At 66.0% G+C, this 55,916-nt stretch carries 55 protein-coding genes and 2 pseudogenes (1 of these 57 running past the window's edge); 24 read left to right on the top strand and 33 right to left on the bottom strand.

What is annotated here, in order from left to right:
- Together ABQF30_RS23900 and typA are read right to left on the bottom strand one after the other, a co-directional pair.
- Positions 1-1,099, bottom strand: partial view of a lipase family protein gene (locus ABQF30_RS23900; RefSeq protein WP_448468460.1) — the 5' portion only. It extends 95 nt beyond the left edge of the window; the window shows 1,099 of its 1,194 coding nt (coding positions 1-1,099); it begins with the start codon at positions 1,097-1,099; its stop codon lies off the left edge, out of view.
- Between the two features lie 34 nt (positions 1,100-1,133).
- Positions 1,134-3,035: a translational GTPase TypA gene (gene typA / locus ABQF30_RS23895; RefSeq protein ID WP_448468458.1), complete on the bottom strand. Its 1,902-nt coding sequence runs from the start codon at positions 3,033-3,035 to the stop codon at positions 1,134-1,136.
- Positions 3,036-3,333: 298 nt separating this feature from the next.
- Here typA and ABQF30_RS23890 point away from each other — a divergent pair, with 298 nt between their 5' ends.
- Positions 3,334-3,597 carry a hypothetical protein gene (locus tag ABQF30_RS23890; protein ID WP_448468456.1) on the top strand — a complete coding sequence of 88 codons (264 nt, stop codon included), beginning with the start codon at positions 3,334-3,336 and terminating at the stop codon, positions 3,595-3,597.
- A gap of 6 nt (positions 3,598-3,603) precedes the next feature.
- Here ABQF30_RS23890 and ABQF30_RS23885 read toward each other — a convergent pair whose 3' ends face one another.
- The 7 genes and pseudogenes from ABQF30_RS23885 to ABQF30_RS23855 form a co-directional block, all read right to left on the bottom strand.
- On the bottom strand, positions 3,604-4,041 hold the full coding sequence (locus ABQF30_RS23885) for a pyridoxamine 5'-phosphate oxidase family protein (protein ID WP_448468454.1): 438 nt from the start codon (positions 4,039-4,041) through the stop codon (positions 3,604-3,606).
- Between the two features lie 85 nt (positions 4,042-4,126).
- Positions 4,127-4,866 (bottom strand): annotated as a pseudogene (narI, locus tag ABQF30_RS23880) (respiratory nitrate reductase subunit gamma); the annotation flags it as partial.
- A gap of 12 nt (positions 4,867-4,878) precedes the next feature.
- Positions 4,879-5,505, bottom strand: a pseudogene (narJ, locus tag ABQF30_RS23875) (nitrate reductase molybdenum cofactor assembly chaperone); the annotation flags it as partial.
- Positions 5,505-7,151: a nitrate reductase subunit beta gene (narH, locus tag ABQF30_RS23870; RefSeq protein ID WP_448468452.1), complete on the bottom strand. Its 1,647-nt coding sequence runs from the start codon at positions 7,149-7,151 to the stop codon at positions 5,505-5,507. The gene narH and the pseudogene narJ, both read right to left, overlap by 1 nt.
- 36 nt (positions 7,152-7,187) lie before the next feature.
- A complete protein-coding gene (locus ABQF30_RS23865; RefSeq protein ID WP_448468450.1) occupies positions 7,188-10,871 on the bottom strand; it encodes a nitrate reductase subunit alpha in 3,684 nt (1,227 codons plus the stop codon).
- Positions 10,868-12,085 carry a nitrate/nitrite transporter gene (locus ABQF30_RS23860; RefSeq protein ID WP_448468448.1) on the bottom strand — a complete coding sequence of 406 codons (1,218 nt, stop codon included), beginning with the start codon at positions 12,083-12,085 and terminating at the stop codon, positions 10,868-10,870. Before ABQF30_RS23860 ends, ABQF30_RS23865 begins: the two co-directional genes overlap by 4 nt.
- Positions 12,086-12,233: 148 nt before the next feature.
- Positions 12,234-12,626: a (deoxy)nucleoside triphosphate pyrophosphohydrolase gene (locus ABQF30_RS23855; RefSeq protein ID WP_448468446.1), complete on the bottom strand. Its 393-nt coding sequence runs from the start codon at positions 12,624-12,626 to the stop codon at positions 12,234-12,236.
- Between the two features lie 27 nt (positions 12,627-12,653).
- Here ABQF30_RS23855 and ABQF30_RS23850 point away from each other — a divergent pair, with 27 nt between their 5' ends.
- A complete protein-coding gene (locus tag ABQF30_RS23850) occupies positions 12,654-12,947 on the top strand; it encodes a 4a-hydroxytetrahydrobiopterin dehydratase (protein ID WP_448468444.1) in 294 nt (97 codons plus the stop codon).
- On the opposite strand, the gene ABQF30_RS23845 is transcribed toward ABQF30_RS23850, so the two are convergent.
- Entirely contained in the window at positions 12,916-14,094 is a 1,179-nt protein-coding gene (locus ABQF30_RS23845) for a mannosyltransferase (RefSeq protein ID WP_448468442.1), read from the bottom strand. The genes ABQF30_RS23850 and ABQF30_RS23845 overlap by 32 nt on opposite strands.
- 269 nt (positions 14,095-14,363) lie before the next feature.
- Here ABQF30_RS23845 and ABQF30_RS23840 point away from each other — a divergent pair, with 269 nt between their 5' ends.
- Together ABQF30_RS23840 and ABQF30_RS23835 are read left to right on the top strand one after the other, a co-directional pair.
- Positions 14,364-14,981, top strand: a complete 618-nt coding sequence (locus tag ABQF30_RS23840; protein ID WP_448468440.1) for a hypothetical protein — start codon at positions 14,364-14,366, stop codon at positions 14,979-14,981.
- Positions 14,982-15,022: 41 nt separating this feature from the next.
- Positions 15,023-16,030 (top strand): Rv1157c family protein, encoded by a 1,008-nt coding sequence (locus ABQF30_RS23835; RefSeq protein ID WP_448468438.1) that lies wholly within the window; start codon positions 15,023-15,025, stop codon positions 16,028-16,030.
- A gap of 93 nt (positions 16,031-16,123) precedes the next feature.
- Here ABQF30_RS23835 and ABQF30_RS23830 read toward each other — a convergent pair whose 3' ends face one another.
- Entirely contained in the window at positions 16,124-16,273 is a 150-nt protein-coding gene (locus tag ABQF30_RS23830; protein ID WP_448468436.1) for a DUF1059 domain-containing protein, read from the bottom strand.
- Between the two features lie 45 nt (positions 16,274-16,318).
- Between ABQF30_RS23830 and ABQF30_RS23825 the strand changes: the two genes are divergently transcribed.
- On the top strand, positions 16,319-16,972 hold the full coding sequence (locus ABQF30_RS23825; protein WP_448468434.1) for a nitroreductase family protein: 654 nt from the start codon (positions 16,319-16,321) through the stop codon (positions 16,970-16,972).
- 66 nt (positions 16,973-17,038) lie between these two features.
- Here the strand turns inward: ABQF30_RS23825 and ABQF30_RS23820 are convergent, their stop codons facing one another.
- Positions 17,039-17,617 carry an HhH-GPD-type base excision DNA repair protein gene (locus ABQF30_RS23820; RefSeq protein WP_448468432.1) on the bottom strand — a complete coding sequence of 193 codons (579 nt, stop codon included), beginning with the start codon at positions 17,615-17,617 and terminating at the stop codon, positions 17,039-17,041.
- A gap of 25 nt (positions 17,618-17,642) precedes the next feature.
- Between ABQF30_RS23820 and ABQF30_RS23815 the strand changes: the two genes are divergently transcribed.
- The 7 genes from ABQF30_RS23815 to ABQF30_RS23785 all read left to right on the top strand — a co-directional run bounded on the left by ABQF30_RS23815 (position 17,643) and on the right by ABQF30_RS23785 (position 25,492).
- Positions 17,643-18,878, top strand: a complete 1,236-nt coding sequence (locus ABQF30_RS23815) for a sensor histidine kinase (RefSeq protein ID WP_448468430.1) — start codon at positions 17,643-17,645, stop codon at positions 18,876-18,878.
- A complete protein-coding gene (locus ABQF30_RS23810; RefSeq protein WP_448468428.1) occupies positions 18,875-19,666 on the top strand; it encodes a LytR/AlgR family response regulator transcription factor in 792 nt (263 codons plus the stop codon). The genes ABQF30_RS23815 and ABQF30_RS23810 overlap by 4 nt, the downstream gene beginning before the upstream one ends.
- Positions 19,659-20,027, top strand: a complete 369-nt coding sequence (locus ABQF30_RS23805) for a hypothetical protein (RefSeq protein ID WP_448468426.1) — start codon at positions 19,659-19,661, stop codon at positions 20,025-20,027. The genes ABQF30_RS23810 and ABQF30_RS23805 overlap by 8 nt, the downstream gene beginning before the upstream one ends.
- Positions 20,024-21,754 carry a sodium/solute symporter gene (locus ABQF30_RS23800; protein ID WP_448468424.1) on the top strand — a complete coding sequence of 577 codons (1,731 nt, stop codon included), beginning with the start codon at positions 20,024-20,026 and terminating at the stop codon, positions 21,752-21,754. Before ABQF30_RS23805 ends, ABQF30_RS23800 begins: the two co-directional genes overlap by 4 nt.
- Before the next feature lie 237 nt (positions 21,755-21,991).
- Positions 21,992-22,345, top strand: a complete 354-nt coding sequence (locus tag ABQF30_RS23795; protein ID WP_448468422.1) for a DUF485 domain-containing protein — start codon at positions 21,992-21,994, stop codon at positions 22,343-22,345.
- Positions 22,346-22,353: 8 nt separating this feature from the next.
- The gene (locus tag ABQF30_RS23790) at positions 22,354-23,997 is read left to right on the top strand and encodes a monocarboxylic acid transporter (RefSeq protein ID WP_448468823.1); all 1,644 of its coding nucleotides are present in this window, start codon (positions 22,354-22,356) and stop codon (positions 23,995-23,997) included.
- 157 nt (positions 23,998-24,154) lie between these two features.
- Positions 24,155-25,492: an acyltransferase family protein gene (locus tag ABQF30_RS23785; RefSeq protein ID WP_448468421.1), complete on the top strand. Its 1,338-nt coding sequence runs from the start codon at positions 24,155-24,157 to the stop codon at positions 25,490-25,492.
- Positions 25,493-25,506: 14 nt separating this feature from the next.
- On the opposite strand, the gene ABQF30_RS23780 is transcribed toward ABQF30_RS23785, so the two are convergent.
- Positions 25,507-25,677, bottom strand: a complete 171-nt coding sequence (locus tag ABQF30_RS23780; protein WP_448468419.1) for a DUF5302 domain-containing protein — start codon at positions 25,675-25,677, stop codon at positions 25,507-25,509.
- Positions 25,678-25,719: 42 nt separating this feature from the next.
- Positions 25,720-26,163: a PPOX class F420-dependent oxidoreductase gene (locus tag ABQF30_RS23775; protein ID WP_448468417.1), complete on the bottom strand. Its 444-nt coding sequence runs from the start codon at positions 26,161-26,163 to the stop codon at positions 25,720-25,722.
- A 45-nt stretch (positions 26,164-26,208) separates the two neighbouring features.
- On the opposite strand from ABQF30_RS23775, the gene ABQF30_RS23770 reads away from it, so the two are divergent.
- Together ABQF30_RS23770 and ABQF30_RS23765 are read left to right on the top strand one after the other, a co-directional pair.
- Positions 26,209-26,724 (top strand): DUF1697 domain-containing protein, encoded by a 516-nt coding sequence (locus tag ABQF30_RS23770; RefSeq protein ID WP_448468415.1) that lies wholly within the window; start codon positions 26,209-26,211, stop codon positions 26,722-26,724.
- 81 nt (positions 26,725-26,805) lie between these two features.
- Complete coding sequence (locus tag ABQF30_RS23765; protein ID WP_448468821.1) at positions 26,806-27,579, top strand: class I SAM-dependent methyltransferase; 774 nt, start codon at positions 26,806-26,808, stop codon at positions 27,577-27,579.
- Here ABQF30_RS23765 and ABQF30_RS23760 read toward each other — a convergent pair.
- Complete coding sequence (locus tag ABQF30_RS23760; RefSeq protein ID WP_448468413.1) at positions 27,576-29,048, bottom strand: flavin-containing monooxygenase; 1,473 nt, start codon at positions 29,046-29,048, stop codon at positions 27,576-27,578. The two genes, ABQF30_RS23765 and ABQF30_RS23760, sit on opposite strands and share 4 nt — an antisense overlap.
- A 100-nt stretch (positions 29,049-29,148) precedes the next feature.
- Between ABQF30_RS23760 and ABQF30_RS23755 the strand changes: the two genes are divergently transcribed.
- Positions 29,149-30,354, top strand: a complete 1,206-nt coding sequence (locus ABQF30_RS23755; RefSeq protein WP_448468411.1) for an Rv1453 family transcriptional regulator — start codon at positions 29,149-29,151, stop codon at positions 30,352-30,354.
- Here ABQF30_RS23755 and ABQF30_RS23750 read toward each other — a convergent pair.
- Positions 30,351-30,716, bottom strand: coding sequence for an Rv1152 family transcriptional regulator (locus ABQF30_RS23750; RefSeq protein ID WP_448468819.1), 366 nt, complete (start codon positions 30,714-30,716; stop codon positions 30,351-30,353). The two genes, ABQF30_RS23755 and ABQF30_RS23750, sit on opposite strands and share 4 nt — an antisense overlap.
- Before the next feature lie 36 nt (positions 30,717-30,752).
- Here ABQF30_RS23750 and ABQF30_RS23745 point away from each other — a divergent pair, with 36 nt between their 5' ends.
- A complete protein-coding gene (locus ABQF30_RS23745; protein WP_448468409.1) occupies positions 30,753-31,466 on the top strand; it encodes an NAD-dependent deacylase in 714 nt (237 codons plus the stop codon).
- 10 nt (positions 31,467-31,476) lie between these two features.
- Here ABQF30_RS23745 and ABQF30_RS23740 read toward each other — a convergent pair whose 3' ends face one another.
- From ABQF30_RS23740 to ABQF30_RS23690, 11 genes are all read right to left on the bottom strand, one after another.
- Positions 31,477-32,109 carry a class I SAM-dependent methyltransferase gene (locus tag ABQF30_RS23740; RefSeq protein ID WP_448468407.1) on the bottom strand — a complete coding sequence of 211 codons (633 nt, stop codon included), beginning with the start codon at positions 32,107-32,109 and terminating at the stop codon, positions 31,477-31,479.
- Positions 32,106-32,786 carry a TetR/AcrR family transcriptional regulator gene (locus ABQF30_RS23735; RefSeq protein ID WP_448468405.1) on the bottom strand — a complete coding sequence of 227 codons (681 nt, stop codon included), beginning with the start codon at positions 32,784-32,786 and terminating at the stop codon, positions 32,106-32,108. Before ABQF30_RS23735 ends, ABQF30_RS23740 begins: the two co-directional genes overlap by 4 nt.
- A 1-nt stretch (position 32,787) precedes the next feature.
- A complete protein-coding gene (locus tag ABQF30_RS23730) occupies positions 32,788-35,049 on the bottom strand; it encodes an MMPL family transporter (RefSeq protein ID WP_448468403.1) in 2,262 nt (753 codons plus the stop codon).
- Positions 35,050-35,175: 126 nt separating this feature from the next.
- On the bottom strand, positions 35,176-35,547 hold the full coding sequence (locus ABQF30_RS23725; RefSeq protein ID WP_448468401.1) for a cupin domain-containing protein: 372 nt from the start codon (positions 35,545-35,547) through the stop codon (positions 35,176-35,178).
- A gap of 27 nt (positions 35,548-35,574) precedes the next feature.
- Complete coding sequence (locus ABQF30_RS23720) at positions 35,575-36,990, bottom strand: NAD(P)/FAD-dependent oxidoreductase (protein WP_448468817.1); 1,416 nt, start codon at positions 36,988-36,990, stop codon at positions 35,575-35,577.
- Positions 36,991-37,020: 30 nt separating this feature from the next.
- Entirely contained in the window at positions 37,021-38,154 is a 1,134-nt protein-coding gene (locus ABQF30_RS23715) for an ABC transporter ATP-binding protein (RefSeq protein WP_448468399.1), read from the bottom strand.
- On the bottom strand, positions 38,144-38,944 hold the full coding sequence (locus tag ABQF30_RS23710) for an ABC transporter permease (protein ID WP_448468397.1): 801 nt from the start codon (positions 38,942-38,944) through the stop codon (positions 38,144-38,146). Before ABQF30_RS23710 ends, ABQF30_RS23715 begins: the two co-directional genes overlap by 11 nt.
- Positions 38,941-39,840, bottom strand: a complete 900-nt coding sequence (locus ABQF30_RS23705) for an ABC transporter permease (RefSeq protein WP_448468395.1) — start codon at positions 39,838-39,840, stop codon at positions 38,941-38,943. The genes ABQF30_RS23710 and ABQF30_RS23705 overlap by 4 nt, the downstream gene beginning before the upstream one ends.
- Positions 39,841-39,854: 14 nt before the next feature.
- Positions 39,855-40,988, bottom strand: coding sequence for an ABC transporter substrate-binding protein (locus tag ABQF30_RS23700; RefSeq protein ID WP_448468393.1), 1,134 nt, complete (start codon positions 40,986-40,988; stop codon positions 39,855-39,857).
- A 9-nt stretch (positions 40,989-40,997) separates the two neighbouring features.
- The gene (locus ABQF30_RS23695; RefSeq protein ID WP_448468391.1) at positions 40,998-41,585 is read right to left on the bottom strand and encodes a type II toxin-antitoxin system RelB family anti-toxin; all 588 of its coding nucleotides are present in this window, start codon (positions 41,583-41,585) and stop codon (positions 40,998-41,000) included.
- A 163-nt stretch (positions 41,586-41,748) separates the two neighbouring features.
- On the bottom strand, positions 41,749-42,897 hold the full coding sequence (locus ABQF30_RS23690; protein ID WP_448468389.1) for an FAD-dependent oxidoreductase: 1,149 nt from the start codon (positions 42,895-42,897) through the stop codon (positions 41,749-41,751).
- An 87-nt stretch (positions 42,898-42,984) separates the two neighbouring features.
- Here ABQF30_RS23690 and ABQF30_RS23685 point away from each other — a divergent pair, with 87 nt between their 5' ends.
- Positions 42,985-43,530 carry a DoxX family protein gene (locus ABQF30_RS23685; RefSeq protein WP_448468387.1) on the top strand — a complete coding sequence of 182 codons (546 nt, stop codon included), beginning with the start codon at positions 42,985-42,987 and terminating at the stop codon, positions 43,528-43,530.
- A 103-nt stretch (positions 43,531-43,633) separates the two neighbouring features.
- The gene (locus ABQF30_RS23680) at positions 43,634-43,765 is read left to right on the top strand and encodes a hypothetical protein (RefSeq protein WP_448468385.1); all 132 of its coding nucleotides are present in this window, start codon (positions 43,634-43,636) and stop codon (positions 43,763-43,765) included.
- A 74-nt stretch (positions 43,766-43,839) separates the two neighbouring features.
- On the opposite strand, the gene ABQF30_RS23675 is transcribed toward ABQF30_RS23680, so the two are convergent.
- The 3 genes from ABQF30_RS23675 to ABQF30_RS23665 are packed head-to-tail and all read right to left on the bottom strand — an operon-like array spanning position 43,840 to position 46,741.
- Entirely contained in the window at positions 43,840-44,838 is a 999-nt protein-coding gene (locus ABQF30_RS23675; protein WP_448468383.1) for an NAD(P)H-dependent flavin oxidoreductase, read from the bottom strand.
- 6 nt (positions 44,839-44,844) lie between these two features.
- Positions 44,845-45,597 (bottom strand): 3-hydroxyacyl-CoA dehydrogenase, encoded by a 753-nt coding sequence (locus ABQF30_RS23670; RefSeq protein WP_448468381.1) that lies wholly within the window; start codon positions 45,595-45,597, stop codon positions 44,845-44,847.
- A gap of 52 nt (positions 45,598-45,649) precedes the next feature.
- Complete coding sequence (locus tag ABQF30_RS23665) at positions 45,650-46,741, bottom strand: CaiB/BaiF CoA transferase family protein (RefSeq protein WP_448468379.1); 1,092 nt, start codon at positions 46,739-46,741, stop codon at positions 45,650-45,652.
- An 87-nt stretch (positions 46,742-46,828) separates the two neighbouring features.
- Here ABQF30_RS23665 and ABQF30_RS23660 point away from each other — a divergent pair, with 87 nt between their 5' ends.
- The 3 genes from ABQF30_RS23660 (at position 46,829) to ABQF30_RS23650 (ending at position 50,497) form a co-directional block, all read left to right on the top strand.
- A complete protein-coding gene (locus tag ABQF30_RS23660; protein ID WP_448468377.1) occupies positions 46,829-47,644 on the top strand; it encodes an enoyl-CoA hydratase in 816 nt (271 codons plus the stop codon).
- Between the two features lie 126 nt (positions 47,645-47,770).
- A complete protein-coding gene (gene tet(V), locus ABQF30_RS23655; RefSeq protein WP_448468815.1) occupies positions 47,771-49,051 on the top strand; it encodes a tetracycline efflux MFS transporter Tet(V) in 1,281 nt (426 codons plus the stop codon).
- Positions 49,052-49,684: 633 nt separating this feature from the next.
- Positions 49,685-50,497 carry a glutamate ABC transporter substrate-binding protein gene (locus ABQF30_RS23650; protein ID WP_448468375.1) on the top strand — a complete coding sequence of 271 codons (813 nt, stop codon included), beginning with the start codon at positions 49,685-49,687 and terminating at the stop codon, positions 50,495-50,497.
- On the opposite strand, the gene ABQF30_RS23645 is transcribed toward ABQF30_RS23650, so the two are convergent.
- Positions 50,494-51,093 (bottom strand): TetR/AcrR family transcriptional regulator, encoded by a 600-nt coding sequence (locus tag ABQF30_RS23645; protein ID WP_448468373.1) that lies wholly within the window; start codon positions 51,091-51,093, stop codon positions 50,494-50,496. The two genes, ABQF30_RS23650 and ABQF30_RS23645, sit on opposite strands and share 4 nt — an antisense overlap.
- 79 nt (positions 51,094-51,172) lie before the next feature.
- On the opposite strand from ABQF30_RS23645, the gene ABQF30_RS23640 reads away from it, so the two are divergent.
- Positions 51,173-52,210, top strand: a complete 1,038-nt coding sequence (locus ABQF30_RS23640; RefSeq protein ID WP_448468371.1) for an aldo/keto reductase — start codon at positions 51,173-51,175, stop codon at positions 52,208-52,210.
- On the opposite strand, the gene ABQF30_RS23635 is transcribed toward ABQF30_RS23640, so the two are convergent.
- Entirely contained in the window at positions 52,182-52,703 is a 522-nt protein-coding gene (locus tag ABQF30_RS23635) for a gamma carbonic anhydrase family protein (RefSeq protein WP_448468369.1), read from the bottom strand. The two genes, ABQF30_RS23640 and ABQF30_RS23635, sit on opposite strands and share 29 nt — an antisense overlap.
- Before the next feature lie 27 nt (positions 52,704-52,730).
- Positions 52,731-53,687 (bottom strand): GlxA family transcriptional regulator, encoded by a 957-nt coding sequence (locus ABQF30_RS23630; protein ID WP_448468367.1) that lies wholly within the window; start codon positions 53,685-53,687, stop codon positions 52,731-52,733.
- Between the two features lie 40 nt (positions 53,688-53,727).
- Here ABQF30_RS23630 and ABQF30_RS23625 point away from each other — a divergent pair, with 40 nt between their 5' ends.
- Both ABQF30_RS23625 and ABQF30_RS23620 read left to right on the top strand, forming a co-directional pair.
- On the top strand, positions 53,728-55,062 hold the full coding sequence (locus ABQF30_RS23625) for an MFS transporter (RefSeq protein ID WP_448468365.1): 1,335 nt from the start codon (positions 53,728-53,730) through the stop codon (positions 55,060-55,062).
- Positions 55,063-55,207: 145 nt separating this feature from the next.
- A partial coding sequence (locus tag ABQF30_RS23620) for a fasciclin domain-containing protein (protein ID WP_448468363.1) occupies positions 55,208-55,916 on the top strand: 709 nt, incomplete at its 3' end.

The raw sequence follows: 55,916 nt of genomic DNA, 5'->3' as shown, positions 1-55,916 counted from the left end.
TCTGGTCGCGCGGCTTGTCGGGCCAGAAAGCGATCTGGATGACGTCGCCCATCTGGCAGGCACGGGTCAGTGCACGGTCGGTCCACGCGGCCGGGATCACCGAATCCTGGCCACCGTAAATCACATACATCGGTACCTGGGTCGGTCCTTGGGGCAGGTTCGTCTTCTGGATGAACCCGCGCAGCACCTCGAGGGCCTCGGGGCCGGCGGGACGCAAGTCCTCCGGGGGGATCTGCGCGGCCAACGATGTCCGCTCAGCGCTGTTCTGGCAGCTGAGCAGCGCGTCCCAATTGTCTTGGGCCGCCCCGCGGCGGTAGTCATCGAGCTCGAGATCGTAGTAGTACTGGTTCTTCAGGGCTTCCAGATAGCGCGTGTAGACGACCTTCTGGTCGGGGTTCAACGAACCGGCCATCGCCGCGTCGACAAGCCCCTCGATCTCGGCCATCGGGGCCAGGGATGCCGTCACCACCAAATCCAGACCGGATCCGTAGTTTTCGACGAGTTCGTTTGCAGCCCAGGCAGCTTGGCCGCCTTCCTGTGCACCCAGCGCGGCCCAGGATGTCGAGGTGTTGGGCACCATCGCCCGCGTCGCACGCACCGCGTCGATCATGTTGTAACCGGCCGTCGTCGAGTCCAGGTACGGGTGAAAGTCGTACTCGTCGGGCTTCGCAGGCTTTCCCAGGCCTTGATAGTCGGGCACGGTGACCACGTACCCGGCGTTGAGCAGCGCCACGACGGTCGCGGACTCGCCGAACAGGTTGGGCGACACCGACGGCGCGCAATCGGGTGCGGTGCCCACAGTCCGATGGCCCAGTGCCACTATCGGAAACCCACCGGGCGGCGCGGTGCCCTTGGGGACGAACACCGACCCCGCCACGTGCGCGACAGCATCATTGACGCCGTTGCGCGACACGTAGGTCATGGTCCTGGCGTCAGAGGCTGCCTCACGCAACGCCGGGTCGAGATCGGACAGCGGGGCCTCGGCGATGACGGCGCCCGCATCCTCCGACTTCCATGCCTCGGGCTCCTCGGAAGATCCTCCGCCGCAGCCGGTGATGACGGCGAGAACGACCGACAACAGCGCCAAGACCCGAACCATCAATACCCCCTAGCTTGTGGCGGTACCCGCGAAACTACCCGCGTGCCTTGGCCCGCGCCTTCGCACGCGCCCGCAAGCTCGCGGTGAGTTCTACTTTGCGCACCCGCACGATCTCGGGCGTCACCTCGACGCACTCGTCGGCCGCGCAGAACTCCATCGCCTTTTCGAGGTCGAGTTCCAGCGGCCGGGCCAGCGTCTCCATCACGTCAGCCGTCGAGGACCGCATGTTGGTCAGCTTCTTCTCGCGGGTGACGTTGACGTCCAGATCCTCGGCGCGCGGGTTGATGCCGACGACCTGACCTTCATAGGTGTCGTCGCCCGGCTCGACGAAGAACTGGCCGCGGTCGGACAGCTGGATCATCGCGAACGGCGTCACCGAACCGCTGCGGTCGCTCACCAGCGACCCGGTGTGCCGGGCGCGGATCTCTCCGGCCCAGGGCCGGTACCCGTCGAAGACCGCGTTGGCGATACCGGTGCCTCGGGTCAGCGTGAGGAAGTCGGTGCGGAAGCCGATCAGCCCGCGGCTGGGCACGATGAAGTCCATCCGGACCCAGCCCGCCGCGTGGTTGGCCATCTCTTCCATCCGACCCTTACGCGCGGCCATCAGCTGCGTAACCGCGCCGACGAACTCCTCGGGACAGTCGATGGTCATGGCTTCGAAAGGCTCGTGCAGCTTGCCGTCGATGTTGCGGGTGACCACCTGTGGCTTGCCGACGGTCAGCTCGAAACCCTCACGGCGCATCTGCTCGACGAGCACCGCGAGCGCGAGCTCACCGCGGCCCTGCACCTCCCAGGCGTCGGGACGGCCGATGTCTACCACCTTGATCGACACATTGCCGACCAGTTCGGAGTCCAGCCGGTTCCGCACCATCCGGGCGGTCAGCTTGTGCCCGGACACCTTGCCCGCCAGCGGCGAGGTGTTGGTGCCGACGGTCACCGAGATCGCCGGCTCGTCGACGGTGATCCGCGGCAACGGATGCGCATGCTCAGGGTCGGCCAACGTGTCGCCGATCATGATCTCGGGGATCCCGGCGACCGCAACGATGTCGCCCGCGACGGCTTCCTCTGTGGGCCTGCGGTCGACGCCCTCGGTGGCCAGCAGCTCGGTGATCTTGGCGTTGGTGACGACCGGGACACCGTCGACCTCACGCATCCACGCCACCTGCTGGCCTTTGCGCAGCCGGCCGTTGTAGATGCGGATCAGCGCGAGCCGGCCGAGGAAGGCCGAGGCGTCGAGGTTGGTGACGAGCGCCTGCAGCGGCGCCTCGGGGTCGCCGCTGGGCGGCGGGATGTGCTCGAGCAGGACGTCGAACAGTGGGTCGAGGTTCTCGCCATCGGGGTTCTCGCCGTTGGCGGGCTCGACGGTGCTGGCGATGCCCGCGCGACCGGATGCGTACAGCACCGGAAGTCCCAGAGCGTCCTCGGCGGCCGTCTGCGCCTCGGCGTCGAGATCGGATGCGACGTCGAGCAGCAGGTCGTGGCTCTCCGAGACGACCTCGGAGATGCGCGCGTCGGGACGGTCGGTCTTGTTGACCACCAGGATCACCGGCAGGTGCGCGGCCAGCGCCTTGCGCAGCACGAACCGGGTCTGCGGCAGCGGGCCCTCGGAGGCGTCGACCAGAAGCAGCACACCGTCCACCATGGACAGGCCGCGCTCGACCTCGCCGCCGAAGTCCGCGTGGCCCGGAGTGTCGATCACGTTGATGACCGTCATCCCGCCGTCGGCGTGGTGCCGGTGCACGGCGGTGTTCTTCGCCAGGATGGTGATGCCCTTTTCCTTCTCCAGGTCACCGGAGTCCATCAGGCGTTCAACAGCGTCATCGCCGCGGTGCGTCAAGGCACCCGACTGCCGCAGCATCGCGTCGACTAGGGTCGTTTTGCCGTGGTCAACGTGGGCCACAATGGCGACGTTGCGAAAATCTTGGTGCGAATCCACGCTGCAATTCTCGCAGGTAGTCGACCCAATCACGAAAACGAGAGAGCCCGGTCACGTTGAAGTCCGCCAAGCTCGCCGGCGTAAAGCCCAAAAAGAAGTGCTGTCGCAGCAAGCCCAGGTGCAAACGCTGCCCGGTGGTACTGCACAAGGTGCGCAAGGCCGAACTCAACGGAATACGCGGTACTGAACTCGAGAAAGTCTTCAAACGGGCCCGGAAGTCCTGACGTTCGCGAGTACCGTTTGAGGTATCCGTCAATAGGGGTTCGGCCCCGAATTGGCACAGTTGGAGGTACCGACGATGACGGTTTACGAAGTGCTCACCGTCGCGCTGATCATGGTGCTGGCAACAGCGACCACGGTGGCGATCTACGTGGGGATGGCGAACTGGATCGGCGCCTGCTACGTCGTCCGGTGCAGTGAATGCCACCACCTGACATTCGCGTCGGCCAACCGCCCGCAGGAGTCCTGTGCGCATTGCCGTCACCCGATGCTCATGCATCCGCTGTACTCGGCGCACCATGACCACTCGGTGCGGGTGGTCGGTGACCGGTTGCGGTACTGAGCTGGGTTACTGAGTGTCGCCGCTGTTGTGCGGCACACTGGGTTCCCGAAACTGCCGCCCGGTCACCTTCTCGGTGCGGACTCGCACGAAGTGATCCCGACGGCCGTCCGCCCACGACTGCACGAACGTCCCGGCGACGTCCACTAACTCATCGATGTCGGAAATCGGCTCTGCGTGTCCGACGACGGTCACACTCCAGCCGGTTCGCAACTCCGGGTCCAGCTCGTCAGCCTGGAACGCCACCACCTGGTTCGCGGTGGCGGCAGCCCACTTGGGCCCGCCGGCGACACGGATCACCACGTCGTCGTGCGCCAACCGGAAGTTCACCGGCTGCACGGCAGGTAGCGCGTCCTCGGTGAACACCAGACGGCCCACCCGCGCCCGCTGCAACAGATCAAGGCATTGCCTGCGGCTGAGGACGTCCAGTTCGTGTCCCTTGGTCATGGGATCAACCTCCTTCGACACGCTCCACAGTCCTCTGTTGGATTGCGGTGCGGCAGTGCCAAAGGTCCCTAATTGTGCGGCGCCCTCACCAGCCGCGGCGGTGCGGGTGGGAGCCGATCAGCTCGCCCTGCTGCGCGACGTCGCGGCTGCGGTAGACGATGTAGGGCCGGAACAGGTAGCCGATCGGCGCGCTGAACACGTGCACCAGCCGGGTGAACGGCCACAGGCAGAACAGCGCCAGCCCGATGAGGACATGCAGCTGGTAATACACCGGCGCTCCTGCCATCAGGTCACCGCGCGGCTGCAGCACCCAGATGGACCGGAACCACAGCGACACCGACTCACGGTAGTTGTACGGCTCCCCCACTACGCCGGACCCCAGCGCGGTCGCGACCAACCCGGCCACGATTGCCATCACCAGGACGACGTACATCACCTTGTCGTTGGCGGTGGTGGCCATGAACACCGGGCCGGTGGTGCGCCGACGAAAGATCAGCAGCGCGATGCCGATCAGGGTGCTCAGCCCGGCGATGGTCCCCAGCACGATCGCCTGGATGTGATACGCGTGCTCGCTCAGACCGATGGCGTGTGTCCACGACTGGGGGATGATCAGCCCGATGACGTGGCCGACGATCACCACCAGGATGCCGAAGTGGAACATCGGGCTGCCGATCCGCAACAGCCGCGATTCGTAAAGCTGCGACGAGCGGGTGGTCCAGCCGAACTTGTCGTAGCGGTACCGCCACCAGGTGCCGACGGCCACGATCGCCAACGTGACGTACGGGATCACGTCCCAGAAGATCTCTCCACTCGACATCAGACACCCTCCTGAACCCGACGGGGTGGCACCGTCAGCTGAAATGGCTGCAATCCAACCGATTCCGTCGGCGGACCCGACTGCAGCAAATTCGATACGGCGGCCGGAGCGGAGACATCGGGCAGCGTCATGCAGACCGCGGTCACGGCCGGCGCGTACACCGATCCGGCGTCGGTCAGGGCCTGCCTGAGCACATCGATAGGCAGTCGGTGCGCGACGAGCAGCCGACGTCCGGCATCGGGGTCGACCGTGGCAGCGAACTCCAGGACCACCGGAAGATGGTCGGGCGCTTCATTTTTAGGCGGCAGGGCGCCGGCGGCACGGTAGGCCTGGGTGAACACCACCATCTGCGAGCCGCGGTTGCGGGTGTCCCCGCCCGTCCAGTACGTCAACAGCATCGTGGCGCGCTTGTGCAGATCGAAGGTGTCGACATAGTCGACCGCCAGCGCCATGACACTCCTACTCCGCAGCGCCACAAGGGTTTCGCCGATCAGCCGGGCAGGCTCACCGGTGACATGCCCGAGCAGGCTCTCGGCGGTGTCCAGCCGGGCGGCGTGCTGCTCGTCGGGATAGGCCAGCAGCAGCGAGACCGATTGCCACACCAGGCGGTCCTGCATTGTTTGGTCGGCCCGGCCGCGCAGTTTCATCACTTGTCCCCCGGAAACAGGCCCGAAGGCACTCCCCTGCCGTCCCAGTTGAGGAGGTTCAGCCGCGACGGATGCTCGGCATTGGCCGCCATGCCGTCGCTGGTCTGGCGGTGCTGCAGGGCGTGAAAGGTCTCGACGGCCACCGGAATCGGCCCGCCGCTGGCCTCCCCGAAGGGACCCGACTCGTACATCCCGGGCCCACCCTCGAATGACAGCGAGCAGCCCGGCTCCTCCGCCCCGGGTATCGCCTCCGAGCTGTAGGCCGTCGGGATGACGTACCGCTCATCGTATTTCGCCAGCGCCAACAACCGGTACATGTCGTACATCTGCTGCTCGGTCATTCCGACCGCCTGCGGGATGTGCGGCTGAGTCTCCCGGCCGAGGTTGATATCGCGCATGTACGACCGCATCGCCGCGAGCCGACGCAGCACCCCTTCGACGACGTCGGTGTCCCCGGCGGTGAACAACCCGGCCAGGTACTCCATCGGGATGCGGAGTGATTCCAGCGCGCCGAACAGGTTGCCGACGTCTTCCCCGTCATGTCCGTCCCGGCTTACCGCGTCGACAACCGGGGACAGCGGCGGGATGTACCAGACCATCGGCACCGTGCGGAACTCCGGATGCAGTGGCAGCGCAACACCATACGTGTGGATGAGCTTGTAGATCGGCGAGTGTTGGGCCGCGGTGATCCATTCATCGGAGATACCTTCGGCCTTCGCCCCGGCGATCACCGCGGGATCCGTCGGATCGAGCAGGATCTGTCGCTGCGCCTCGTACAGATCCTTGTCGTCGGGCACCGAGGCGGCCTCCAGCACCCGGTCGACGTCGTAGAGCACCAGCCCGAGGTACCGCAGCCGACCCACACAGGTTTCCGAGCACACCGTCGGCAACCCGACCTCGATGCGCGGATAGCACAGCGTGCACTTCTCGGCCTTGCCGGTCTTGTGGTTGAAATACACTTTCTTGTAAGGGCATCCGGAGACACACATCCGCCAGCCTCGGCAGCGGTCCTGGTCGACGAGCACGATGCCGTCCTCGGAACGCTTGTACATCGCCCCGGACGGGCAGGACGCCACGCATGACGGGTTGAGGCAGTGCTCGCAGATCCGCGGCAGGTAGAACATGAACGTCTGCTCAAGCTCCAGCTTTATCTCCTCGCTGATCTTCTGCAGGATCGGATCGCCGGGCACGATCTCCGGGGAGCCGCCCAGATCGTCGTCCCAGGCGGCCGACCATGACACCTTCATCGGCTCCCCGCTGATCAGGCTGCGCGGTGGGGCGACGGGCATGTGCTCGCCAAGCGGCGCCGAGGTCAGGTTCTCGTAGTCGTAGGTCCATGGCTCGTAGTAGTCGTCGATGGAGGGCAGTTTCGGGTTCGCGAAGATGCGGGACAGCTTGGCCAGCCGGCCGCCGTCGCGCAGCCTCAGCCGGCCCCGCCGGTCGAGGCGCCAGCCGCCGCGCCAGCGCTCCTGATCCTCGTAGGTGCGCGGATACCCCTGTCCCGGACGGGTTTCGACGTTGTTGAACCACACATACTCGGTGCCCGCGCGGTTGGTCCACGCCTGTTTACACGTCACCGAGCAGGTGTGGCACCCGATGCACTTGTCGAGGTTCATCACCATCGCCATCTGTGCCATGACCTTCATCGATGCCTCATTTCGCAAGCGTGCGTTCTGCGCATGTCAGTACGTCACATCCTGGCTGCGGCGGCGGACCACCGTGACCTCGTCGCGTTGGTTTCCGGTCGGGCCGAGATAGTTGAACGCGTACGAGTGCTGGGCATAACCGCCCGCCAGATGGCTGGGCTTGATCAACAGCCGGGTCAGCGAGTTGTGGATTCCGCCGCGGGTGCCCGTTGTTTCCGTCAACGGAACATCGATCGTGCGTTCCTGCGCGTGGTAGACGAACACCACGCCCTCGGGCATCCGGTGGCTGACGATCGCCCGGCACACCAACACACCGTTACGGTTGACCGCCTCGACCCAATCATTGTCCTGCACTTCGATTTTTGCCGCATCGGCCGGGCTCATCCACATTGTGGGGCCGCCGCGCGACAGCGAAAGCATGAAAAGGTTGTCCTGGTACTCCGAGTGGATCGACCACTTCGAGTGGGGCGTCAGGTAACGCACCGTAAGGCCGATCCCCTGGTGGCCTACTTCCGGCTCGCCGAACAACCGCGACATGTCCAGCGGCGGACGGTAGATCGGCAACTGCTCGCCGAGTTCCTCGAGCCAGTCGTGGTCGACGTAGAAATGCATTCGGCCGGTGAGGGTGTGGAAGGGTTTGAGTTCTTCGATGTTCACTGTGAACGGCGCGTAGCGGCGGCCACCGGTCTCGCTGCCCGACCACTCCGGGCTGGTGATCACCGGCACCGGGCGGGCCTGGGTGTCGGCGTAGGTGATCCGGCGTTCTTCACTGCCGATGGCTAGGTGCACCAGCTTGCGCCCGGTGCGCCGCTCGAGTTCGCGGAACCCTTCGACGGCGAGCCGTCCGTTCGAGGTGCCCGAGAGAGCGAGAATGACGTCGGCCATCCGCTCGGCCGTCGTGATCGCCGGGCGTCCCTGAGCCACACCGGAATCCATCACCCCAAATTTCGCGCCGAGTTCGGCGACCTCCTCGTCAGGGTGCGTGGTCACCCCCTTCGTGGTCACCCCGAGCGTGTCGACGAGCGGGCCCAGGGTGGCCCACTTCTGGGCGATTGCGCCGAAATCGCGCTCCACCACCGCCACCGGCCCCATCGTCTTACCGGGCACCGGCGTCTCGCCTGTCGTGCGCCAATCATGCTCGGTACCACCGGGATAGGCCATCGCACCGGGTGTGTCGTGCTGCAAAGTGCCCAGCACCACATCGGTGCGCACCCCGAGATGTTTGGCTGCCAGTGTGCTGAATGCCCGGGCGATGGCGCCGAAAGCCTCGTAGTCCGAGTGGGTTTCCCAGGGCGGGTCGACGGCCGGGCTGAACGCGTGCACATAGGGGTGCATGTCGGTGCTGGACAGATCGGCCTTCTCGTACCAGGTCGCCGCAGGCAGCACCACATCAGAAAGCAGCGTCGTCGAGGTCATCCGGAAGTCGATCGACATCAGCATGTCGAGCTTTCCTTCCGGAATCTCGTCGGTCCAGGTGATCCCGGCCGGGCGCAGACCCTCCGGGGTGGGTTCCGCCTGGACGTTGGACGTGGTCCCGAGCAGGTGGCGCAGAAAGTACTCGTTGCCCTTGCTCGACGACCCCAGCAGGTTCGCACGCCAGACATTCAGCACCCGGGGCCAATTGGCAGGATTGTCGGGATCGGTCACCGCGAGTTTCAGGCTGCCGTCAGCGAGTTTCTCGGCGACGTAGGCCGGGATCTCTTGTCCGGCCGCCACCGCCTCGTCGGCGACATCCAGGCTCGACCGGTCGAACTGCGGAAAGAACGGACTCCACCCCATCGCCGTCGCCGACGCCAGGACGTCCATGGTGTGCTTGTCACGGAACCGTCCACGGCCCAGCGGGCTGGCCAGCGCGTCGGCACGGTAACCGTCGTAACGCCATTGGTCGGTGTGGGCATACCAGTACGACGTTCCGGCCATCTGCCGCGGTGGACGCGACCAGTCGCTGCCCATCGCCATGGTCGCCCAGCCAGTCACCGGCCGGCACTTTTCCTGGCCGACGTAATGTGCCCAGCCGCCGCCGTTGCGGCCCATCGATCCGGTGAGCAACAGCATCGCCAGCACGGCGCGATAGGTGGCATCGCCGTGGAACCACTGACAGATGCCGGCGCCCATGATGATCATCGACCGGCCGTTGGATTCCTCTGCGTTACGGGCGAATTCCCTCGCCACCCGAATCGCCTGGGTGGCGGCAACCCCGGTGATGGCTTCCTGCCAGGCCGGCGTGTAGAGGCCGCCGGCGTCGTCATAGCCGGTGGGCCAGTCCCCTGGTAGCCCGGGCCGCACCACCCCGTACTGGGCGAGCATCAGATCGAACACCGTGCAGACCAGGTGCTCGCCGACGCGCCGCACGGGCACACCGCGTTCCATCGTCTCGCCGTGACCGTCGATGGTGTCGAAGCGAGGTAGCCGGATCGCCGCGGTTTCCCCCTCCTCGGTTGCCACGGTGAGGGCCGGCACCAGATCCTCGAGATCGAGGTTCCAGTTGCCCAGACCGGCGTTGCCGAAACGGAATCCCAATGAACCCTGGGGAACCGCGACGCTGTCGCTGGCCGCGTCGAGCAGCGCAGGTTTGAACGCTGAGTTTTCCTGTTCGGCGACTGCTCCGCCCAGGTCGGCGGCGGTGAGGTTCTTACCCGGCACCAGGAGGCCGTCGCGCTCCTCCAACTTCACCAGGAATGGCAGATCGGTGAACCTGCGAACGTAATCGACGAAGTACGGAACTCGTTTCTGGACAAAGCATTCCGACAAGATCACATGGCCCATTGCCATCGCCAGCGCACCGTCGGTCCCGGCGGCGCACGGCATCCACTCGTCGGCGAACTTCGTGTTGTCGGCGTAGTCGGGACTGATGCTGACGACCTTGGTGCCCCGGTAGCGCACCTCGGCCATCCAGTGCGCGTCGGGGGTGCGGGTGACCGGAACGTTGGACCCCCACATCATCAGATACGAGGCGTCCCACCAGTCCCCCGATTCCGGCACGTCGGTCTGATCACCGAACACCTGCGGGGACGCCACCGGCAGATCGGCATACCAGTCGTAGAACGACGTCATCACCCCGCCGATCAGCTCGACGAACCGCGAGCCGGCAGCATGACTGACCATCGACATGGCCGGGATCGGCGAAAACCCGGCGACCCGGTCCGGGCCGTAGGTCTTGATGGTGTGCACGTGTGCGGCGGCGATCATCTCGGTGGCCTCGGCCCAGCTCACGCGCACCAGGCCGCCCTTCCCGCGGGCGTTGTGATAGCGCCGTCTGCGGTCGGGGTCCGCCTGGATGTCGGCCCACGCCTGGACGGGGTCCCCCAGCCTGGCCCTGGCCTCCCGGTACATCTCGACGAGCACGCCACGGGCGTACGGATAGCGCACGCGGGTGGGCGAATACGTGTACCAGGAGAACGCCGCGCCACGCGGGCAGCCGCGCGGTTCGTATTCGGGCCGATCGGGGCCGACCGATGGATAGTCGGTCTCCTGGGTCTCCCAGGTGATGATCCCGTCCTTGACGTAGATCTTCCACGAGCACGATCCCGTGCAGTTCACGCCGTGGGTGGACCGCACCACTTTGTCGTGGCTCCAGCGGTCGCGATAGAACACGTCGCCGTCGCGGCCGCCCCTGCGGGTGACCGAGCGGAGATCGGGTGAGAACTCCCCCGGTGTGAAGAACCTGCCGCTGCGTTCCAGCAGTTCCTCCATGCGTCCGCCGACATGCGGCTTTGTCATTGCTTAGGCTCCTTGCCCGGTTCATGCGCACGCAGCCGCAGCGCCGTGTAGGCCAGCGCCACCAGCGCGGTGGCCACCAACAGCAGCAGACCGACGGTGTAGTCGTTCTCGGTCCTGTCGTACGTCGAGCCCATCACCAGCGGCGGGAAGTAACCACCCAAACCACCTGCGGCAGCCACTATTCCGGTGACCGAGCCCACCGACTGTGCCGGTGAGCGGCGGGCCACCCAGGCGAACACGCCGCCGGTCCCGATGCCGAGGAAGACCGCGAGGGTGATGAAGGTGGCCGCCGACCACAGGTCCGGCGGCGGCTGGAACACCGCGACGAAGGCCATCAACGCAGTGCCCGCGAACGAGGCCAGCACGACGTACTTCGGTGGGATGCGGTCCGACAGGGCACCACCGATCGGCCGGGCCAGCACCGCGGCCAACGCGAAACCTGCTGTGCGTGTTCCGGCTTCGACGGCGGTGAAATCGTAGATTGTCTTGATGTAGGTGGGCAGATAGTTGCTGAAGGCCACGAAGCCACCGAAGACCACGGCGTAGAGGAACGACATCTCCCACGTCATCGGCAGTTTCATCGCGGCTTTGAGCTTGGGCAGCACCGGGTCGGTGTTCGGACGGAAGGCCGGGGCGTCCCGCATCACCGCGACACACAGCACCGCCGTCAGGGCGAGCGCCACCGCGATGATGACGTGAGTGGTGAACAGCCCGAACCACCGGACGAAGCGCGGCGTGAAGAATGCCGACATCGCGGTGCCGACCATGCCCATGCCGAACACCCCGGTCGCGAATCCCCGCCGCGACGCCTCATACCAGTTGTTGGAGAACGGAATACCGACAGCGAATATGGTGCCGGCGATTCCGAGGAAAAAGCCGCACACGATCAGCAGTGGATATGAGTCGGCAGCGCCGGCCGCTCCGACTGCGACTACGGGTGGTATTGATGCCAATGTGACCGCGATGAACATCGCGCGGCCACCGAACCGGTCGGTCAGCGAACCGACCACGATCCGGCCCAGCGATCCGACCAGGATCGGCGTGGCAACCAGCATCGAGGCCTGCGTACTGCTCAATCGCATATCGCCGGCGTAGGTGGTGGACAGCGGGCCGATCATGTTCCAGGCCCAGAAGTTGATCGCCGATACCCACGTCGCCAGCGCCAGGTTCACGCTTTGTCGCCGACCGGTGTACGGCGTGGTGGCCGTGCTCACCTGACCAGGAAAACATTGCGGCCCAGTACCCGCGCCATTTTCAAGGAAACGTTACGTGCACTTTCATGGAAATGTAATTCGCAACACGAGCATGCTGAAATTAAACCGCTTACGCCACAACAGTTAAATGCCGGTATTCCCGCACGGGCTAATGGCGCCGCAGTGCGGCAGCCAAATCGGCCACCCAGGCGCGGTCGGCCGGCACCCAGGCCAGGCCATCGAGTTCGTCGGCACCCACCCAGCGCAACGCACGATGGTCGTGCGGTTGGGGACTGCCCGCTGACAACGACACGCGGTAGGCACGCAACGTCATGGTGTCGCTCAGCGCGACGTCGGCCCCGAGACGTACGCCGACGGCGACCTCGACGCCGAGTTCCTCGTGCAGTTCCCGGGCGAGCGCGGCGGCGTCGCTCTCCCCCGGCGCGACCTTGCCGCCCGGCAACTCCCACAGGCCGGCCAGGGCCGGCGGCCGGTCGCGCTGGGCAACCAGCAGCGTGCCGGCTGAAATCAGCGCCCCTGCAACGACGATCTGCTCATCCATCGCGCCCGACGGTATACCGTCGATCCCATGGCTGTGTTAACGAATGATCAGGTTGACGCTGCACTGTCAGATCTGCCGGGTTGGGAACACTCGGACGGCGCCTTGCGGCGTTCGGTCAAGTTCCCCGCGTTCCTCGACGGCATCGACGCAGTGCGCCGGGTGGCTGAGTTCGCCGAGCAGAAAGATCATCATCCGGATATCGATATCCGTTGGCGGACAGTCACCTTCGCATTGGTGACGCATTCCGCCGGCGGGATCACCGACAAGGATGTGCAGATGGCCGAAGAGATCAACCGGATTCTGGCTGACGGGCCGAGCTGACCGCTGCTGTCTTGCTCCTCGCGTCCGCGGCGATCCACGCCAGCGTCGCGAGCGTCGCGACGATGTAGATCAGCCCGGCCCAGGCCAGATACCAGGGTCGGCTGATTTCCCAGATGCTCGGCTGGGCGAAACTGAGCAGCCACGGCACCCCGATCAGGGTCAGCCCCAGCCAGCCCCAGCCCAGGATCCGCGCGCCGCGCCGATCCGACAGCGGGCCGTGCAGCAGCCAGATCATCAGCGGGATCAGCCACACCCAGTGATGCGTCCACGAGATCGGTGAGAGCAGCAGGCCGAACAGGCTGACGACGACGATCGCGCCGAGCCGGTCGGCAGCGCCGCCGATGGCCCGCCACGCCAACACAGCCAGTACCGCGGTGACGGCGATACCGAGCAGAACCACAGGGCCGAAACCCGCGTCGTGACCGAGGATCCGGGAGACCCCGCCACGCCACGACTGGTTGAACGACGTCGCGATCGGCCCGATCCGCTCAGCATCACCGAGCAGTTCGGTGAAATACCGGCGGGCCTGATCCCCGACCACGAGCCACGACAGGCCGACGGTCCCGAAGAACACCAAAGCCGAGAACACCACGGTGGCCCACCGGCGTGCCCCGACGAAATACAGCCCCGACACCGCCGGGGTGAGTTTCACCCCGGCAGACAGACCAACCAGCAGCCCCGACACCCACCACCGATTGGAGTACACCGCGCAGAGCCCCGCGAGCACGAGCACGACGTTGACCTGCCCGTAGTCGAAGGTGCTGCGCAGCGGTTCGGTCCAGATGCCGACGGCGGTCCACAGCATCGCGACACGCCGCTGCGCGTTTTGGTGCAGGAGCAGTTGGCTGACGCGCACCACGCCGTAGAGCGCGGCGATGGTGCCGATCTGCCAGAGGAACGCGACCAGTCCGAACGGCAGCAGATGCAGTGGGTAGAACACGATCGCGGCGAACGGCGGATAGGTGAACGGCAGCGGGAAGTCGGGCGTCTGCTCGGCATAGACGTAGTCGTAGAGCGCGCCCGGTCCGTCCAAAGCGCCGGCACCACCCACATACACGTGCAGGTCGACGAAGTTTGCGCCGTTGGGCACCAGATACGTCCAAGCCAACCGCGCCAGGATGCTGACGATCAACAACATCGGCGCCATGCGCTGCAGCCGCGCGGATGTTGGGACGGTGGTAGCGGGTTCGGTGTTTACGGCTCGACTTTAGCGGTGGCCGCGTGTCACGCCAGCGTGACGCTCGGCGTCCGCAGCCACTCTGGCGTGACGCTCGCGGGCAGTGGCCGGCCAGCGCTCCGGTAACCGATTCCCGTCACTGCCGTAACGGTTGAATAACCGCCACACGTGTCACTTGAGTACCACCAGTAACTCGATACGTTCAGGCACAGACGTGCAGTCAACCGATTGGGAGAACCATGAAATTCACCTGGAAAGCATTTTCCACCAGCATGATCGCGGCGGCGGGCGCTCTCCCGGTCGCGTTGGCGCTCAGCGCCACGGCGAATGCGGAGCCGGTGCCGGCACCGCCGGCGCCCGGCGTGCCCAACTTGCCGATCGTCAACCAGCTTGCCGGCGTTCCGGGCGCGGCGCCTCAGCTGCTGCAGGGTGTCGCCTCGGCGCTGACCGGAACGCCTGCCGCCGCACCGGCGCCGGTGCCGTCGGCCACCGCGTCGGTGACCCTGCCGCAAGCCCCGGCGTCCGTCACGCAACCTGCCGCTCCGGTGGCTACCGCTCCTGCGACGCCCGCGGCCACCGGACCCGCCTCGCTGATTCCATCGGCCGAAGTGAAGATCCCGCAGGTGCCGGGCATGCCGATCCCGCTGCCGCAGCAGGTGAACTTCCCGGGTGACCTGGCTTCACTTGCGCCGGTCGGCAGCCCGCTGGCCAACCTCGCCCCGGCTGCGGCGGCTCCCGTTACCGCAGCGGCCCCAGCGGTTGCAGCAGCCCCGGCAGCCACTGTTCCCAGTGCTTCTGCTGCAACAGCTCCAGGTGCGTTGGCGTTGGCTCCCCTGCTGACCGCCGGCCTGCCCTGATCACCGATCTGGTCTGACCGCCGAAACGTATTGGGAGAGCCATGACACCGAAAAAGCTGTTTGCCGCCGCCGTCGCGATCGGTTCCAGTGCCGCGCTGCTGTTCGGCGGCGGGGTGGCCAACGCCGATCCCGCCGCGCTGCCGATCGACGGCTTGCAGGCGCCGGGCCTGTCGGCGGTGGAGGGCCTCAGCCCGGTCATTCAGCAGGCGGCGGCCGACCCGGCCGGTGCCGCGCAACTGCTGATGGCCGCGGCGCAGGCCTTCGCGGCCAACAAATCGGAATCGGACGACTCCCGCAATGTCGCGACGGCGGTCAACCACTTCGTCGCCGACCCAGCGGCGGCCGCACCGGCCGCCGCACCGGTCGCGGCGCCCGAACATGTCCCCGCCAACGGTGCCGGCCTTGACGCTCACCTGCCCGCAGGCGTCGACCCGGCGCATGCCGTCGGGCCGGCCCTGCACACGCCAGAGGCGCTGCCGCCTGCCGAGCCGCTCGCGGCACCGGCGCCTGGCCCCGCGCCCGAGGCAGCGCCCGCACCGGCACCCGAGGCAGCACCTGCTCCCGCACCGGCGCCCGAGGGTGCCGCTCCGGCCCCGGCACCTGCCCCCGGCCCGACGCCGCCTGCGGGATTCGCGCCGGATACCCCGCCGACGCAGGACTTCATGTATCCGTCGATCAGCAACGGATGCCTCAAGGATGGCGGGAACGTTCTCGCCACCGCGATTTCGGTGGCCGGCCCGGCGAAGATCCCGATGCCCGGCCCCGGCCCGGGCCAGACCGCCTACGTGTTCACCGCGGTGGGCACGCCCGGCCCGGCAGCCGAGCAGAAGCTGCCGCTCAATGTCACCTGGGTGAACCTGACCACCGGCAAGTCGGGCGGCGCCACGCTCAAGCCGCAGTCGGACATCAACCCCGAGGGGCCGACGACACTGACCGCGATCGCCGACACCGGCTCAGGCAGCATCATGTCGACGATCTTCGGCCAGGTCACGACGACCGAGAAGCAATGCCAGTTCATGCCCACCATCGGTTCGACGGTGGTGCCCTGACCAACAGAAGAAAATGGGGAAACGGAATTCCCGGTCGCTGGCCTCGCTAGCGACCGGGAATTTTGTTTAGCGGCTGGTGAATCGGCTGTTGGATCAGTAGGCCATGAACAGGATCATGTCCCGGTCGTACTCGCGGCCAGGATGTGCCTCGGCCAGGTGGGTCTGTGCCTTCTCGACGAGGTCGTTCTCATCGGTTCCGGTGATCGCTTCACCACACGGGCAGTTCAGGTGTGTCTTCGCCATATGTCAACCATTGCATAGGTCTGCTACCGACAAAAGGATGGACCCATGGAGCTTTACGACGTCATGCGCACGACCAGTGCCACCCGCCAGTTCACCGACGACCCGCTGCCCGACGAGGTGCTCGAACGGATCCTCGACCACGCCCGCTTCGCGCCCAGCGGGGGCAATCGCCAAGGCACGCGGGTGGTGGTGATCCGGGACCGCGACACCCGCGAGTCGCTCGCCGATCTCAGCGTCACCGGCGCACGGCGCTATATCGCCCAACAGCGCAATGGCGAAAGCCCGTGGAACCCGCTGCATCCCATGGAGGTTTCCGCCGACGACCTGGCTGCGGTCAAGGCGCCGCGGGCCACGCAACTGCTCGACGCTGCGGTGGTGCTGGTGGTCTGCGTCGACCTCGGCGTGGTCGCGGCATTCGATCAGGACCTCGACCGCATCGGCGTGGTGCCCGGGGCGTCGGTGTACCCGTTCGTGTGGAACGTCCTGTTGGCCGCCCGCAACGAGGGCTACGGCGGCGTGCTGACCACCATGACCGTGGCCGAAGAACCCAAGGTCAAGGCGCTGCTGGGGATACCCGACGAATATGCGGTGGCCGCGGTGCTCCCATTGGGCAAGCCGGTGCGTCAGCTCACGAAACTCAAACGCAAGCCCGTCAGCGAGATCGCCACGCGGGAACGCTTCAACGGGCCCGCCTTTTAGCGGTCAGCGTGCGTCCAGATCGCGATTTCAGCCAGAACGGCGATCTCAGTGCACACTGGGAGGCTCTCAGCTCTTGGCGGCCTTCGCTTTCGCCTTCATCTCTTTCTTGTAAGAGCGAACTTGCTGCAACGACCCGGCATCCACCACGTCGGCCACCGACATATGCGTGCCTGCCTTGCCGTAGTCCCCCGCCGCGGCCTGCCAACCCGCGGGCGTCACGCCATACTGCTTGCCCAGCAGCGCCAGGAAAATCCGCGCCTTCTGATCACCGAACCCGGGCAGACGCTTGAGCCGGCGCAACACCTCTTTGCCGTCGGGATCGCCTTCGGTCCACAACGCCGTGACATCGCCGTCGTAGTCGTCGACAACGGCCTGCGCCAGTGCCTGCACGCGCTTGGCCATCGAACCCGGAAACCTGTGGATGGCAGGCGTTTCCGAACACAGCGCCACGAACTCGTCCGGGTTGTACTCGGCGATCCGGTGCGGGTCGACGCCGCCGATACGGTCGGCGATCTTCTTCGGCCCGGCGAATGCGACTTCCATCGGAATCTGTTGATCAAGCATCATTCCGAGCAGCAGCGCGAACGGATTGTCCTCCAGCAGTGCATCGGCTGCCGGGTCTTGAACAAGCTGCAGTTTTCCCACGTCGCCAGTCTAAGGTGACCGCAAGATGTCGGTCGAAGTTGCTATAGCGCTGGCATTGGCGCTGATGTTGACGGCGGTGGCCGCGGTCATCGTGGTGCGCACCCGCCGGGTGGTCGCGACGCCGACCGAACGAGCGGTGCATGCCGCGCTGCACACCGCGTCATTGGCGGCCCGGGCGTTGCGCCGGGGCCTGAACACCGAGTCCGCCGAGACCGCCGCGCCGTTCTTGCGCGGGTTGACGGTGACCGACGGGCTGGCCTTGTTCGACGCCGACGGCGAGCTCCTGGCCCAGGACCCCAGCGACGAACCCAGCTGGCAACCCGACATCGTCGACGCCTGTGCCGGCACCGCCCGCGATTCGATCAGCGGTCAGCGGAGGGTGCTCAAGACTGTCCGGGCGACATCCGTCATCGCCCAGCCACTGCTCACCGAGGGCGGCGACGTACTCGGCGCACTGGTGGTGGTGACCGCGGGCACCCCTGGACCGGGCATGCTCGGCGCGGTCGGCGAGGTGGCCCGCTATGCGGCCAGTCAGATCGAGTTGGCCGAGCTGGACGCCTCGCGCGCCCGGCTGGACCGCGCCGAGGTGCTCGCGCTGCGCGCCCAGATCAGCCCGCACTTCATCTACAACGCGCTCAACACCATCGCCTCGTTCGTACGGACCGACCCCGACCGGGCCCGCGAACTGATCTTGGAGTTCGCCGACTTCACCCGCTACTCGTTCCGAGCCGCCGGGCAGTACACGACGCTGGCCGAGGAACTCCGCAACATCGACCGCTACCTCACCCTGGAGCGGGCCAGATTCGGTGCGGCACTGACAGTCCGGCTGCAGGTCGCACCCGAGGTGCTCAACGTCGTGGTGCCGTTCCTGGCACTGCAGCCCCTAGTGGAGAACGCCGTTCGACACGGGCTGGCCGGACAAGGCGGCGGATCGGTCGAGATCGTCGCCCGCGACACCGGTGCGGACTGCGTCATCACCGTCGAGGATGACGGTGCCGGAATGGATCCCGAGACCCTGCGGGCAGGTCCCGGCGACGCACTGGCCGACCGGACTGATCCCCCGGTCGCTGCGCTCCTGCCCGCCGGAACCGACCAGTCGGCGCATGTCGGGCTGACCAATGTCGATCATCGGCTGCGCGCGGCATTCGGCAACGATTACGGTCTGGTTGTCGAGACGGCGATCGGAGCGGGCACCAAGGTTGTGATGCGAGTGCCGAAGTTCCGCTCGGGGGTGCGAGCCAGCGGAGGTGCGTTCGGGTGAGCGGAGCCCTGACTGTACTGGCCGTCGACGACGAGGCGCCCGCCCTCGATGAGCTGGCCTACCTGCTGGGGCGTCACCCCGACGTCGCCGAGGTCCACACTGCCGCCGACGCCACCTCGGCTCTGCGGGAACTCAACCGGCACCCAATCGATGCGGTGTTCCTCGACATCCACATGCCCGGCTTGTCCGGTATCGAACTCGCCGGTGTGCTCAGCAATTTCGCGCACCGCCCGGCAGTGGTTTTCGTGACGGCACACGACGACAAAGCGGTCGCGGCATTCGACGTGGGCGCCATCGACTACCTGCTCAAGCCCATCCGGCAGGACCGGCTCGATGAGGCGGTGCGCCGAGTGTCCACCGCCGGTGAGTCCGCCCCGGCGGCCCAACCCGACGAACAGGATGATCAGGATTCAGCAGTGATTCCTGCCGAACTGGGCGGCATCACGCATCTGGTGCCGCGGGACACCATCGGCTGGGTCGAGGCCGAGGGCGACTACGCCAGGCTGCACTCGGCCACCGGTGCACATCTGGTCCGGATTCCGTTGAGCACTTTGGAGACCCGCTGGCGCGACCATGGCTTCCAGCGGATCCACCGGTCCTATCTGGTATCGCTGCGGCAGGTGACCGGGCTGCGCACCTCCGACGGCGCGGTACTCGTTCGGTTGCGCGCCAACGGTGCGTCACCGGCGGTGGAACTGCCCGTGAGCCGCCGACAGGCCCGCGAACTGCGTGACCGGTTGGTCCGCGACCCGATGCGCAACCTGAAACCCACGGGCGCCGATGAGTGAACGGCCGCAACGGCAGCGGGTCGTGTTGGCGCACCGGCGGGGCGCCAGGATGGTGCGGACCCGCGTCGAAGTGCAGGAGCAGACGCAGGTGGGCGACGCCCTGGTGCGCGGCCTGGTCCGCGCCCAACTCGGGCTGGCGCTGCGGCTCGCCGGTTTCATTGTCGCGGTGGTGGTCACGATCGTGATGCTGAACGCGGCGCTGCCGGATCTGGCCGCGCTCAGCGTGTTCGGCATCCGGCTGAACTGGCTGATCCTGGCCGGTCTGTTCTATCCCCTGCTGTACGGGGTCGGACGGCTTTACGTACGGCTGGCCGAACAGGGCGAACGTGATTTCGTCCGCGTGGTGGACAGCGAACCATGACCGGCTCACCGCTGACCGCCGCCGCGCTGCTTGCCGCCGCGGTGGCCACTGTCGCCATCGGCACCTACGGGGTCAGGCTGTCGCGCACCACCTCGGACTTCCTGGTCGCTTCCCGCAGCGTCGGCCCACGCTGGAACGCCGCCGCCATCTCCGGTGAATACCTCTCGGCCGCATCGTTTCTCGGGGTGGCCGGGCTGATCGCCAAATACGGCGCGGACGCACTGTGGTATCCGGTCGGCTTCACCGCCGGGTATCTGGGCCTGCTGCTGTTCGTCGCCGCGCCGCTACGCCGATCCGGTGCCTACACCGTCCCCGACTTCGCCGAGTTCCGGCTGGGCTCGGCCCGGTTGCGCAAGGTGGCGATGCTCGTCGTCGTGGTGATCTGCGTGTTCTATCTCGCCCCGCAGTATCAAGGTGCCGGCCTGGCGCTGAAAACCCTGCTGGGCGTGCCGGTTTGGATCGGCCCGCTGTTGGTGGGGACGATCGTGATCGCCAACGTGGTGGCCGGCGGCATGCGGTCGATCACTTTCGTGCAGGCCTTCCAGTACTGGTTGAAGCTGACGGCCATCGCCATCCCGGCCCTGGCTCTGCTTGGGTTGTTCATCAGCGATCGCGGCGAGTTGGGCGGCCCACTGCCACCGAGCGTGCAGCAGCAGACCACCGTCGAGATCGAAACCGATGTGGTGGTCCGAGTGGTCGAACCCGGCGGTATCACCGTGACCGGCAGCCTCGACGGTCGTGACGTCGAGGCCGCAACCCTCGGCGCGCCTGGGGATCACACCCTCGGTGCGGGAACGACGCTCACGCTGGATGCCGGGGCGGCCACCCCGGTCGTCGCCGGTACTCCGAGCACCGGGGCGGAGTGGATCGCCTCGGGCGGCGGACTGGGCGGCGGGCATCCGCTCTACCAGGTGCTGTCCATCATCGTCGCGACGTTCCTCGGGACGATGGGCCTGCCGCACGTGCTCGTGCGCTTCTACACCAATCCCGACGGACGGGCAGCGCGGCGCACCGCATTGGCCGTCATCGCCCTGCTGTCGCTGTTCTACTTGTTCCCGACGCTGCTGGGAGTATTCGCCCGGTTGTATGTGCCGCAGCTGCTGATCACCGGAACTGCCGACGCCGCAGTGCTTTTGACCCCCGGCGCGGCGATCGGCGGGGCGTTCGGCCAGTTACTGGCGGCACTCGTCGCCGCCGGTGCCATCGCGGCGTTTCTGGCCACCTCATCGGGGCTGCTGGTCAGCATCGCCGGCGCACTGGCCACCGACGTGCTGCGTGGCCGGGTGCGCGACTTCCGACTTGCCGCGGTGATCGGCGGATTGATCCCGATCCCGTTATCACTGGTGTTTTCCGGACTCGAACTGTCCCGCAGTGTCGGCCTCGCGTTCGCGGTCGCCGCATCCACGCTATGCCCGCTACTGGTCCTCGGGATCTGGTGGCGGGGTCTGACCGCCACAGGTGCCGCATGTGGCCTCGTACTGGGTGGCGTGGTGTGCGGCAGTGCGGTTCTCGTCGAGATCGCCGGCGGCGTCGACGAGGACGTGCTCGGCGGCTGGCCGGCCGTCATGGTGGGATACCCCGCCGCGATCAGCGTTCCGCTGGCGTTCCTGACGATGATCGTGGTCAGCCGGTTCACCCGGCCCACCCCGGGCGTCGCGCAGATCTTCGCCCGGATGCACGTACCGGAGCGGCTGGGGATGGGCATCGAGCGCGTTCCGCGGGGCTAGTTTTCTTTCGGCGAGCAGACGCGGGCGCACCCCACAACGCACGTTCTCGGGTACCTGCGCGTCTTCTCGCGGGAGAAAGGACCGCCGCTTAACGTCACGCACAGACCGTTCAGCGCAGCGGCCCCCGGCTTCGGCGTGTCGAGGCCCGGAGCACTGGGTATGTGACCCACATCTCAACTAGCGTCGCCGTAGGAGCCGGTTCACATGCCGGGTTCACATTCGAGGTCAGGAGAAGCGTTGCCCGAGACCCATTTGCCACCCCACGAGGGGCCGCTACTCAGCGGCGAGCAGTACCTGGCTGTCCAAGCCAGTCCGGAATTTCAGGATCTACGTAGTAGATTGCGCCGCTTCGTGTTCCCGATGAGCGGGTTGTTCCTCGTCTGGTATTTCGCTTACGTGCTGCTGAGTGTGTTCGCGACCGACTTCATGGCCACCAAGGTGTGGGGCAACATCAATATCGGTCTGCTGATCGGCCTGGGCCAGTTCGTGTCCACCTTCATCATCACCTTCGTCTACGTCCGGTTTGCCAACCGTGAACTCGACCCGCGTGCCGCAGCCTTTAGGCACGAACTGGAAGGTATGACCAAGTGACCAGCCAGGTGACAATCCTTGCCGCCGACGGCGGGGTGGGAAACCCCGTCGCCAACATCGGCATCTTCCTACTGTTCGTCGCGGTGACGCTCTTCATCGTGATCCGTGCGAGCAAGAAGAACGCGTCCGCGGCCGAGTTCTTCACCGCGGGCCGCTCGTTCACCGGTCCGCAGAACGGCATCGCCATCTCCGGCGACTACCTGTCGGCGGCCAGCTTCCTCGGCATCGCCGGCGCCATCGCGGTGTACGGCTATGACGGCTTCCTGTATTCCATCGGGTTCCTCGTCGCGTGGCTGGTGGCGCTGCTGCTGGTCGCCGAATTGCTCAGGAACACCGGCAAATTCACCATGGCTGACGTGCTGAGTTTCCGGCTCAAGCAACGCCCGGTGCGGATGGCGGCGGCGACCACCACACTCGCGGTCTGCCTGTTCTACCTCCTCGCGCAGATGGCCGGTGCGGGTGGGTTGGTCGCGCTCCTCCTCAACATCACGAGCGATGTAGGCCAGGCCGTCGTCATCGCCGTGGTCGGTCTGCTGATGATCGTCTACGTGCTGATCGGCGGTATGAAGGGCACCACGTGGGTGCAGATCATCAAGGCGGTGTTGCTCATCGGCGGCGCCGCTCTGATGACCGTGATGGTGCTGGCCAAGTTCGGCTTGAACTTCTCGGAGATTCTGGGCTCGGCGCAGACCGCGGTGTCGGGTTCGGCCAATGAGGCGGTCGCCAGCCGCGATGTGCTGGCCCCCGGCGCACAGTACGGCGCGTCGCTGACCTCGCAGATCAACTTCATCTCGCTGGCGATCGCGCTGGTGTTGGGAACCGCGGGCCTGCCCCACGTGCTGATGCGCTTCTACACGGTGCCCACCGCCAAGGAAGCACGCCGCTCGGTGGTCTGGGCAATCGTCCTGATCGGCGCCTTCTACCTGTTCACGCTGGCGCTGGGTTACGGCGCGGCGGCTCTCGTCGGACCGGACGCCATCCTGGCCGCACCGGGCGGTCAGAATGCGGCCGCACCGCTGTTGGCGTTCGAACTCGGCGGTGTGATCCTGCTCGGGGTCATCTCGGCGGTGGCGTTCGCGACGATCCTCGCGGTGGTCGCCGGCCTGACCATCACGGCGGCAACATCATTCGCGCACGACATCTACGCCAACGTACTCAGCAGAGCCCACGGCAGAGGTGAAGTGACAGAGGACGAGCAGGTGCGGGTATCGCGCATCACCGTGGTGGTGCTCGGCGTCCTCTCGATCGGCCTGGGCATCCTGGCCGCCGAGCAGAACATCGCGTTCCTGGTGGCGTTGGCCTTCGCCGTCGCCGCCGCGGCCAACCTGCCGACCATCCTGTACTCGCTGTACTGGCCGCGGTTCAACACCCGCGGGGCACTGTGGAGCATGTACGGCGGGCTGATCTCAACGATCGTGCTCATCGTGTTCTCCCCCGCTGTGTCGGGTGCGAAATCCGCGATGCTGCCAAACGTCGACTTCGCCTGGTTCCCGCTGGCCAACCCGGGCATCGTCTCGATTCCGCTGGCGTTCCTGTTGGGCATCATCGGCACCCTGACGTCGCCCGCCGACCGCGGCAACGCGCAGATCGCCGCCGAGATGGAGGTCCGGTCGCTCACCGGCGTGGGCGCCGAGAAGGCAAATGCGCACTAGTTCTCAGCGCGCGAGTTCTCAGAGCGAGCAGACGCGGAAGTCCCCCAAATCCCGCGGTTTGGGGGACTTTTGCGTCTGCTCGCCGGAGGACCCGGTCCTGAAAGTTGAGTGCTTCTACCTAGAGCCACCGAGCCGTGCCGCACTTAGCGTTACTGCCATGACAGCAGCGTTGTTCCCCACTCCGGCCGAGGTCGAGGCCAACACCCCGGCAGGCCGCGATCGGGCCATCGATGTCATCCGCATCGTGTCCCTGGTGGGGGTCGTGGTCGGCCACACCATCATGGCCACCAGCACGATCCGCGACGACGTGTTCATCTGGAGCAACCTGCTCACCGCCTCCCCCGTGTTTCAGGCGCTGACCTGGGTGTTCCAGATCATGCCGCTGTTCTTCTTCGCCGGGGTGGCCGCATCGGTGCAGTCCTGGCGCCCCGGCACCGCCTGGGGCGGCTGGCTGTTGCGCCGCTGCACCCGGTTGTACCGGCCGGTGTTCTACTACCTGGCGTTCTGGATCGCGACGCTCTCGGTGCTGCGGTTCCTACTGCCCGAGCATGTGTACGAGCCGATCGCCGGCATCTCCATCCAGTTGCTGTGGTTCCTGGGTGCCTACGTTCTGGTGTTGGCCGCGGTGCCGCTGCTGGCCCGGATCACCACCACCGGTCAGCTGGCCGGTGCGGTCGTCGGCACCTACGTGTTCATCGCGCTGATCGACATAGTCCGCATCAACCTCGACGGCTACGCCTCGCTGGGCTACCTCAACACCGTGGTGTGGCTGATTCCCGGCATGCTCGGCGTCGCCTACCGCCGCGATCTCCTGGCCGCACCGGCCGCACTGAAAGTCGGTATCGGCATGCTTGGCGTGAACCTGGCGCTGCTGTACTTCGGGCCCTACGAGCTGAGCCTGGTCGGTATCGAAACCCAACAGCTCAAGAACATGACGCCGCCGTCGCTGCTGCTGGCCGGACACGCGATCATGATGTGCGCGTTCGCGATTGCGGCCGCACCGGCAATCGCGCGGTGGGCCCGGCGACCGCGGGTGTGGTGGTTGGCCGCGATCGGCAACTCCGGTGCGATGACGTTGTACCTGTGGCACATGCCGCTGCTGCTGGCAATGCATCTGGTGTTCGACTACGCAGGTTTCGACCGCTACGACCCGACCGCGCCCGGGTTCATCGCCCTGTCGGTACTGCAGTTGGGCGTGATGGCGGCGTTGGTGGCGACGGCGTTCGTCGTGCTGCGGCCGTTGGAGAACAACCCCCTGGCCCTGTGGGACGGCGGCATCGTTGCCAACACCGGAACACGCAGTACCGCAGTGGGTCTGCTGCTGTGCACCGCTGGTGCGGCGACGCTGACGTCGGTCGCGTGGGGCCTGAAGGACCAGGGCGTGTACTGCGTCGCGGTGATGATCGCGGCACTGGGCGCGGCCCGCTGGCTGGCCGATGACAACGCAGAGGATCGCAGCCACAGCGTGGCTCAAGCCCTCGACGTTGACGCCTAGGGGGTTACCCAGATCTACCCGCTCTTGCGGCGGAACTCCCGGCGGCTCTCCAGCGGTCCGTGCGGATGCGGTTGCTTGTTGCCGCCATCTGTGTGCGCGGCACCGCCCCCGGCTTTCGCCTTCTTACGCTCCAGCGCCTCCCGGAACTTACGTTTGGTGTCGTCTTCTTCCGGTTTGTCAGCCATACGCCGCAGCGTAGCGCGCGGCAGGCAGAACCGTCACAGGGATTACCGCCGGCCGGGCGGCATCCCGTAGACGTGGGACACCGGCAGCGTCAGGAGCACCCGGCGGTCGTCGACCATCGCGCGCCGATAGTCGTCCCAGTCCGGGTGCTCACCGGCAATATTGCGGTACAAGGCAACCAGTGCTTCAACGGTGTCGTCGTGCGGCGAGGCGGCCGGCGGGGTCAGGATCGCGTCTCCCTCGGCGACCGCATAGGCCCAGCCGTCGTCGGAACTGACGTGGATAGATGCTCTCGGGTCGCGCCGCAGATTGCGGGTCTTGGCCCGCGGTTCGGTGATCGACACCTGGATGACGACCGCGCGCGGATCGAAGTAGTACGACACATTCGACAGCTGTGGACGCCCGTCCTGCTTGATCGTGGCCAGCACACCCATCGAGTTGCCGCTGATCAACGCCAACAGCTTGTCGTCGAAAACCTGACGCCCCATGGTCCGAGCGTACGTCTTTACCTGAACGGACTACGCTAAAAGCCGATGACCCGGTACGCCGCGTTCCTTCGCGGTGTCAACGTCGGCGGGGTGAACCTCAAGATGGCCGAGGTCGCCGCCGCCCTCGTGGACGCCGGCTTCAGCAATGTGCGCACCATCCTGGCAAGCGGAAATGTGTTGTTGGACAGCACCTCCACCGTCGCCAAGGTGCGCAGCACAGCTGAGAAAGCGCTGCGGGACGCGTTCGGATACGAGGCGTGGGTGCTGGTCTACGACATCAAGACCGTGGCAACCATATCGGCCGGCTACCCGTTCGAGCGCGAGGTCGAGGGCCATCACTCCTACGTCACGTTCGTCAGCGACGCGGACGTGCTCGACGAACTCGCGGCCCTGCCTCCGGCCCCGGAGGAGAAGATCCAGCGCAGCGACGGTGTGCTCTATTGGCAGGTGGCCCGCAGCGCCACCCTGGGCAGCACGATCGGCAAGACCATGGGTAAGAAGCGGTACAAATCGTCGACAACCACCAGAAACCTGCGCACGCTGGAGAAAGTCCTGCGCTGACGCCGGTTCGGTACATTCGGGCTGGTGACGACGAATCAGCGCACCACAGTCTCCCTGACTGGAGTTTCCGAGACAGCTCTGATGACGCTGCAGGTGCGCGCACACGAGGCTCGCCGCCCGGATGGCATCATCGACGACCCGATGGCGGTGCAACTGGTCGACTCGATCGACTTCGATTTCGCCAAGTTCGGCTACACCCGCCGTCAGGACATGGCGCTACGCGCCCTGATCTTCGACCGCGCTACCCGCAACTATCTGCGCGACCATCCCAAGGCCACCGTCGTGGCGCTCGCCGAAGGCCTGCAGACCAGCTTCTACCGGCTCGACAACGCCGATGTCGGCCACGAATTCCGATGGCTGACAGTCGATCTCCCGCCGATGGTCGAGCTGCGCAACAAGCTGCTACCGCCGACGGACCGGGTGGCGGCCTGCGCCCAGTCCGCACTGGACTTCAGTTGGATGGACCGCATCGACCCGGCCGAGGGCGTGTTCATCACCGCCGAAGGCCTGCTGATGTACCTGCAGCCTGACGAGGCCATGGGGCTGATCCGCGAGTGTGCTCAGCGCTTCGGAGGCGGACAGATGATCTTCGACCTGCCGCCGGCCTGGTTCGCCGCGTGGGCGCGCCGGGGCATGCGGACCTCACGGCGTTACCGGGTTCCGCCGATGCCGTTCAGCCTGACACCGGCACAGGTGGCTGACCTGGTCAACACCGTGCCGGGCGTGCGCGTCGTGCACGATCTGCCGTTCCCGGCCGCCCGGGGCAGAATCCTCAACTCGCTCGCGTGGGCGGCACAGCGGTTTCCGCTACTCGACCCGATCCGGCCGGTGATGACCCTGCTCGAGTTCGGCTAAACGGTCGCAACCGCATTGTCGAACCGCAGATTCGGGTCCACGACCGGACCATTGCGCAGCATCGCCGCATCGAACGTGTAGTTCATCGACATCACCCACGGTCCGTCGACACCCTGGCGGGGCAGTTCGCCGACCGACCGCTGCACATAGCCAGCGGCGAAGTCGAGCAGCGGACGGGTTTCCATGTCGGAGTCGCCGAACTCGGGCCGCACGGTGGCGTATCCCTGAGCATCCAGATGGCTCAACAGCCGGCAGAAGTGCTCGCACAGGAGGCCGACCTTGAGTGTCCACGACGAATTCGTATACCCGAAGGCGAAGACGAAATTGGGCACGCCCGAGAGCATCATTCCCTTGTAAGCCACCGTGTCGGCGAAGTTCACCGGCTGCCCGTCGACTGTCAACGTCATCCCGCCGAACAGTTGGACATTGAGCCCGGTCGCGGTGACGATGATGTCGGCCTCCAGCTCCCGACCGGACTCCAAGAGGATCCCGTTCTCGGTGAACGTCTCGATGCGGTCGGTGACCACCGAGGCGCTTCCGTCGCGTAGTGCGGCGAACAGGTCCCCGTCCGGCACCGCGCACAGCCGCTGATCCCACGGGTTGTAGCGAGGGCTGAAGTGCTCGCCCACCGGGTAGCCCGCGGGCAGCTTGCGAGCGTTGATCCACCGGATCACGGCACGCGCGGCCCTCGGGTATTTCTGGCAGAGGGTGTACACCGCACGCTGTTTGGCGATGTTCTTGCGGCGGGTCAGCGCGTAGCCGCGTTCGTCGCCGAGCAGCCTCTTGGCGAGGTTGGCGAAGGAGTCCTTGGCCGGCACCGGCATCACATAGGTCGGCGAGCGCTGCAGCATGGTCACGTGCTCGGCCGTCGGCGCCATCGCCGGAATGAGGGTGACCGCGGTGGCACCGCTCCCGATTACGACGACCTTCTTGCCCGCGTAGTCCAGATCCTCGGGCCACTGCTGGGGGTGCACGATGCGGCCGGTGAACCGGTCGCTGCCCTCGAAGCGCGGCGTGTAGCCCTGGTCGTAGCGGTAGTACCCACCCCCGCAGAACAACCAGTTGGCAGTGATTTGGATGAGTTCTTCGGTATCGGTCCGTTCGACGTCGACGGTCCAGCGCGCTTCCGCACTGTTCCACGCGGCGCCCAGCACCTTGTGGTGGAACCGGATGTTGCGGTCAATGCTGTTCTCCGACACCGTTTCCCGCAGATACGCGAGGATCTTGTCGGCAGTGGCGATGGCATGCTCGTCGCGCCACGGCTTGAACTCGTAGCCGAAGGTGTGCAGGTCGGAGTCCGACCGGATGCCGGGGTACCGAAACAGGTCCCACGTACCGCCGGTTGCGCCGCGCGCCTCCAGGATCGCGTAGCTGCGTCCCGGGTGTTCGCGCTGCACGTAGTATGCGGCGCCGATGCCGGAGATGCCGGCGCCGATGATCAGTACGTCGACGTGATCTGACTGGGTCATGGATCAATAGTCCCGGCTCCAACAGCCAGGCCCAAGGTTAAACTGCTCCATCTGTGTTGCTGCAACGGTGCACTGTGCACCATCGGCCTACGGTGTATCCATGGAACCGTCACCGCGGGTGAGAGAGCTGATCCGGCAGTGCGCGCAGATCGTCGTCAATGCGCCGCCGGAATGGCTCGGGGAACTCGACCGCGCCGTCCTCGGCGCAAGCCCCGACATCGCGTCGGATCCCGAACTCGCCGCGGCCGTCAGCCGCAGCAACCGCGCCAACCTGTACTTCTGGAGCACGGCCAACGTACGCGATCCGGGCGCCCCGGTGCCGCCCAACACCGGGCCGGAGCCGTTGACCATCGCCCGCGAACTGGTGCGCCGCGGCGTCAACGCCTTTCCGCTCGACGCGTATCGCGTCGGCGAAGGGGTCGCGTGGCGGCGCCTCATGGACATCGCCTTCTCGCTCACCTCCGACCCGGCCGAACTCCACGAACTCCTACAGGTGTGTTCGCAATCGATCAGCGCGTTCGTCGACGCCACCTTGGCCGGCATCGCCAACCAGATCGAGTTGGAGCGCGACGAACTCACCCGCGGCACGCACGCCGAACGTCGCGAAACCGTCGCGCTGCTCCTCGACGGCGCGCCCATCCCCCGGCAGCGCGCCGAAGCCCGACTCGGGTACGCGCTGACCGGCACCCACACCGCGGCGGTAATCTGGAGTGAGCACCCGGACGACGACCTGTCCCGGTTGGATCGGGCTGCCGAGGCGTTCGGGCACGCGTGTGGCGGCACACCGCCACTGAGCGTGCTGGCAAGCACTGCCACTCGCTGGGTCTGGGCGCCGGGTGAGGTAGACATCGCGGCGCTGACACCCACCGTTGAGGATGTCCACGTCGCTGTCGGGCCGGCGGCTGACGGCCTGGACGGCTTCCGGCGCAGCCACTTCGATGCCATCACCACCCAACAGATGATGGCGAGGCTGCACTCGCCGCAACAGATCGCCAGGTTCACCGACATCGAGTTGGTCGCGTTGATCACCGCCGACCCTGACCGCGCTGCCGGATTCGTCAAGCACACGCTCGGCGAATTCGAGTCAGCCGGTGCCGAACTGCGGGACACCGTAAGGGTTTTCGTCAAGGAGCAGTGCAACGCCTCGCGCGCTGCAACGCGGCTCTACCTGCACCGCAACACCCTGCTGCGCCGGCTTGCCCGCGCCGACGAACTGCTACCGATCCCGTTGGCCCAGTCCAGCGTCAACGTTGCCGTCGCGCTGGACGTCCTGCGCTGGCACGGTCAGTCCGACGGCGGCGGCTAATCAAATGCGGTATCCAGATAACGCAGCGCGTCGGACTTGCCGATGCCCAGTGCCCGGGCCGCTTCGGCGAAGGAATTCGCGGCGGCCGCCATCGCGGCGTCGGCCGGATCGGCCCGTGCCACGAATGTGCCGTACCGGCCGCGGGTCTCCAGTACCCCCGCCGACTCCAACTCCCGATAGGCTCGTGCCACCGTGTTGACCGCAAGGCCGATCTGACCTGCGAGTTCGCGCACGGTCGGCAGCCGCGTCCCGGGCGACAGGCGCCCATTCCTGATGCCGTCGATGATCTGAATTCTCAGCTGGTCAAATAGCGGTTTCTCGGCTTCCGGATCGACACCAACCCAATCCCCCAATTCGGCCACCTGCTCAGTATCACCCAAAGCCGCTACGTTGGTGGCGTGCAAGTGACTGTCCTCAGCGGAGCCGGGATCTCGGCGGAAAGCGGCGTGCCGACATTTCGCGACGTCGAGACCGGCCTGTGGGCCAAAGTCGACCCCTACGAAATCTCCAGCACGGACGGTTGGCAGCGGCACCCGGAGAAGGTGTGGGCCTGGTACCTGTGGCGGCATTACATGATGGCCGGGGTGGAACCCAACGATGGTCACCGCGCGGTGGCCGCCTGGCAGGACTACGCCGACGTCCACGTCGTCACCCAGAACGTCGACAACCTGCACGAGCGGGCGGGCAGCGCCAAGGTCTACCACCTGCACGGCAGCCTCTTCGAATTCCGTTGCGATGCTTGCGGTTCCCAGTTCGAGGGCGTTCTCCCGGAGATGCCGGAACCGGTCGAGACCATCGAACCACCGGTGTGCCCGTGCAGTGGGTTGATCCGGCCCAGCGTGGTCTGGTTCGGCGAACCGCTGCCCGAAGACGCTTGGCAGCGCTCAGTACTCGCGGTGAGCAATTCCGACGTGGTGATCGTGGTGGGCACCAGCTCGATCGTCTACCCGGCCGCCGGCCTTCCCGAGGCGGCGCTGGCAGTCGGCACCCCGGTCATCGAGATCAATCCGGAGCGCACCCCGCTCTCGGAAACCGCCACGGTGTCGCTGCGTGAAACCGCGGCCACCGCACTGCCGGGACTGTTGCAACGGCTGCCCGCGCTGCTGGGTTAGCCGCGCCGAGTCAGATCGGGCGGACTGCCCGCCCGATCGCGAACTCCGACACCGGCAACGGCACCCACGATGGCATGGTCCATTCGCGACGGGATCCGGCCACCTCGAACCCGGCCTCGGTGATGGTCTGCTCGGTGTGCCGATGGGTGTGGCAGTTGCCGAACAGCCTCGGCCAGATGGTCGCATCGGCGAGCCGCTGGATCCGCGCGCGGTATCCGCCGCTGGCGACGTGCTCGAGGTAGCGCAGCTCGCCGCCTGGCCGAAGCAGCGAAAAGAGTTGTCGCAGGACGGCATCCGGCTCATCGATGGAGCAAAGCACGAGTGAGCACACCACTGCGTCGAAGGGCGCTCCACCGGCGTACTGCTCGGCGGTGGTGCTACTGACGGTCACCGGCACCGGGGCTTCGGCCGCAGCCTTGCGGGCCACCTCGAACAGCCGGCGTTCGGGCTCGATGGCCACAACCTCGTCGACGGTCGACGGGTAGAACTCGAAATTGGTGCCCGTACCGGCCCCGACTTCGAGAACCCGGCCGGTCAGCCCGGCGAGGTTCTGGGCCCGCAGCCGGCGCACCGATTCCGGTTCGTAGCTCGACAGGGTCTTCCACACCTGCGCGAAGAACGGATTGTCGACGGTGCTCGTCATTGCGCGAATCCCTTCACTCGGGCGATCGCCTCCTGTGGCGACAGGTCGGTTCCGATGATGCCCGACATGACCTGCCCGATGCACACGGCCCGCAACACCCGATCGGTGAAGACCTCGACGTCGCCCCAGGGCAGATACGGTTTGGCGATCAGCATGGCGGCTGCCCCGTGCGCCGCGGTCCACAGTTCCAGCGCCATCGCGGTGGCGTCACCGGGCGGGTAAATCCCTTCGGCCATCAGCATTTCCACCGAGTTGCGCATGTGCACGAAGGCCGAGCTGTTCAACGTGATGTCGACGTCGCTGCCGGGCCGGCCCTCGCCCATGGTGGCCAGGCGGTACAGCTGCGGGGTCTGCCGGGCGAACCGCACATACGCAAGGCCCTGGGCACGCAGCACGTCGATGGTCGAGGGCGCATCGACTGCAACTCGCTGCATCTCCTCGTCGAGTTTCTCGAAGTAACGCGCACACACCGCGTCCAGCAGCGCGTCCTTGTCTGCGAAGTGCAGGTAGATCGACGGCGGTGTGACACCGACCTGCTGCGCCACCGAGCGGATCGAAACCGCTTTGGCATTCCCGGTTTCCAGCAGCAGCCCGGTGGCGGCATCGAGGATCTGCTCACGCAGCAGTTCACCTGAGCCGCGCGGGGCCCGGCGACGTTTGAGCGGTTGGATCGACACGCTAATCAGTGTCCGCTACGCCCGCGGTGACCCGCTCTCGGTTGCCGGCCGGCGGTTCACCGGACTCGCTGAAGCCGATGCGTCGGTGCAGCCGGGCCAGCGGTGCGGGCGCCCACCAGTTCCATCGGCCCAACAGGTGCATGAACGCGGGCACCAGCAGCATGCGGACCAGGGTGGCGTCGACGAGGATCGCAAGGGTCAACCCGAGCCCGAACATTCGCATGAAGGCCACCTGCGCGGCGATCAGTGCCGCGAACGAGATCGACATCACCAGGGCCGCGGCGGTCACGACGCGGCCGGTGCGGGCCAGTCCGAGTGCCACACTTTCGTCGTTCTCTGCGCGCGTGCGACCGGATTTCAGCCAGTACTCCCGAATCCGTGACACCAGGAACACTTCGTAGTCCATCGACAGGCCGAATGCGATGCAGAACAACAGCACCGGCAGGTTCCCGACGAGGGTTCCGGTCGGCGTGGTGCCGAGCGCACCGAGATGACCGTCTTGGAAAATCCACACCAACGCACCGAACGCCGCCGACAGCGATAACACGTTTAGTACCAACGCTTTCAGCGGAAGGATCACACTGCCGGTAAGCAGGAACAGCAGCACAAACGTGATCGCCGCGATCACCCCGAGCACCAATGGCAGGCGCGACGTGATGGCCTGAGTGCTGTCCCGGTTGACCTGGGCCACGCCGGTGAATTGCACGTCGGCCGGGGCCGCGACGGCGTGCAGCGTGTCCAGCTGCGCCTCGGAGGCGTCGCTGAACAACGGCGCGTCGCTGCCGACGGTCAGATATGCGCTGCCGTCGGCCACCCCGGTCGCCGCCGACGGCGGACCAACGCGGCTGCCGTCGACGAACGTGCCGCCGGGGGCCGACACCGATGAGACATCAGCGACGTCGGACAACCTCGCTGCGTACTGGTCGAGCTCGACCGGGCTGACGCCGGTCGCGTCGGGAAGCACCGCGTTGACATTGGTCGCCGAGTCGACCGCGAAGGCGTCGCGCATCTGGTCACCGACCTGACGGGCCGAAGCCGATTCCGGCAGCACACGGTCATCGGGGAAGCCCCATTTGATTCCGAGGAATGGCGCACCCAACATCAGCAGCAACACGACGATCGTCACGCCGACCGGAACTGACCTGCGCATGACGCGCTTGGTCATCCGGTACCAGAACGTCTGCTCGATGGGCTTGGGCTCTGGTTCGGGCCTGCCGAGAATTCGACGGCAGAATCGGCGCACATCGTAGGCATCGAGTCGATCGCCGAGCAGCACGATAGCCGCCGGTGCCACCACGATGGCCGCAAGGGCAGCCAGGCCCACCACGGCGATTCCGGCGTAGGCGAAGGACTTCAGGAAGTACATCGGGAACAGCACCATCGCGGCCATGGACAGCGCCACTGTCATCGCGGAGAACAGCACCGTGCGCCCAGCCGTCACCATCGTGCGCACCAACGCGGTTTCGGCGTCCGCACCTTCGGCCAGTTCGTCGCGGTACCGGCTGATGATGAGCAGGGTGTAGTCGATCGCGAGCGCCAATCCCATCGCGACAGTGAGGTTGAGCGCGAAGATCGACACGTCGGTGACCATCGTGAACAGGCGCAGTACCGCCAGCGATCCGAGGATCGCGAAGCCGCCGACCGCCAGCGGCAGCGCCGCGGCCAGCAGCCCGCCGAACACCCACACCAACACCAGGAAACTCAGCGGGATGGCGATGGACTCCATCATCAACAGGTCTTTCTCGCTCTGCCCGTTGATCTGGACGTAGGTCATCACCTCGCCGCCGGCCCGCACGGTGACCCCGTCACGGTCGTGCACGAGCTGATCGGTCAGTTCCTTGGCGTGCTTCTGTGCGCCGCTCTCCCCACCCGTGATGCCCGCGACGATCAGCCCGGTCCTGCCGTCCTCACTGATCAAGGCGGCCGAGGCCGGCGGCGGCGCGGTCCAGGCCGAGGTCACCTCGGTCACGTACGGCGAGGCATCCAACTGCCCGGCGATCTCGGTGCCGGTGGTCCTGGCCGCGGCACTGTCCGGGTGATCCGCGGTCACACTGATCACCAGCTGCATATCGCCACGGCTGAACTTCTCCGCGAGCAGTTGGGTGGCCTTGGCCGATTCCGAGGTGGGGTCCTGAAAGCCGCCCGCCGAGAGGTTGTTCGCCACCGGGACACCGAAGATGCCTGCGGCGACCATGACGAGCGCGGAGAGAACGAGGATGCGCCGGGGCGCGGCGATGGCCATGGCGGCGATCCGGTGCAGCACGTCGAGTCCTTCCGCGACCAAAGAATATCGACGTTAACTTAACAGCGGTAATCTGATCGCGTCAACGCCGACCTCGCCGATAGACACGTCCGGCGACCGCAGATGGTTCAGAGAGGACTCCGGGGGCTATCCGGCGACGATCACATAGGACTTGCGAATGGTTTCGTGGACCTCCCATGTGCCGCGCCAGCCGCGGGGCAACACGAGAAGTGAGCCAGGGCCGACGTCTGCGGCGGTGCCGTCCTCGCCGGTGACCGTGCCCGATCCGGAGACGATGTGGCAGACCTCGGTGCCGGCGCTACGGTCAGCGGTGAACGCGCCGGGTCCGCACTCCCAGACGCCAGCTGACGTAGTGGCGTCGCCCCACAGGGACAACGTCGACTCCAACTGGTTGCTCCGGCTCGTTGGCTTCGGTTCCGGCGCAGGCAGGTTAATCTCCGGTGCGTGCGCGTGGCGCAAGCTCACCAGTGCTTCATGGGTATTCGAGTTCACAGACACAGTGCCGTCCTTGTGTGCGGGTCGTTCTCAGCGACCGGTAATCATGTTGGCAGCGCGGGCAATTCGGCTGGTCTTCGCAAGGTCCTTCTCAGTCTCGCGACGATCGGCGGTGCGGTAGAGCACATACATGCTCTGCACGCCCAACCACCGCAGCGGCTCAGGTTCCCACCGACGCACCCTGCGGCCGACCCAAGGCAGGCGCGTCAGTGACGTATCCCGTTTGAGGACAAGGTCGGCGAGGGTGCGTCCGGCGAGATTGGTGGTCGTCAGTCCGCTGCCGACGTAGCCGCCTGCGGTTCCCAAACCGGTCACCGGGTCCAGGTCGACGGTGGCCGTCCAGTCTCGTGGCACGCCCAGCACACCGCACCAGGCGTGCACGATCGGCAACGATGCCGTGGCCGGGAACATGTCGTGCATCAACTCGGTCAACGCGTTGACGGTCCACTGCTGGGTAGCGCCGTTGGTGTCGGTCCGTGAGCCGTAGCGATACGGAATACCGCGGCCGCCCAGGGCAATTCGGTTGTCGGCGGTGCGCTGGGCGTACATGTAGCCGTGCGCGTAATCACCGAGCAGCTCGGCGCCGCGCCAACCGATCTCGTCGGCGGCCTGCGGTGTCATCGGCGCCGTGACGACCATCGACGAGTTCATCGGAAGCCAGTCGCGCCGTTGCCCTTCCAGCGTCGCGGTGAAACCCTCCAAGCACCGCAGGACTATCGGAGCACGCACGACGCCTCGGTCGCTGACCGCACGCCCCTGCTCGATCCGGGTGACCGTGGTGCCCTCGAAGATCGTGACGCCTGCGGCCTCCACCGCCCTCGCGAGGCCCAATACCAGTTTGGCGGGCTGCACGCGCGCGCAGTGGGGACTGAACATGCCGCCCAGCGCGCCCGCAATGCGGATCCGCTCGTCCATCTCGTCGCGGCCCAGCGCCACGTAATCCTCTGCGCCCGCGCCCCATTGCCGTTCGTACTCCACTGACTCGTGCAGCCGGCCGACCTGCGCACGGGTCCTCGCGACGTGCAGGACACCGTCTTTCACGATGTCGGCGTCGATGCCCTCGGCCTTGGCGACGCCGATCACCTCATCGACCGCGCCACGCATGGCCCGCATGAGTTCGACGACACCTTCGGGCCCGTGTGTCGACGCGTAGGCATCCCGACTACCGGCCAGCTCTGCCGACAGCCAGCCGCCGTTGCGACCCGACGCACCGAAGCCGGCGAACTCGCGCTCCAGGATGACGATCCGCAGATCCGGCTGCTGCTTCTTCAGATAGTAGGCAGTCCACAGACCCGTCAGACCGGCACCGACGATGCACACGTCGGCCTCTTGGTCGCCGGGCAACGGCGGTCGCCGGTCCGGTAGGCCGATCGAGCGGTACCAGAACGACACATCGCCGTTGATGAACTCTGTCGTTGCGCCGGCTGAGCTGCCGTCGGTGGGCATGGCTGTGCTCCTGTTCGTCATGCGTGGGCGTTAGCGGGCTGCTGCCGCCACCGGCGTCGGCGCCGCCGGCTGCGGGTCAGAAGACGCGAGGATTGCGGCGTCGTCGGGGTGGAACGTGAGCCAGACTCGGTCGTCGGCGTTGGCCGGGCTGATGGCGCCGGCGCTTTCGCGCACCAGCGCGATCGAGCCGTCGTCGAGACGAACTTCGACCTTCCGCGAGTTTCCGAGATAGATGTGCTGAACAACCGTGCCCGGCACCGCGTTGATCGAACCGGGGCGGGGACCGTCCGGCTCGATTCGGATCCGTTCGGGCCGAACCACCACCGCGACACTGGCACCGCGGGCGTGCTCGGGACCCCGGACCGCGGACAGGCGATGTCCGTCGGCGTCCACTTCGCGGTGATCGTCTGCAACCCCGCGGAACACCGAGGATTCGCCGAGGAACTGTGCCACGAACAGCGTGTCGGGGTATTCGTAAAGCTCTGTGGGCGAGCCGATCTGCTCGATACGCGCGTTGTTGAACACCGCGATTCGATCCGACAGGATCAGGGCTTCGTCCTGGTCGTGCGTCACGTAGACGAACGTCGTGCCGAGGTCTGAGTGGATGCGTTTGATCTCGAGCTGCAACGAGTCCCGGAGTTTCTTGTCGAGGGCACCCAGCGGTTCGTCCATCAGCAGTACGCGTGGGCTGTACACCATCGCCCTGGCGAGCGCGACCCGCTGCTGTTGACCGCCCGAAAGCTCCTTGGGTCGACGCTGTCCGAGGTCGCCCAGGCCGACCATCTCCAGTGCTTGCGCGACCTTTGCGCGCCGCTCGGAGGCGGCGATCTTGCGTTGCCGCAAGGGATACTCGACGTTCTGCGCAACCGTCATATGCGGAAAGAGTGCGTAGTGCTGGAACACCATGCCGATATTCCGTTTGTAGGGTGGCAGATTCGTGACGGCATGCCCGTCGATGAGCAGCTCACCGGCGGTGACATCGGCGAATCCGGCGATCATGTTCAACGTCGTGGTTTTGCCGGACCCACTGGGGCCCAGCAGGGTGAGGAACTCACCTGGACGTGCTTCCAGATCGATGGAGTCCACCGCCGTGAAATCTCCGTAACGCTTTGTCAGACCACGCATGGTGATCGAAGCGCCCTGGGGTGAACGGTCACCCGACATTTCGTCTCCTAGCTGCATAGATGCCCGCAATGACCGTCACGACGGTTGTGAGGGCAAGAATGAGAGTCGCCGCCGCCGCGATGGTCGGATCGGTATCGCGGGTAACGGACGAGTACATGCGCACCGGCAGCGTCTGCAGGTACGGGCTCTGAATGAACAGCGAAAGCACGACCTCGTCGAAGCTGGTCGCAAAGGCGAACACCGCACCGGACAGCACACCTGGCGCCACCAGCGGCAGGGTGACCGTGCGGAACGCTGTCCATCGCCCGGCGCCGCAGATCGCGGCGGCGTCCTCCAGGCGCCGATCGAACCCCTGCAGGCTGGCCATCACCGGGATGATGACGAACGGCAATGCCAAAACGCTGTGCGCCACAACAAAACCAAACGTGGTTCCGAGGAGGTTGAGGCGCAGGAACATCGCGTAGAGCCCGATCGCGATCACGATGACCGGCACCAGCATCGGTGCCAGCAGCAACGCCCGCAGCCCCTGTTGGCCGAAGAACCTGGTCCGGCTCAGCGCGACGGCGGCAGCGGTACCGCACACCGTCGCAACGATGGCGACCAGGACGCCGACCTGGATGCTGGCCTGCAGTGCGGCCATCCACGACGGATCCGAGAAGAAGTTGGCGTACCACTGCGTCGACCAACCCTGGGGCGGGAAGGTGAAGGTCGGGCGGTCGGTGAAGCTCAGCGGTATCACGACGAGTGACGGTGCGACGAGCCAGAGCGCGACAACTCCGCAGAAGACCAGGAGCACTGTCCGCCATACGATGTTGAGGCGACTGTTCATGCCCGCAGCCCCTGTCGGTTGGCCCGGCGCAGCGCCAAGGCGAGCACCGCCAGCACCAGCATGGTCAGGACAAGCAGCACGACGCCCATGGCTCCGCCCCTGCCCCACTGCAACAGGCTGCTGACCTGTGCGTAGATCTGCTGACTGATCAGCGAGTTGTCGGGAGAGCCAAGCAATGCCGGGGTCACGTAGAACCCGAGGCTGCTGATGAACACCATCAGGCATCCTGCGCCAACCCCGGGCAGCGACAACGGAACCCAGACCCGAAGGAACGAGATCACCGGCCGGGCTCCCAGGCTGGCCGACGCCAGGATGAGCCTGCGATCGATGCCTGCCATCACCGCATACAGCGGTAACACCATGAACGGCAAGAGGATCTGGCTCATGCCGATCACCACGCCCAGGTTCGTGCGGATGAGATGCACGTCCCCGAGGCCGATCGACTTCAGCACCGAGTGCACCGGGCCGTTGTCCGCCAGGAGGATCACCCACGAAAACGTGCGAACCATGAGACTCGTCCAGAACGGCACCAGCACGAGCATCGTCAAGAGAGCCCGCACCTTGGGCCCGAACGCGACCATTGCGTATGCGTACGGGTATCCGAGAACCAGACACACGACGGTGACGGTCAGCCCTGTGGTGAACGTCCTGGCAAGCACCTCGCGCTGCACGGAATCCGTCAGGTACCACTGGAAGTTACCCAGCCCCAGATCGGGTTCGCTCAGCGCCCGCCAGAGCATGATCCCCAGCGGCACGACGAACACGCCGATGACGAGAACCACTGCGGGAAAGAGCAACCCGACGGTACCGCTGCGTCGTCGTTTGGCGCCGACGGGGAGCTCACTCGGCGCCTGTTGGGACGTCGCCGGCCCCGACAAGGCATCGATTACGGTCATATCGTCAAATCCTGTTAGCCGGAAAGCCAGTCCGTGTATGCGGTAACGAGCTTCTCGTGGTTATCCGCCCAGTAAGGGAGATCGAGCGGGAACTTGTCCTTCTGCCGCTCGGGTGTCGTAGTCAGATACTGCTCGGCCAGGTCGTCCAGCGCAGGCTTGGAGTCGACGTTGACCGGACTGTACGAGGTGAGCTCGGCAAGCTTCGCCTGCTGCTGGGCGCCCAGGTAGTAGTTGATGAAAGCCATTGACGCCTTTGGATTCTTGGCGCCCTTCGGCACCGCGATGGTGTCGGCCTCGGGCATCCACTGGTCCCACATCGGAGCGAACGGCGCGCCGTTCTTCACCGCGGAGTACGCGCGCCCGCTCCACAACACCGCCATGTCGACCTGGCCGGACTCGACAAGCTGCTGGGCTTGAGCTCCGGTGGTCCAGAAAACGCTGTCGTCACGAATACTCGACATCTTGCGCAGCGCGCGGTCCACGTCGAGCGGATACATCTGGTCGGGTGCGACACCGTCGGCCAGCAAGGCGGCCTCGAACACGCCAGGATCGACTTCGCCTTGAATTCCCTGGATGGCCCGCTTGCCCGGGAACTTCGCCGTGTCGTAGAAGTCTGCCCAGGTTTTCGGCGGGTTGGCCCCGAACTTGTCGGTGTTGTAGATCATGATCAACCCGTACTGCATGGCGGGCACCGAGCAGTCGTCGGTCTTGGCGCCGGCCGGAATCTTGCTGATGTCAACGATGCTGGTGTCGAGCGGCATGAACAGTTCGCCACAGTTACGCGCAGTGAAGACGTTCGTCGAATCGATGATGTCCCATGTGACGTTCCCGGATTCGACCTGGCTTTTGATCTTTGAGTTGTCCGTGGGCCCGTCTTGAAGAATACGGGCGCCGGACTCTTGCGCGAACGGCTCTACCGCGGCTTTCGTCTGGCCATCCTGGAAGATGCCGCCGTACGAGACGAAGGTGAGGGTGGCGCCTTTCAAGGCATCGGCTTTCACCGTCCCTACCTGCGGCGGGCCACTGCCCAGATCGACGTCTGCGGCGGGCCCGGGTCCAGCGGGCGTACACGCCGCTGAGATCGCCACTGTGAGGAACAGCGATGCGGCGGTCAGCGGCAGGTGTCGACGTGGTGAGAATACAGCCACGAATACTCCTTATATTGTTGGTGGGCTTACGATCCAGAGAAGTTCGGCCGGTTCCGTGCTGTGGTTGTGCACGGTGTGCGGCACCGAAGTGCGGTATTCGGCACTGTCACCGGCCTCGAGGTGGTGCATCGCGCCGTCGAGCTCGAGGACGATGCTGCCGTTGATGACCAGCAGGATTTCCTGCGAATCGTCGTGGACGTATGCCTCGCCCGCACTGCCTCCCGGGGCGAATTCGGCGACGTAGACCTCAAGGTTGCGCAGTGGCTTTTGGGAGAGAAGGTATTTCGCGCTCGTATCCGACACATGGATCTCCGGGCGGTCCTGCTTGCGCAGGATGCGGGCGCCCTGAGCGTGATTGTCGGTGAACAGGTCAGGCAGGGTGACGCCGAGTTCTTCGCACAACCGGCGGAGGGTTCCCACGCTGGCATTGACCTGTCCGCGTTCCAATTGGCTCAGGAAGCCGGGAGACGTCGAGGCCCGACCCGCGAGGTCACGCAGAGTCAGCTTGCGTGCCAGGCGAAATTCCCGAATTCGGGCGCCCAGCTCCGACTCAGCCGCAGCCGGTTTCGTCGCAGCGTCCGCGCTTTCAGATTGCATCGGTGCGGAACATCCGTTCGTGTGAAGAGATCGAACTTTCTGTATCACTAAACAAAGTGTTCGTTGAACATAGGACATGGACCCATGTGATGCAACCCGCAGGGCGCCAGATGTGTGACGGGAGCCTCAGCGACGAGGCGTCAGAACGGCAAGCGGCTGACTGTCAGTGCCGACCAAGTGCATGGGGACCTGTGCGTTCGGGCAGTCCGCCTGCGAAACGCGCCAAGGACATCGCCGCCACGTCGCCGTCCGGAGTACGCCCCTCCGCGAGGTCGGCCAGAACCTCTCCCATGAGGGCCGAATACTTGAACCCTTCACCGGAATCGCCGCAGGCGAGCACCAACCCGTCGGGCAACGCGTCGATGACGAACTTCCCATCCGGAGAGTCGGTCCATGAACAGACGTGTGCGCCGAGCACGGTCGGATTCAGCGCTGTCAGGTCATGTTCGACGCGTTCTCGCAGCAGTTCCGTGCGCCGGGAGTCCGGGGTGCGGTCGGAGTCTGCCTCGTCGTACAGGCGCAACGGGAGGTCGAGGCCGATCTTGTAACCGATCCCAGGAGACGGCATGGCATAGATTCCCGGCACATCTGCCCGTGGGCCGTCGAAGAAGCACGGGTAATCATCTGTGCCCGTAGGGTTCTCGGCATCACCGAAGTGCACGGTCTGTTCGAGGTAGGGATGCAGAGGCACTTCGACGCCGATGGCCTCGAGCAATCTGGGAGTGCCGGGCCCGGCCGCGACGACCACCACCTCGGCGTCCTCGGCGCTCTGGTCCTCGAAGGTCACCCGAAGCCCATTGCCGCGCACGTCGACCCCGGTCACCGTGCGGCCGAACGCTTCGACACCACCGCCGGCGAGAAAGAGCCGTTCCTGGGCTCGCAGCGATTCCTCGGCCAGCACGATCCCCGCCGCCGGCTGCCAGACTGCCGCCCGGCCGTCGGGTCGCAGGCCGGGAAAGTGGGCGCCGACGTCATTCGGCTCGACCACCGTGTGATCGACGTCGAACTGGCGCATTGTGGCGATCAGATCCGGCAGGGATTCGTCGTCGCGCCAAAGCAATCCACGTTCGGCGAACACGGTCGCGTTCGACCGCTCAGCCAGACGCTGCATCGCGTCGACGCCGCGCAACGCCATGCGCACCCGCACCGGATCGGGGTCGGCGATCCGCCACAGGCGAGTAGGTCCCGACGACGACGCCTGCGGGTTGAGCGGCCCATGCCGATCGACCAGCGTGACGGTGTGGCCACGGCGAACCAACTCGGCGGCGGCGGGTAGGCCCCAGGCGCCCGCTCCGATTACCAGACATTTCATCGCGACTCTTCTATCACGGCGCCGGCGCATTGTTCACACTGAGAACCTCGGCGATGAATTCCCCGGCCATGAAGGGTCTAGCTGCACATGACGACCAACACCACCGAACTGACCGCTACTACTGCGACGACGGGGATGACCGACATCGGCCTGCTGATCCTGCGCATCGCAACCGGCGCAACGATGCTGCAAGCCGGGCTCATCAAGGCGTTCGACTTCGGCACCACCGCCGGGTTCATGGAAAGCAGCGGCTGGCGGCTACCGAAGTTCGCCGCGTTCATGGTGACCGCCGCCGAGACCTTGGGCGGCATCGGCCTGCTGCTCGGCGTCCTGACTCCGCTGGCCGCCTGCGCGGTGATCGGCGCGATGATCGACGCCTGGGCCGTGAACGTATCGACCGACGCCTTCTGGTCCCAGCCGTTCAACGTTCCGTTCCTGGTGGCCTTCGCGGCGGCGGCGATGCTGTTCACCGGCGCGGGAACGCTGTCGGTAGACCACCGCATATTCGGTCGATCCCGCGGTTCACTGCGAGCGGCTGTCGGACTGCTGATCGCCGGCGTCGTCGTCGCGGTGGTGACCTGGGGCGCACTGAACGGGACCAACCCGATCCACTTCACCGGACCGCAGGGCTGACGTCTCTAGCTACTCGCCAGAAACCTACCCAGAAGTAGGATTGCCACCATTTTGCGAACCGTGACTCAAAGATTCCTTAATCGTGACCCATACGCTCAGTGTCATGTGGATCGACGACACCAGTGCAGATGTCATCAAGGTCGACTTCGAGGCTCTCTACCACGGCGATGTCCTGGTCGAGGGTGATACCTCGGAGCAGTTTGACGACTACCAGCCCCTACGTACCGCCGTATGAGAAAACGCGCGCCTCGCGGCGCGCGTTTTCCATGGTGAGTTTGCCCGAACCGGGCACATACGTCGATTTTCCTGTTACGCCACGTTCTCTTCTTCGTCGATCTCGAGCATGCCGGCCAACCGGCCGCTGATCAGTTCTTCGGCCTCGGCCACCATCCGTGAGACCAGCTCACCGCAGGTCGGAATGTCGTTGATCAGGCCCATCGAGGTGCCGACCGACCAAATGCCCGCGTCGAGATCTCCGATCTCATAGACCTTCACGCCGCGCTTTCCGGCCACCAGATCCTTGACGTCCTCGAACTGCCCGCCGCGGTTGAGGATCTCCACCACCTCGCGCGACACCGCGTTGCTCGCGACGCGCGCAGTGTTACGTAGTGGCCGGAAGATCAGCTCGGTGTCGAGCTCGGTGCCCGCCACGATCGCTTCCTTGACCTTCTGATGAATGGCCGACTCCTCGGTGCACATGAACCGTGAGCCCATGTTGATGCCGTCGGCACCCAGGGCCAGCGCTGCCACCAGACCGCGGGCGTCGGCGAAACCGCCCGAGGCGATCATCGGGATGTCGATCTTGGCCGAGGCCGCCGGAATCAGGACCAGGCCGGGGATGTCGTCCTCACCAGGATGACCTGCACATTCGAAGCCGTCGATGCTGATGCCGTCCACGCCAAGGCTCTGCGCCTTGACCGCATGGCGCACCGAGGTGCACTTGTGCAGCACCTTGATGCCGTTGTCGTGGAACATCGGCAGATGCGGCGCCGGGTTGGAGCCCGCGGTCTCGACGATCTTGATGCCGGAGTCGACGATGACCTGCCGGTACTCGTCATATGGCGGCGGGTTGATCGTCGGAAGGATCGTCAGGTTGACGCCGAACGGCTTGTCGGTCAACTCCCGGCAGCGCTCGATCTCCTTGGCCAGGTCGGCTGGAGTCGGCTGGGTCAACGCGGTGATGAAACCGAGCGCGCCGGCATTCGCGACGGCGGCGACAAGCTCCGCGCGGCCCACCCACTGCATACCGCCCTGCACGATGGGATGTTCGATCCCAAATGTCTCGGTGAACTTCGTCGTAAGCGTCATCGCGGTCTACCTCGGGGCCATCCGGATCGCGCCATCCAGGCGGATCACTTCACCGTTGAGCATCGGGTTCTCGACAATGTGCACGGCCAGCGCGCCGTACTCGTCGGGATCGCCCAGCCGGGCCGGATGCGGCACCTGCTGTCCCAACGACTTCTGCGCCTCCTCGGGCAGCGAACCGAGCAGCGGCGTCTTGAAAAGGCCGGGGGCGATGGTGCACACGCGGATCAGCTCTCGCGACAGGTCGCGCGCGATCGGCAGGGTCATGCCGACCACGCCGCCCTTGGACGCCGAGTAGGCGGCCTGGCCGATCTGGCCGTCAAACGCCGCGACCGACGCGGTGTTGATGATGACGCCGCGCTCTTCTCCGACCGGTTCGGTCTTGGCGATGCGCTCGGCGCTCAGGCGCAGCACGTTGAACGTGCCGATCAGGTTGACCTCGACCACCTTTCGGAAGCCGTCGAGCGGGAAGGCGCCGTTCTTGGACAGCGTCTTGATCGCGTTACCGATGCCTGCGCAGTTGACGTTGATGCGCACCGGGCCGAGCGACTCCGCGACGTCGAGCGCCTCGGACACACCGGCCTCGTCGGTGACGTCGGTGGCGACGAACTTGGCTCGATCGCCCAGTTCGGCCACGACTTCTTCACCCTTGAGGTCGATGACCACAACCTGTGCGCCCGCGTCGAGCAGCCGCTTCGTGGTGGCCAGGCCCAGACCGGATGCGCCGCCGGTGACGACGGCTACCGCGTCCTTGATCTCCATATACCGCGTTCCTTTCCGGCCGGCCGTGTGCCGACCCAATGGTTGTTGGGGACTAAACCCAGTCGCGCAGGACGGCTTCGGTGTCCGCGCCGCGCTCGCCGGGCGGTGTCGGCTGCGCCAACGTGCTGCGGGAAAACCGGGGTGCCGGCATCGGCTGCAGGTTGCCCGCGTCGTCGTAGAACGTGTCGCGGTCGGCGATGTGCGGTTCGGTGAGCACCTCGGCGAAGCTCAGCACCGGCGTCACGCACGCGTCGGTACCGGCGAAAACCTTGGCCCAATGATCACGATCATGCGCGGCGAAGGCCTTGGTGAACGCCTCACGCAACTCGGGCCACCGGGCCATGTCGTTCTGGCCGGGAAGATCGGCCGTGTCGAGTCCGATGCCCTTGAGCATCTCGGCGTAGAACTGCGGCTCGATCGCACCGACCGCGACGTAGCGTCCGTCGGCGGTCTCGTAGGTGTCGTAGTAGGGCGCACCGGTGTCGAGCATGTTGGTGCCGCGTTCGTCGGACCACAGGCCATTGGCACGAAAACCCCACATCATCTGCATCAGCACAGAGGATCCGTCGACCATTGCGGCGTCGATCACCTGACCCTTGCCCGAGGTCTGCCGCTCGAACAAGGCCGCGAGGATGCCCACGATCAGGAACATCGAACCGCCGCCGAAGTCGCCGGCCAGGTTCAGCGGCGGAACGGGCCGCTCGCCCTTGCGCCCGACCGCATGCAGCAGACCGTTGAGCGAGATGTAGTTGATGTCATGGCCGGCCTGAAGCGCACGCGGGCCGGTCTGTCCCCAACCGGTCATGCGGGCGTAGATCAGCCGTTCGTTGACCTTGGCGCAGTCGTCGGGCCCAAGGCCCAGCCGTTCGGTGACGCCGGGCCGGTAGCCCTCGATCAGCACGTCGGCCTTGGAGATCAGGTCGAGGACCAGTTGGCGGCCTTCGTCGTCCTTCAAGTTCGCCGCCACCGAACGACGGTTACGCAGCATCGAATCGCGGTCACCCGCGGGCACTCCCCCGCTGCGGCCCGGCCGCTCGATGCGCACCACGTCGGCGCCCAAGTCGCCGAGAATCATCGCCGCGTGCGGGCCGGGGCCGATCCCGGCCAACTCCACAACGCGCAAACCCTGCAATGGTCCTGTCATGCTCAAACGCCCCTTCGCGTGTAGGCCTCAGTTGACCGCCGACATAGCTTACTTGTATAACCTTGTCGCCGGATTTAGGGTTCAGCAATGACCACCACGGATTCCAGCACCGGCTCCTACACCAGCATCGACGACCTCACCGTGTCACTCGTCGACGGCGTGCTGTCGGTGACGCTCAACCGGCCCGACAGCCTCAACTCCCTGACCCAGGACATGCTGACGACGATCGCCGACGCGATGGAACTCGCCGCGACCGACCCGGGCGTCCGTGTGGTCCGACTGGGCGGCGCGGGTCGCGGATTCAGTTCGGGCGCGGGCATCAGTGAGGAAGACCAGAACGCCAAGAGCCATGACGCCGCAGGGGTGCTCGACGCCGCCAACCGCGCTGTCGCATCGATCGTGGCGCTGCCCAAACCCGTTGTGGCCGTGGTGCAGGGCCCTGCTGCCGGGGTCGGGGTCTCACTGGCACTGGCATGCGACATCGTGCTGGCCTCGGAGGAGGCGTTCTTCCTGCTGGCCTTCACCAAGATCGGGCTGATGCCCGACGGCGGCGCGTCGGCATTGGTGGCGGCGGCAGTCGGACGCATCCGGGCCATGCGCCTGGCACTGCTCGCCGATCGGCTCACCGCCACGGACGCCTATGACTGGGGCCTGGTCAGCGGGGTGTATCCGGCCGCCGAGTTCGACGCCGCGGTGGACAAGGTCATCTCGAAGCTTCGGTCCGGTCCGGCGGTGGCGCTGCGCAAGACCAAGCAGGCTGTCAACGCGGCCACGCTCACCGAACTCGACGGTGCCTTCGCGCGGGAACGCGAAGGCCAGCTGGAACTGTTGGTGTCGAAGGACTTCCGCGAAGGCACCCGCGCGTTCCAGCAGAACCGGCGCCCGGAGTTCACCGACTCCTAATTTCTCTCTCTCGCGAGCAGACAGAGAATCGCATTACCGAGCCCGGTTTTGTGCGATTCCGCGTCTGCTCGCGCCTGAAAATCGTTGGACTAGATCGCCACCGGTGGGCACCATCAAGTGGTGAGCATGCAACACGACATCGAGCAGCCGGTCCGCGAGGCCGGCGGGTGGCGCGTGCTCGCACCGTTCCGAACACGGGAGTACCGCCTGCTGATCGCTGCGGTGACGCTGTCGATCTTCGCCGAGGGCATGTGGTCGGTGGTGATGGCGTTACAGGTCATCGCGATCGACAACGATCCGGCGTCGCTGTCCCTGGTCGCAACCTGCCTGGGCGCCGGACTGGTCGCTTTCGTGCTCGTCGGCGGTATCGCCGCGGACCGCATCAACCAGCGCACGATCATCATCGCCGTCGAGACGGTCAACTTCATCACCGTCTCGGTGATCGCGGCGCTCGGGCTGATGGACGCGCTGAAGATCTGGCACATGGCAGTGGCCGCAGGCATTCTCGGCATCGCCGCCGCCTTCTTCTTCCCGGCCTACAGCGCCATCCTGCCGCGCATCCTGCCGCCCGAACAGCTGTTGGCTGCCAACGGCGTCGAAGGCGTGGTGCGCCCGGTTTTTCAGCGCTCGGTCGGCCCGGCGGTGGCGGGCATGGTGATCGGCGCGACCATCCCGTACGTGGGCGCGATCGTGGTGGCCGCGCTGTTCGGCCTCGGGCTGGCGCTGCTGGTGGCAACCCGTGGGGCGTCGTATTCGTCTGCGGTGCAACGGGTTGACGAAAAGCCGCAGGTTCTCCGTGACTTGCGCGAGGGGTTCGTGTTCATGCTGCGCACGCCCTGGCTGCTGTGGACCCTGCTGTTCGCGAGCATGTTCGTGCTCGTCGTGCTGGGCCCGATCGAGGTGCTGCTGCCGTTCATCGCCCAGGACCGGTTCGCCGACGGCGCTCGAGCCTACGGATTCATCCTGGCGTTCTTCGGGTTCGGCAGCGCACTGGGCGCATTGACGGTCTCGTCGCGACGGATACCGCGCCGCTACCTCACCACGATGATGACGATGTGGGGCCTCGGCTCCATCCCGTTGGTGGTCGTCGGCTACACCTCGTCGTTCCCGCTGATGGCGTTGGCGACGTTCGTCATCGGCGTCACCGACGGTGCGGGAATGGTGATCTGGGGAACGCTGCTGCAGCGGCGCGTACCCACGGAGATGCTGGGCCGGGTTTCGAGCCTGGACTTCTTCGTGTCGCTGGCGTTCATGCCGTTGTCCTTCGCGATCGTGGGCCCACTGTCGAAGGTGATCTCGATGGAGACGATCTTCCTGGTGTCCGGCATCGCGCCGGCACTGCTGGCCGTCGTCGCCCTCACCATGGCCCGGATGCCCCGCGACGAGTTGGCACATCCGTTGCGCTAAATGGTGAAGACCGGCGTCAGCAGACCACGTCGAGGTAAACGGTCTTGCTGGTCACCATCGTGACATTGTCGCCGCCTGCGCCTGGAGAAGGACGGCTGAACGTCGACCCCGGCCGAACCCCGCTGACGATGCACCGATCGAGTGAAGCGCTACCCGTTCGGCGAACGATAACTCTGTAGCCTTTTGAAGCCAGCTTGCTGATCGTCGTCCTCACGGCTGTCTCGCTGGCCGATTCGGCGGTAGCAACTCCGGGCAGCAACCCGAACGCCGAACATGTCAGTGCCGCAACGAATGTGGTGTAGAGCGTCTTCTTCATCAAGGTCCTTCGCAGCAGGGTGAGTCTGATTGCGCCGCTACCATTCGTCTCCCGAGTGGATGGCGCATTGGGTGGGTCCGCCCCCGTCGGCGAGCTTCGAACCCGCATACGGCAATGCCCGCACACAGCACAATCATGTTTCCGTAGGCGGTAATTTTTCCTCACATGGTAATATTCGCACGCTTGAACATACAGCAAGATTCGACGCAATAACCCACCAGATTCGTGACGCTCGACGATGCCGGCCGAACCAGTAGCTTTCCTCGACTCGACAATGCGTCGCTGGCGATGATGGCTGCCCCGCGAAAGGACCGACCATGCCCTACATTTCAGTGCGATTAGCAGCCGCCGTCGTCGCCGCGATCTCAGTGCCGCTGTCGGCGACAGCATGTGCCGGCGACCATGGCGGCGACAAGCTCGTCATCGGAACAAAGTTCGACCAACCTGGACTCGCCCTGAAGGGTCCGGACGGGACCATGAGCGGGCTGGACGTCGACGTGGCCAAGTATGTCGCGGCAGAACTCGGTTATAGCGAGGATCAGATCGAATGGAAGGAGGCGCCGTCCGCGCAGCGCGAGACGCTGATTCAGAACGACCAGGTCGAGTTCATCGTCGCGACCTACTCGATAACGGACGCACGCAAGGAGAAGGTAGCCTTCGCCGGCCCGTATCTGATCACCGGGCAAAGCCTGCTCGTGCGGTCCGATACCGCCGACATCACTGGCGCGGCTTCGCTGCAGAACAACAGAAAGGTGTGCTCGGTCGCCGGATCAGTTCCCGCGCAGCGCATCAAAGACGAGTACCCGCGGGTGCAGCTGCAGCAGTACGACACCTACTCCGCGTGCGTCGAGGCGCTCAAGAACGGCGGTGTCGACGCGGTCACTACCGATGAGACGATCCTGGCCGGTTATGCGGCGCAAGAGCCCGGCCTCTTCAACGTTGTGGGAGAACTGTTCTCGGAGGAGCGGTACGGCATTGGCCTGAAGAAGGACGACGCCGACCTGCTCACGAAGATCAACGACGCGATCGTGAAGATGGAGCAGGACGGGGAATGGAAGGTGGCGTGGGACACGAATTTGGGACCCGCCGGGCTGCCCGCACCGAAGCCACCACAGATTGACCAGACCTAATCGCGGTCGGCGGCGAACACCCCCGCCGCGATTGCCGCGAGTGCCGCGTCGACGGCGCGATTGGCATCGGAGACCGTGAGTGGTCTTGTACTGGTGAGGAATTGGTAGTACATCGGCGCGGACACCTGCCGAATGGCCGCCGCAGCGTCGGTGCCCGCCGGAGCCTCGCCGCGCTCGACCGCATCGACGACGCACCCGGCCCACTCCGCGACACGACGGTCGTAGAAGGTTTGCAGTGCTTCTGCGGTGCGGGAATCACAAGTGGCAGCGGCAATCACGGCCTTGAACAACCGGCCCTGGCGCGGATCGGTCAGAGTACGCCGCACCAGCGTGGCGTTGGCTCTCAGATCACCGCGCAGCGATCCGGTGTCGGCCCGCGACAGCGACTGTTCGGCCATGTCCGCCAACAGGTCGGCGACCAATGCCGGTGCTGATCCCCACCGCCGGTAGACCGTCGACTTGCCGACTCCGGACCGCTGGGCGACCGCCGTCAGCTCGAGGCCGTCCAGCCCGGAGTCGATGAGCAGGTCGGCGGCCGCCGACAGCACCGCTTCGCGCACTGCGGCGGTGCGTCCGCCCGGTCGTTCGGTCGCCATCGTCAACATCTTAATAGGAATTCCGTCCCATTAGTGCTACTGTTCGTTATCAGGACGTTTTTCCCATTAAGGAGTGATAGTGGAATATCGCAGAGTCGGGAACTCAGGGCTGGTGGTCTCCGAATTGAGCTTCGGGGCAGCAACTTTCGGTGCGTCAGGAGAGTTCTTCAAGGCGTGGGGCGACACCGGCGTCGAACAGGCGCGGGCGATGGTGGACATGGCCCTCGAAGCCGGCATCACGCTCTTCGACACCGCCGACGTGTATTCGGACGGCGGATCCGAAGAGGTCCTCGGCGCGGCACTGCGTGGCCGTCGCGACAGCGTGCTGATATCCACCAAGGCCGCCCTGCCCACCGGAGCAGACGATTGGGGCACGTCGCGTTCGCGGCTGTTGCGCGCGGTCGACGCTGCGCTGACACGGCTGCAGACCGACCGCATCGACCTGTTCCAGCTGCACGCCTATGACGCGCACACCCCGATCGACGAAGTCCTGCAAACGCTCGACATGCTCGTCGAGCAAGGCAAGGTGCGCTACACCGGGGTGTCCAACTTCGCCGGCTGGCAGCTGATGAAATCACTGGAACACGCCGAAAAAGACCGCCGCCCAAGGTATGTCGCGCATCAGGTGTACTACTCGCTGATCGGCCGGGATTACGAATGGGAGCTCATGCCGCTGGGGCAGGCCGAAGGTGTCGGCGCGCTGGTGTGGAGCCCGCTGGGCTGGGGCCGGCTCACCGGGAAGATCCGCCGCGGTGCGCCACTACCGCAGCGCAGCCGGCTGCACGCCACCGCTGACGCAGGGCCGCCGGTCGACGACGAGCTGCTCTACCGCGTCGTCGACGAACTCGACGCGATCGCAGCCGAAACCGGCAGAACCGTCCCGCAGGTCGCGCTGAACTGGCTGCTGCGTCGACCGACGGTGTCGTCGGTGATCATCGGCGCGCGTGACGAGCGCCAGCTGCGGGACAACTTGGGAGCCGTCGGCTGGGCGCTGGACTCCACTCAGATCGCCCGATTGGACGCCGCCAGCACCCGGGAGGCGCCCTACCCGTACTTCCCCTACTTCCGCCAGGAGGGTTTCGCGCAGCTCAATCCGCCGATCGGTGCAAGTCGGTGAGGTGGGTGTAGGCCTTGGCGTTGAACTGGTTGTGGCCGACCTCGTCGTCGCTCAGTTCACGGCGCACCTTGCCCGGCACGCCGGCCACCAGCGATCGAGGCGGCACCACCATGCCCTGCGGGACGACGGCACCAGCGGCCACCAGTGAGCCGGCACCGATGACTGCGCCATTGAGCACCACCGCGCCCATCCCGATCAGGCTGTCCTCCTCGACGGTGCACCCGTGCAGCACGACGTTGTGCCCGACGGTCACCCCGGAGCCGATGCGGCAGGGGAAGCCCGGGTCGACGTGCACGGTGACACCGTCCTGGATATTGCTGTTCGGGCCGACCTCGATCGGCTCGGACTCGGCACGCAGGGTTGCGCCGTACCAGACACTGGCACCGGCGGCCAGCGAAACCTGCCCGATCACAGTGGCATTGGGCGCTACCCAGGATTCGGAATCCAGGTGTGGCGTGTGGCCAAGGACGGTGACGATCAGCGGCTCAGGCATGCGGGCCATCGTAAACGGCCGTTGCGGTCATGCCCCCTGGTACACCTTGCGGTAGCTCGACGGCGACATGCCAAGCCCCCGCCGCAGGTGATGGCGCAGGTTGCCCGCGGTGCCCAGGCCAGATAGCCGGGCAACCTCCTCGACCGGCAGATCGTGGGATTCCAGCAACTCTCTGGCCCGGTCGAGGCGGCGGCTGCGGATCCAGCCACCGGGCGCTTGGCCGGTCTCCTCCTGAAAACGGCGGCTGAACGTCCGGGCACTCATGTGCGCATGCCGGGCCAGCCGCTGCACGGTGAGGTCCTCGTGCAGATGGTTCAGCGCCCACTCCCGGGTGGCCGCGGTCGACGCTTGATCGACGACCGGCATCCGGCGGTCGATGAACTGAGCCTGACCACCCTCGCGCCACGGCGGCACCACGCAATACCGCGCGACGGTGTTGGCCACCTGCGTGCCGTGATCGGACCGAATGATGTGCAGGCACAAGTCGATTCCGGCGGCAAGGCCCGCCGAGGTCAGCAGGTCGCCGTCGTCGACGAACAGAACGTTCTCGTCGAGCAGCACCTCCGGATGTAACCGGCGCATGGCTTGCGCGTGTTGCCAATGGGTGGTGGCGGGCCTGCCGTCCAGCCACCCCGCCGCCGCCAACACGAAGGCCCCGGTACAGATCGACACCAGCCGCGTACCGGGCCGGATAGTCGACAGCACGGCAGCGACATCAGCACCCAACACACCATCTACCCGAGCGAGCGGATACCTCGTCCCTGGGATCACCACGGTGTCTGCCGTTGCCAAGGCCTCTGGACCGGCCGCGGGCACGACCGCGAAGCCGCTGGTCGTCGCTACCGGCCCGCGGGTCAGCCCGCAGGTCACCACCTCGTAGAGCGGTGCGCCGTGCGCATCGGCGGCGTTGGAGAACAGTGTCGGCGCGATGGTCGCATCAAAACCGATCACCGGCTCCAGCAGCAGAACGGCGACGCGGTGCATGCCCGCCATTCTGGCATGTTTTTGACGATTGATGTCATTTATGCCACTGGCCGAGCGCGGCCGGGTCCGCGACAGTGATCGGGTGACTCGCACCCGTATCCACTGGGCTTGGGTGGTGGCCGCCGTGAGTTTCGTGGCGATACTCGGCGCAGCGGGTTTCCGGTCGATACCCGGCGTGATGATGAACCCGCTGCACCACGAGTTCGGCTGGTCGCACGGCACAGTCGGGTTCGCGATGTCGGTCAACATGATGTTGTACGGCCTCACCGCGCCCTTCGCCGCGGCCTTGATGGACCGATTCGGGGTCCGGCCGGTGCTTTCCGTGTCGCTTCTGCTGATCGCCACGGGCTCGGCACTGAGCGTCACCATGACCGCCGGCTGGCAGTTGGTCCTGCTGTGGGGCGTGCTGGTCGGCATCGGCACGGGCTCGATCTCGATGGGATTCGTCGCCACGATCGCGACCCGCTGGTTCGAGCAACGACGCGGCCTGGTCACCGGGGTGCTCACCGCCGCCAGCGCGACCGGCCAGCTGATCTTCCTGCCGATCGTCGCGGCCGTCACCACCAGCCACGGCTGGCGCTGGGCCTCGCTGATCGTCGCTGCCGCCGCAGTAGCCGTCGTCCCACTGGTCGTGCTGTTCATGCGCAACTATCCCGCCACCATGGGCCTGGCCCCGTACGGGGCGGATCCGGCGGCAATAACCACCAAGCCACCGCCTGCCGTACCGGCCAGCAGCTTCAAAGCGGCGCTCGACGGGCTGCGGATCGGAGCCCGGGTACCCGCGTTCTGGCTGCTGGCAGCCAGCTTCGCGATCTGTGGGATGACCACCAACGGCCTCATCGCGACCCACTTCATCCCGGCCGCCAACGACCACGGCATGCCCACCACGGTGGCAGCGGGCCTGCTCGCCACCATCGGCATCCTCGACGTGGCGGGAACGGTGTTCTCCGGCTGGCTCACCGACCGCGTCGACCCCCGGTTGCTTCTGCTCGTGTACTACGCGGGCCGGGGTGTTTCGCTGCTGCTGTTGCCGTCGCTGCTCTCACCGCACGCCGCACCCAGCACCTGGGTGTTCGTCGTCTTCTACGGCCTGGACTGGGTGGCGACCGTGCCGCCGACAATCGTGTTGTGCCGGCACTACTTCGGCGACCGCACGCCCGTGGTGTTCGGCTGGGTGTTCGCCTCCCACCAGATCGGGGCGGCCATCGCAGCCGCCGGAGCCGGCTGGCTGCGCGATCTGAACGGCAATTACGACCTGGCGTTCCATCTGGCAGCGGGACTGTGTTTCGTCGCTGCAGCGTTTTCTGTCAGTATCAGGAAAGCCCAGGTCAAGACCACAGAACCGGCAACGGTCGACAGCACTGCTTTGCCGTAACCGCTTCGAAACCCTTACCATCCGATGCGGCGCCGCGGGGAACGCCGCGGCTTCGGTGATCGTGGATCTCAATGTTTCGTTCCGAAATGGCGCGCGTCACCGGCAGCCGACGAACCAGGCCGGCATGAGCGGGAGGAACCCAGCAATGAACACTCGCACCAAGACATTGGGGGCAGCAGCGGCATTCGCCGCGATCGCCACCTCCCTGCCGTTGGCGGTCACCGCTTACGCAGACCCGGAGCCCGCGCCGACGACCACCGCGGCTCCGGTGGTCGAGATTCCCGACCCCCAGGGTTCGTGCGACGACTTCAAGACAGCCGTGCCCACGTACAAGACCCTCGCCGATCTGCCGGTCAGCCAGGTGCTGGCAGCGATCCCACAGATCAGTACATTCAACGCAGCGGTCTCCGGTGGCTTCAATCCGGCGGTGAACATCCTCCCGGTGCTCGACAACGGCCCGTACGTGGTGTTCGCCCCCACCAACGAGGCGTTCGCGAAGCTGCCGCCCGCGCAGCTCGACGCGCTCAAGGCCGATCCGGCCGCGCTCACGAGCCTGGACTACTACCACGCATTCCTCGGCCTGCTCGGCCCGGATGATGTGAAAGGCCAGCGGCCCACCCAGCAGGGCGCCGAGATCAAGGTGACCGGCAAGGGCGGCGACATCAAGGTCAACGACGACGTCAAGGTGATCTGCGGCGGCATCCAGGCCCAGAACGCCCGCATCTACCTGATCGACACCGTGCTGGATCCGAACCTCCCGCCGGCCCCGCTCTCGCCGTCGGGCACCTCAACCACGACGACGACTACGACAACCACGACGACCACCGAGCCGGCCCCGAGTCCCGCAGCGGACG

This window comes from Mycolicibacterium sp. XJ870 (assembly GCF_053483975.1).
Note: the sequence above shows the minus strand (reverse complement) of the source record. Positions and strands in the feature narration are given on the sequence as shown.

What these genes read in the sequence shown, in the direction of transcription:
- ABQF30_RS23890 (WP_448468456.1), top strand. Translation starts at nt 3,334, where the DNA reads ATGACGGTTTACGAAGTGCTCACCGTCGCGCTGATCATGGTGCTGGCA.
- ABQF30_RS23885 (WP_448468454.1), bottom strand. Translation starts at nt 4,041, where the DNA reads ATGACCAAGGGACACGAACTGGACGTCCTCAGCCGCAGGCAATGCCTT.
- narH (WP_448468452.1), bottom strand. Translation starts at nt 7,151, where the DNA reads ATGAAGGTCATGGCACAGATGGCGATGGTGATGAACCTCGACAAGTGC.
- ABQF30_RS23865 (WP_448468450.1), bottom strand. Translation starts at nt 10,871, where the DNA reads ATGACAAAGCCGCATGTCGGCGGACGCATGGAGGAACTGCTGGAACGC.
- ABQF30_RS23855 (WP_448468446.1), bottom strand. Translation starts at nt 12,626, where the DNA reads ATGGATGAGCAGATCGTCGTTGCAGGGGCGCTGATTTCAGCCGGCACG.
- ABQF30_RS23850 (WP_448468444.1), top strand. Translation starts at nt 12,654, where the DNA reads ATGGCTGTGTTAACGAATGATCAGGTTGACGCTGCACTGTCAGATCTG.
- ABQF30_RS23845 (WP_448468442.1), bottom strand. Translation starts at nt 14,094, where the DNA reads ATGGCGCCGATGTTGTTGATCGTCAGCATCCTGGCGCGGTTGGCTTGG.
- ABQF30_RS23840 (WP_448468440.1), top strand. Translation starts at nt 14,364, where the DNA reads ATGAAATTCACCTGGAAAGCATTTTCCACCAGCATGATCGCGGCGGCG.
- ABQF30_RS23835 (WP_448468438.1), top strand. Translation starts at nt 15,023, where the DNA reads ATGACACCGAAAAAGCTGTTTGCCGCCGCCGTCGCGATCGGTTCCAGT.
- ABQF30_RS23830 (WP_448468436.1), bottom strand. Translation starts at nt 16,273, where the DNA reads ATGGCGAAGACACACCTGAACTGCCCGTGTGGTGAAGCGATCACCGGA.
- ABQF30_RS23825 (WP_448468434.1), top strand. Translation starts at nt 16,319, where the DNA reads ATGGAGCTTTACGACGTCATGCGCACGACCAGTGCCACCCGCCAGTTC.
- ABQF30_RS23815 (WP_448468430.1), top strand. Translation starts at nt 17,643, where the DNA reads ATGTCGGTCGAAGTTGCTATAGCGCTGGCATTGGCGCTGATGTTGACG.
- ABQF30_RS23805 (WP_448468426.1), top strand. Translation starts at nt 19,659, where the DNA reads ATGAGTGAACGGCCGCAACGGCAGCGGGTCGTGTTGGCGCACCGGCGG.
- ABQF30_RS23800 (WP_448468424.1), top strand. Translation starts at nt 20,024, where the DNA reads ATGACCGGCTCACCGCTGACCGCCGCCGCGCTGCTTGCCGCCGCGGTG.
- ABQF30_RS23785 (WP_448468421.1), top strand. Translation starts at nt 24,155, where the DNA reads ATGACAGCAGCGTTGTTCCCCACTCCGGCCGAGGTCGAGGCCAACACC.
- ABQF30_RS23780 (WP_448468419.1), bottom strand. Translation starts at nt 25,677, where the DNA reads ATGGCTGACAAACCGGAAGAAGACGACACCAAACGTAAGTTCCGGGAG.
- ABQF30_RS23775 (WP_448468417.1), bottom strand. Translation starts at nt 26,163, where the DNA reads ATGGGGCGTCAGGTTTTCGACGACAAGCTGTTGGCGTTGATCAGCGGC.
- ABQF30_RS23770 (WP_448468415.1), top strand. Translation starts at nt 26,209, where the DNA reads ATGACCCGGTACGCCGCGTTCCTTCGCGGTGTCAACGTCGGCGGGGTG.
- ABQF30_RS23765 (WP_448468821.1), top strand. Translation starts at nt 26,806, where the DNA reads ATGACGCTGCAGGTGCGCGCACACGAGGCTCGCCGCCCGGATGGCATC.
- ABQF30_RS23760 (WP_448468413.1), bottom strand. Translation starts at nt 29,048, where the DNA reads ATGACCCAGTCAGATCACGTCGACGTACTGATCATCGGCGCCGGCATC.
- ABQF30_RS23755 (WP_448468411.1), top strand. Translation starts at nt 29,149, where the DNA reads ATGGAACCGTCACCGCGGGTGAGAGAGCTGATCCGGCAGTGCGCGCAG.
- ABQF30_RS23740 (WP_448468407.1), bottom strand. Translation starts at nt 32,109, where the DNA reads ATGACGAGCACCGTCGACAATCCGTTCTTCGCGCAGGTGTGGAAGACC.
- ABQF30_RS23720 (WP_448468817.1), bottom strand. Translation starts at nt 36,990, where the DNA reads ATGCCCACCGACGGCAGCTCAGCCGGCGCAACGACAGAGTTCATCAAC.
- ABQF30_RS23715 (WP_448468399.1), bottom strand. Translation starts at nt 38,154, where the DNA reads ATGTCGGGTGACCGTTCACCCCAGGGCGCTTCGATCACCATGCGTGGT.
- ABQF30_RS23710 (WP_448468397.1), bottom strand. Translation starts at nt 38,944, where the DNA reads ATGAACAGTCGCCTCAACATCGTATGGCGGACAGTGCTCCTGGTCTTC.
- ABQF30_RS23705 (WP_448468395.1), bottom strand. Translation starts at nt 39,840, where the DNA reads ATGACCGTAATCGATGCCTTGTCGGGGCCGGCGACGTCCCAACAGGCG.
- ABQF30_RS23695 (WP_448468391.1), bottom strand. Translation starts at nt 41,585, where the DNA reads ATGCAATCTGAAAGCGCGGACGCTGCGACGAAACCGGCTGCGGCTGAG.
- ABQF30_RS23690 (WP_448468389.1), bottom strand. Translation starts at nt 42,897, where the DNA reads ATGAAATGTCTGGTAATCGGAGCGGGCGCCTGGGGCCTACCCGCCGCC.
- ABQF30_RS23685 (WP_448468387.1), top strand. Translation starts at nt 42,985, where the DNA reads ATGACGACCAACACCACCGAACTGACCGCTACTACTGCGACGACGGGG.
- ABQF30_RS23680 (WP_448468385.1), top strand. Translation starts at nt 43,634, where the DNA reads ATGTGGATCGACGACACCAGTGCAGATGTCATCAAGGTCGACTTCGAG.
- ABQF30_RS23675 (WP_448468383.1), bottom strand. Translation starts at nt 44,838, where the DNA reads ATGACGCTTACGACGAAGTTCACCGAGACATTTGGGATCGAACATCCC.
- ABQF30_RS23670 (WP_448468381.1), bottom strand. Translation starts at nt 45,597, where the DNA reads ATGGAGATCAAGGACGCGGTAGCCGTCGTCACCGGCGGCGCATCCGGT.
- ABQF30_RS23665 (WP_448468379.1), bottom strand. Translation starts at nt 46,741, where the DNA reads ATGACAGGACCATTGCAGGGTTTGCGCGTTGTGGAGTTGGCCGGGATC.
- ABQF30_RS23660 (WP_448468377.1), top strand. Translation starts at nt 46,829, where the DNA reads ATGACCACCACGGATTCCAGCACCGGCTCCTACACCAGCATCGACGAC.
- ABQF30_RS23650 (WP_448468375.1), top strand. Translation starts at nt 49,685, where the DNA reads ATGCCCTACATTTCAGTGCGATTAGCAGCCGCCGTCGTCGCCGCGATC.
- ABQF30_RS23645 (WP_448468373.1), bottom strand. Translation starts at nt 51,093, where the DNA reads ATGGCGACCGAACGACCGGGCGGACGCACCGCCGCAGTGCGCGAAGCG.
- ABQF30_RS23635 (WP_448468369.1), bottom strand. Translation starts at nt 52,703, where the DNA reads ATGCCTGAGCCGCTGATCGTCACCGTCCTTGGCCACACGCCACACCTG.
- ABQF30_RS23630 (WP_448468367.1), bottom strand. Translation starts at nt 53,687, where the DNA reads ATGCACCGCGTCGCCGTTCTGCTGCTGGAGCCGGTGATCGGTTTTGAT.
- ABQF30_RS23625 (WP_448468365.1), top strand. Translation starts at nt 53,728, where the DNA reads ATGCCACTGGCCGAGCGCGGCCGGGTCCGCGACAGTGATCGGGTGACT.